This is a genomic window from Gramella sp. AN32 (assembly GCF_023718305.1).
GTDB lineage: Bacteria > Bacteroidota > Bacteroidia > Flavobacteriales > Flavobacteriaceae > Christiangramia > Christiangramia antarctica.
In genome coordinates this window covers 1-57,671 of record NZ_QEYO01000020.1, presented here as the reverse complement: position 1 = coordinate 57,671, position 57,671 = coordinate 1, and the positions used below count along the sequence as shown (strand labels likewise).

The window sequence follows — 57,671 nt, the reverse complement described above, 5'->3', positions numbered from 1 at the left end:
CAAGAGCGTTCCTATTATTGAAATGATAATCCCAACACCAGCAATAGCCATAGGTAGTAAAATAGGGCCAATTCCGCCAAATTTATCATCTACCATCCCGCCCATATCCTTAATCACGTAGTTACCAAGAACCATCGCGGCAAGTACCGTGGCCACATAAGAGCCAAATAAATCTGCCCCCATCCCGGCAACATCACCAACATTATCACCCACGTTATCTGCAATTGTTGCAGGATTACGCGGATCATCTTCAGGAATACCAGCTTCCACTTTACCCACCAAATCGGCCCCAACATCTGCCGCTTTCGTGTAGATACCGCCACCTACTCTGGCAAATAACGCAATAGATTCAGCTCCCAGAGAGAATCCTGCTAATGTTTCCAGCACGATGGTCATATCGGCATTATTCGTCCAGACACCTCCCATAAAGAAATGAAAGAAAAAGATGAAGAAAGTAGTTAATCCCAGTACGGCCAGACCTGCAACACCAAGTCCCATCACTGTACCGCCTCCAAAAGAAATTTTAAGGGCGTTAGGCAAACTTGTTCGCGCCGCCTGCGTGGTACGTACATTTGTTTTTGTGGCGATTTTCATTCCTATATTTCCAGCATAAGCTGAAAACACCGCCCCAAATATAAAGGCAATAACAATGAGCCAGTGAGTAGTAGGAACTACAAAGGACACAATGGCCAACAACACACTAACGATCACGACAAAGATTGCCAGTAATTTATATTCAGCATTTAGGAAGGCAAGTGCACCCTCATAAATATGGTCACTAATTTCTTTCATTTTGCCGTCACCGGCATCTTGTTTTAATACCCAGGATCTTTTGATTCCCATGAAGATGAGACCGATTATTGCCAAAATTGCAGGCACATAAATCATTATTTCTTCCATAAAGCGCGTTAGTTTGTTAAATAAATATTAATGCGAGCAAATGTAGTAAAACCGATATAATTAAAAAAGCAATAACTTTTTAAGGTTATTGCTTTAATTATATTAAAATAATCAAGTGATTATTCCTTATCCAATACTGAAACGGGACTTATCGCCTTCATAATCTTCGTAGCGCTTAATACACTGTGCGATGATTTCCCTTGCCTCGTTCACATCGCCAAAATCACCAATATCTACTTTTTTCTTCTCAAGATCTTTATACACTTTAAAGAAATGTTCGATTTCCTTGATCATATGACCATTCAATTCCTTCAGGTCATTAAGCCTATTCCAGATAGGATCTGAAACCGGTACGCAAATAATCTTTTCATCTGGTCCTTTTTCATCGGCCATATGAAAAACTCCAATCGGCTTTACTTCCATCACAATTCCCGGGAAAGTTGGTTCAGAAACCAAAACAAGTACATCCAGAGGATCCTGGTCTAACGCCAGCGTGTTCGGAATAAAACCATAATCTGCAGGGTACATCATCGAGGAGAAGATCATCCTGTCGTAACGAACTTTCTTCAGTTTAAAATCATATTCGTATTTATTTCTACTTCCCTTAGGGATTTCAATCAATACATCAAAACTTTCAGACATCATTTTCTTAATTCAATTTTATTTAAGGGGTGCAAAGATAAACAAATTCAATCTTAAACCGGCAATTAAAAATCAAATCCAAATTCTGCAGTTATCGCAAAAGAGCGGGCATCGGGAACGTTAAAATAATTTCCCCGGAAGTGCGCATCAATTCGTAAAATTTTGAAAATATTGCCCACCCCAAGGCTATATTCATAATAAGGCGCGTCGTCTGGAGCACGTAGTACCAATCCTGAAGCATCCAATAATCTGTTTTCTTCGGAAATTTCCCCATAAACGGCACGAATCCCCACCAGCTCTCGTAGATTTAAATCGCGAACACCGGGGATCCTCGCAAAAAGCCTTCCGTTGAAACTATGATTAAAATGCGCGGAAACATACGTATCGGTCACAAATTCATAGAAATTCAAAACCGGAAAGGTGTTATAAAGTGCAAAATAGGTCTGGTTTCCCGGAACCACGCTCAACAAACCCAGCGGAATTTCCCCATAGGTTTTGCCCGCTTCCAGACTAAAATTAGATCTTCCCAAACCACCAATTAAAATTGGCTGATCATAGAATAACTGCACTTTTTTATAATTAAAATCACTGCCAAGGATGTCTTTAATGCCCAGGCTGTAATTCAGGAAAATAGTTGGAAAATCCCCGCCATTTACCACATTTCTTTCCACACCATAACCGGAAACTTCCCGTCCCGGACTAAAACTCAAAATTGTAGAAACTTCAGTTTGATTGATTTCTGAATTAACCATAGTTCGATCTTTATCCACAAAATAATCCAGACTAAAAGTGGGTGAGGCCGGTTTAATATTTCGGTAATTGGCCCCAACTCTAAGGGTGAAATTTTTCAGTGGTTCTATCTCCAAAGACACCGTACTTAAATTTATGGAACTTAATTTATCGTTATCACCTACGTTAATCACTGAAGATGAAGCCAAACTTCTTCCCAGGACATCTGTTGAATTGGTTAAACTCGTGCCCAATTGTTCCACATCCCTCCTATTCCCGGCAGAAAGGATTAACCTGGATTTAGGATCCACAAGTACTTTTCCTAAAATGCCATATTTGAACTTATTGTCCTTAAATCCATAAGCCCCATAACCTTCAATTCGCCAGGGATCATTTTGCCCAAAATAGGTTCGCCCTCCAAAGCGCAAACGCATTCCTTCCACATCATTATAACCAAAAGTTGAATAAATTGGGCCATAATCCCAGCCGTTAAACTCTACAAAGCCGGACTGGGCAATGCTTGCAAGATTATAGATCCTGTTAAATGCTTTTGTTTCCTTTAAACTATCCAGCATCACGTATATATCCTGCTCGTTCCGGGACAATTGTTCCATTCGGTTTTTCACCCAAAAATCATCTTCACGTTGATAGGCTGCAAGATTAGGGTTGTATACCTGAGCCTGATAAAATGAAACTGGCCGCTCCTTATCAAACTGATAATCTTCAAATAGCTGCGTCCTTTTTATGTACACGCCCCGGGAACCTTCTTTTTCGCTCAAACCAAAATCTGCCATAAAGAAGTCCTTGGTGATCACAAAAACCGAGTCATTCAACACTTTATATTCCTGCTGAATATTCACCTGCTTTACCCAGTTGATATTCGCATCCAGCGAGGTTTCCATATCAATTTTCTTAATCGCCCAGGTCGTATCGTTTACCCAAAAATCCCCTTTAAATGTTAGTTCATTTTGGCGTCGTGGGTAATACACAATGTTGTAACACCATTTATTATCGATATACGTACTATCTGTTAACACATAATTATACGAATCGATACCGGTGGTAGAAACCGGGCTCACAAAGGCCTTATCGTAAAATTTGATATAATTTCTATAGATATCATAATCTTCATACATGTTTTTAAACATGCTGATAAGATTCTGATTTTGGCTAAATCCTGAATTCCTGTTTCCAATGAGCACTTCTTTTCTGGTCCCGATTTTATTGTCACCATAAATATTGGAAACTGCTTCATTGATAAATAAGGGCAAATAGGTTTTTCCGGTGACTGAATTTGTATCAGTATAATTGAAGATAAATTCCATGCCTTTAAAAAGCCTGCTATTCATCACTGCGCTATCAACCGTGTTCAAATCCATTTCCAGCTTTTCATATTCTTTATAGGAATATTGATCAAAGGATTTAATACCATTTTCGCGACGATGAGCCCAAATTTTCTTCAAAATATCTATGGCGGGATTGTTCTTTTTTGATGTCTTTCCTTTAAAAATAAAAACCTCATCCAGTTGTGAGGCTTCTTCTTCTAAAGAAATTCTAAGATCCAGGCTTGTTGAAGATTTCAGGAAGATATCTTTGGTTTTATAACCTATAAAGGAAATTTCCAGGGTGTCATAATCCTTTTCAGACTGCAGGTAAAATTTACCATTTTCATTGGTGTTTGTTCCTGTGCGCGTTCCCTTAAAAACCACATTGGCAAAAGCCACAGGTTTTTCAGAATCGTCGATGACCACACCACCAACCTTAGTTTGGGCAAAAGAGGAAATTCCGAAGAAAAAGAGGAAAATAAAGAGAAAGGATTTATTCATATTTGGGTAAAAAAAAACTTCATCGGGTAAGGATGAAGTTTCAAAGATAAGTTGATTAAGCTTACTTGTACATAACCTTTTTAACAGCTTTAACAACATCATCGCTGTTAGGCAACCACTCCTTCAGCAAAACCGGAGAATAAGGCGCCGGGGTATCAGCTGTGTTTAATTTTATAATGGGCGCATCCAAATAATCGAAAGCCTTAGACTGCACCAGGTAGGTAATTTCAGTTGAAATATTTCCATAAGGCCATGACTCTTCCAGAATAACCAGCCTGTTGGTTTTCTTTACAGATTCTAAAATGGCTTCCTGATCCAGAGGCCTGATCGTTCTAAGATCTATGATCTCACAGGAAATTCCATCTTCTTCTAATTGTTCCGCTGCTTTATAGGCTTCTTTGATTATCTTACCAAAAGAAACGATGGTTACATCCTTACCTTCTCTTTTAATATCGGCTTTACCAATTTCTATCACGTACTCTTCTTCGGGCACTTCGCCTTTATCGCCATACATCTGCTCGCTTTCCATAAAGATCACAGGATCGTCATCACGAATGGCTGCTTTCAACAAACCTTTCGCATCATAAGGGTTTGAAGGTACAATAACCTTTAAACCGGGAGTATTGGCAAACCAGCTCTCAAAAGCCTGTGAATGTGTTGCCCCCAACTGTCCGGCTGAACCGGTTGGCCCCCTAAAAACGATAGGAATATTAAACTGCCCGCCACTCATTTGCCTCATTTTGGCAGCATTGTTTATAATTTGATCGATCCCCACAAGCGAAAAGTTGAAGGTCATAAATTCAATAATAGGCCTGTTCCCGTTCATTGCAGAACCTACACCTATTCCGGTAAAACCCATTTCAGAAATGGGGGTATCAATTACCCGCTCAGGACCAAATTCGTCAAGCATACCTTTAGAAGCCTTATAAGCTCCATTATATTCGGCAACTTCCTCACCCATTAAATAAATTGTGTCGTCCAGACGCATTTCTTCGCTCATCGCCTCGCGAACGGCTTCCCTAAATTGAATTGTCCTCATTATTAACTTTCTTGTTTTTAATACTGAAAGGCAAAAATAGTAATTCACAAAAGTATTTCGCCTAATTGCCGATTAAAATTTTCTTAAGCTAAAACTTAAGCCTAATTCCGAATGGGGATTCTAAGAATTTTTTGGTTATTTAGAGATTTTATCTTTTGTTTCAGAATCATCTAAATTCCGACATCAATTTTCCTTAATTTTACTATGCATGCATAGTATATTTTGGTTTAATTTACTTACCTTCGTCCATGCAAACGAATTATTAAAAAAATATCTTTATATATGAAAATCTTAGTATGTATTAGTCATGTGCCTGACACTACATCGAAAATCAATTTCACTGATGGGGATACCAAATTCGACACCAACGGTGTGCAATTTGTGATCAATCCCAATGATGAATTCGGCTTAACCCGTGCCATGTGGTTTAAAGAAAAACAGGGAGCCAGTGTAGATGTGGTAAATGTGGGAGGCCCGGAAACAGAGCCAACTTTAAGAAAGGCTTTAGCCATTGGGGCAGACGCCGCGTTTCGTGTAAATACTGCTGCAAAAGATGGTTACCAGGTTGCGAAAGAACTTGCGAAAGTGGTTCAGGATGGTTCATACGATTTGATCATCGCAGGTAGGGAATCTATCGACTATAATGGTGGAATGGTGCCGGGAATGTTAGCCGGAATTTTGAAAGCCAATTTTGTAAATAATTGCATTAGCCTAGAGGTTGAAGGTGACAAAGCCACTGCAATTCGTGAAATCGACGGCGGGAAAGAAACCTTGACCGCTTCCCTTCCTCTGGTAATTGGAGGCCAAAAAGGTTTGGTTGAAGAAAGTGACTTGAAAATTCCGAACATGAGAGGAATTATGCAGGCCCGTAAAAAACCTTTAAATATCATCGAACCTTCAGAAAGCGACATGGCTACGGAAGCGGTGAAATTTGAAAAACCGGAACCTAAAGGTGCGGTAAAACTTATTGATCCTGATAATCTTGATGAATTGATCAACCTGCTTCATAATGAAGCAAAAGCGATCTAAGTGACCCTATCAGGATTATTAATTTTAAAATAAAAAATATGTCAGTTTTAGCTTATATAGAATCAGAAGAAGGAAAATTTAAAAAGTCGGCACTGGAAGTGGCTTCCTATGCAAAAGGCATAGCCGATATGATGGGAACATCGGTCACCGCTGTTGTTTTTAATACTGAAGACAATTCAGAATTGGGACAATATGGAGTGGACAAAGTTTTAGCTGTTTCCAACGATAAATTATCAAATTTTAATGCCGAAGCTTATGCAGATGCGGTAAGCCAGGCAGCAGAAAAAGAGGGATCAAAAGTAGTGGTCGTAAGCCAGAGTGCCAATGCCAAATATCTTGCCCCGTTATTAGCGGTAGATCTTAAAGCAGGTTATGCTTCCAACGCGGTGGCCTTGCCGGAAGATAACCCGTTCACTGTTAAAAGGACAGCATTTACCAACAAGGCTTTCAATTTCACTAAAATTGATACCGATATTAAGATTGTGGGAATTTCTAAAAATGCTTACGGGCTCAAAGAAAATTCGGGTGCCGCAACGAGAGAAGATTTTTCACCAAATTTATCTGAAGAAGATTTTTCGGTAAATGTCGAGTCTGTAGATAAAGCAACCAACAAGGTCACTATTGCCGATGCTGAAATTGTCGTTTCTGGTGGTCGTGGTTTAAAAGGCCCTGAAAATTGGGGAATGATCGAGGAGATGGCAGAGATTTTAGGTGCTGCTACCGCCTGTTCTAAACCGGTGAGTGATATGGGATGGAGACCACACAGTGAACACGTTGGTCAAACAGGAAAACCTGTAGCATCCAACCTGTATATCGCTATTGGAATTTCAGGAGCGATCCAGCATTTAGCAGGAATTAATGCCGCAAAAACTAAAGTGGTGATTAACAACGATCCTGAAGCACCTTTCTTTAAAGCCGCAGATTACGGAGTGGTTGGAGATGCATTTGAAATCGTTCCACGTTTAAATGAAAAATTGAAGGAATTTAAAGAGAAAAACGCATAATTTTCCTAAATTGTGCCCCTTAAAAGGGCTGTCTAAATCTGGTAAAATGCCCTAATTTAGACAGCCCTTTATATTTTACTAAAATATGAGTTTAGTCCGACTGAACATTAAAGGAATATCTTATAGTCAAACCCAAAATGGAGCTTACGCCCTTATCCTTAATGAAGAGGAAGGCGATAGAAAGCTTCCCATTGTTATTGGTGCATTCGAAGCACAGTCAATCGCCATAGCACTGGAAAAAGAGATAAAACCACCCAGGCCCCTTACCCACGATCTTTTCAAGAATTTTTCTGACAGGTTTAATATTGTAATTAAACAAGTGATCATTCACAAACTTGTGGACGGCGTTTTCTATTCTAGCCTAATTTGTGAACGGGAAGGAAAAGAAGAAATTATCGATGCCAGGACCAGTGATGCTATTGCATTGGCCTTAAGGTTCAACGCCCCAATTTTCACTTATAAAAATATTCTGGATAAGGCTGGTATTTATTTAAAAGCTGAAGAAAAGCAACAGAAGAAGGAAGATCTGGAAGAAGATATTATATCTGAAGAATTATTGCGCGATGATATTGAAATGTTTTCTGATGATGACGGCTCAGATTATAAGAAAATGTCCCTGGAAGAATTAAAAGAATTATTATCTAAGGCAGTGACTCAGGAAGACTATGAAAAAGCTGCACGTATACGCGACGAAATTTCCAAAAGAAAATAATTCCTCCACATGAATCGAATCTGGTATTGCCTGTTTCTGATTATATTTTCCGTTACAACTTCTGTATCTCAAACAATCTCCAAAAACTGGCAACTTGAATCTCCCGCGGATAGCACCCAGGTTAATAGTCCTTTTTTAAATGCCGATAATGTCAACTTTTCTGAAGGGGTTTTTAATTTTATCGCTGAAGAAGACACGGTAGCATCAGGAGATTATATGTACCAGAATAATTTGCTGGTACTTTTTTATACTATTCCGAAGGACAGTATTCAAAAATTAAGGGTAAACGATTTATCAGATTCCCATCTTTTCATTACTGCAAACGGCAAAGAATTTCAACTTTCAGCGGTAGATCTAACGGTAAATGAAGTGGTTCCGGCAAATACCGCCAAAGAAATGATCCCCAACGCAGGCTTAACCATTGTGGGTGTTATACGTGGCGCTTTGGGAATGGCAGTTTTACTCATCATTGCTTTTCTTTTTAGCAACAATCGCCGGGCAATAAACTGGAAAACTGTAGGCCTGGGCGTGCTTGCCCAATTATTACTGGCTATTGGAGTTTTGAGGATCACTCTTGTTCAAAATATTTTTGAATTCGTGGGAAAAATTTTCGTGTATATCCTGGATTTTACCGCTGCAGGAAGTGAGTTCCTGCTTGGGGGCATGATGGATGTGGATAGTTTTGGATTTATCTTCTTATTCCAGGTATTACCTACCATTATTTTCTTTTCCGCCTTAACTTCAGTATTATTTTATTTAGGAATTATTCAGGTTGTGGTTAAAGGACTGGCCTGGGTGCTTACCAAATTACTGGGGATTTCAGGGCCTGAAAGTTTAAGCGTTGCCGGAAATATTTTCTTAGGGCAAACGGAAGCTCCGTTAATGATCAAAGCCTACCTGGAAAAGATGACCAGATCTGAGATCCTGTTAGTAATGATTGGCGGAATGGCAACGGTAGCGGGTGGAGTCCTCGCTGCCTATATTGGATTTTTAGGTGGAGACGATCCTGAATTGAGGTTGCAATTTGCCAAGCATTTATTAGCCGCTTCAGTAATGGCAGCTCCGGGAGCCATCGTAATTTCAAAGATTTTATACCCTCAACAGGAATTGATCAATGAAAATATAGAGGTTTCTTCAGAAAAAATTGGCTCTAATATTCTTGATGCTATAGCAAATGGTACTACAGAAGGTTTAAAACTTGCCGCAAATGTTGGAGCCATGTTGCTGGTATTTATAGCATTTATCGCCATGATCAACTTTATTCTGGCTAAAGTTGGAGGTTTGATCCATCTTAATGATCTTATGGCGGTTTATACTCCGTATTCCCAATTTTCACTTGAATCTATTTTGGGTCTTATTTTCGCACCGCTTATGTGGGTAATTGGAGTGGCCAAAGAAGACGTAATGTTAATGGGACAACTTCTTGGAATCAAGCTTGCAGCCAGTGAATTTGTGGGATATATACAATTAGCGGAGCTAAAAAACCCCGCGAACGCGCTTAGTCTCAATTACCAGAAATCTGTGATCATGGCCACCTATATGCTCTGCGGATTTGCAAATTTTGCCTCCATTGGGATCCAGATCGGAGGAATAGGCTCGCTTGCCCCGGGACAGCGTAAAACCCTTTCAGAATTTGGAATGAAGGCTTTGATTGGAGGAACCCTGGCTTCCTTAATGTCGGCAACCATCGCCGGGATGATCATAGGATAAACCTATAATTTTCAGTGAAACTTTTTAAATCCTTTTTCTTTTAAAACTTAGCATAATTTAGACTGACACAGGACACTTTTCAGCGAACATAATTTACAGCTGCTAATGCTGCTTTTCAACATGGAACAAACTAAAAAAAACTACAGAAAATACCGGGGTGAAGATGCGCAATGGCCACACCAGATTCCATTGCCAGGGTGGCTGGATATTTGCAAAAGATCCTTTCATGAAATGAAAGCTGATCATGTACAGATTGTGGCTGCAGGCGTGGCATTCTATTTTTTTCTGGCAATTTTCCCAACAATTATTGCAGCAATTTCTATTTATAGTTTAGTATTAGAACCGGGACAAATCCAGGAGCAGATCTCAAAACTAAGTCTCATCCTGCCCCAACAGGCTTTTGGAATGATTAAAGATTTTTTAGAGCCGGTAATTCTTCAATCTAAAAAGGAAATTGGCTGGGGACTGGCTGTAAGTGTCTTGATTAGTATTTGGAGTGCCAATAAAGGTACGAGCGCGCTTTTTCAGGGTGTAAATATCGCCTATGATGAGATCGATACCCGGGGAATTATCAAAAAAAACTTAATGACCATGCTCTTCACCTTGTCTGGGGTGGTGCTTGGATTTATCAGCTTATTGATTGTTATATTTTTCCCGCTACTTATTAAAAATTTTGGGCTGAACCCCCAGGTTGAACATGTACTTACCTGGTTTCGTTGGGTATTGCTTGGAGTTATTTTGGTACTCACACTTAGCATGGTTTATAAAATCGCACCAAATCGCCGCAGTCCCAGATTTCGCTGGGTGACCTGGGGCGCGCTGTTGGGAACTCTGGTTTGGCTTGCCGGCTCTATGCTGTTTTCCTGGTATGTGAGTAATTTTGGAAGCTACGATGATCTCTACGGAAGTTTCGCTGCCGTGGCTATTTTAATGTTATGGTTGTTCTTAACTGCCTTTATTGTTTTAATGGGTGCTGAAATAAATTCTGAAATGGAACATCAAACCCGATACGACACCACTATTGGCCTTGAAAAACCAATGGGCGAAAGAAATGCATATCACGCAGATAGGTGTGCAGTGCAGGATTTGGAGGATTAATTCGTTCCGTTAACACAAAGTTGATAACTCAAGCCAAATTCAGCTATAGTTTTTTACCTGATTTCTTACTTTTAGAAAAATTATAACTGAAGTTTTAGAAAGACCTCCCATGAAGCAATATCACGATTTATTAAAGCATGTATTAGAAAATGGATCTCAAAAAGGGGACCGCACCGGAACCGGCACAAAAAGCGTTTTTGGTTACCAGATGCGATTCGATCTCAGCGAGGGATTTCCCATGGTCACCACTAAAAAACTTCATCTAAAGTCAATCATTTATGAATTATTGTGGTTCTTGAAAGGCGATACCAATATTGACTATTTGAAGGAAAATGGCGTAAGGATCTGGAATGAATGGGCCGATGAAAACGGCAATCTGGGCCCGGTTTATGGACACCAGTGGAGAAATTGGAATAGTGAGGACATTGACCAGATTAAGGAGGTTATCCAAACTTTAAAAACCAATCCCAATAGCAGGAGAATGTTAGTTTCTGCCTGGAACCCTTCAGTTTTACCCGATCCTTCAAAATCCTTTTCAGAAAATGTTGCCAATGGAAAGGCCGCGCTTCCACCCTGCCATGCATTTTTCCAATTTTATGTCGCCGATGGTAAATTAAGTTGTCAGTTGTACCAAAGGAGTGCAGATGTGTTTCTGGGTGTTCCTTTTAATATCGCTTCTTATGCCCTACTTACCATGATGATGGCGCAGGTATGTGGTTATGAAGCCGGGGACTTCGTGCATACTTTTGGGGATGTACATATTTATAGTAATCATATGGAGCAGGTGGAACTTCAGTTAAGCAGAAATCCGAAGCCTTTACCGCAAATGAAGTTAAACCCTGAAATCAAAGATATTTTTGATTTTGATTTTGAGGATTTTCAGCTTGTAGATTATGATCCATACCCTGGAATTAAAGCTAAGGTCGCCGTTTAAAAACTGGAAAGGTTTTTGTATTAGTAGTCCAGACTTTAAGTAGATTTTGAAAGCTTGACTTGTTTTCTCATATTTACCGTCCCTATCTATCAATAATTAAAACCAATCCTATGAAAAAGTTACTTTTTACCACCCTATTTTTTATGTCTTTGGGAGTATTTGCCCAGGATGATGTAGAAGTGAGTGGAAATACCATCACCGTAAAAGAGATCGCACCCGTATGGCCAGGTTGTGAAGACAACGATAATCAAAAAGCATGTTTCAATTCTATGTTAATTCAACATGTGAAAAAAACTTACAAATATCCAAAAAATGAGAAAGGTGAGTTTATTCGCGGAAAAGCCATTGTTTCCCTAGTAATCAATGAGGAAGGTAAAGTTGAGGTCACTGAAGTAAAAGGTGAAAATGCAAAAATAAATGCCGAAGCGAAGAGAATGGTTGAAAGCATCCCTACTTTAACTCCAGGGAAGCAGGCTGGAAAACCTGTAAAAATCAAATATACCATGCCTTTCAATTTTTAACTACACCTTAACGACCGATTAAGGGAAGTCATTTTCAAAAAATCGTAAATTTGAGTGGTACCCAATAGGTATCACTTTTTTTATGCTTTCACAACAGGAATTACTTACACTATTTAAAGAAACCAGAGCCGATTCAGAAAAGATCTGCTCTTATCTTGAAACTGAAGATTATGTGGTACAGCCCATCGTAGATGTTTCACCCCCAAAATGGCATTTGGGGCACACCACCTGGTTTTTTGAAGAATTTGTCTTAAAAGAATACTCTAGCGAACATAAATTATTCGACGAGAATACTGCTTATGTATTTAATAGTTATTATGAAAGTGTTGGTGAAAAAGTGGTTAGAACAGATCGTGGAAATCTTTCCCGGCCCACGGTGGCCTGGATTTATACATTCAGGGAATTTGTTACTGCAAAGGTGATCGATCTTTTAGTAAATGCTGAATTAACCCAAGAAGCACTCCAGGTGATAGAGATAGGTTGTCATCATGAAAAGCAGCATCAAGAATTATTATATACAGACATCAAATATATTCTGGGAAATAACCCGTTAATGCCGGTTTACAATTCAGAATTTGAAGAAAATCCGGTTCAAAATGTTGAACAAAAATGGCTGGAAGTTGAGGAAGGCATTTATGAAATTGGTCATAATTCTGATGATTTTTGTTACGATAACGAACAGGGTTTTCACCAAACCTTTCTTCAGAATTATAATATTTCCAATAAACTGGTTACCAACAAAGAATTTCTTGAATTCATGGAAGCTGGCGGTTATGAAGATGTTCTCTTATGGCATGCAGAAGCCTGGGATTGGATCAATACCCATAACATTAAATCACCATTTTACTGGCATCTCATTGAAAACAAATGGCATCAATATACTTTGCAGGGATTGCAGGAATTAAATGCTGAAGCCCCGGTTACCCATATTTCTTATTACGAAGCTTTTGCCTATGCTCAATGGAAAGGTTTGAGATTACCAACCGAGCAGGAATGGGAAGTTGCCCAGGAGAGATTTGATTGGGGTTCACGCTGGGAATGGACAGAATCAGCCTATGCTCCATATCCAAATTACACAAAACCAGACGGTGCGCTGGGAGAATATAATGGAAAATTTATGGTGAACCAAAAAGTGCTGAGAGGCGCTTCTATCGCTACTTCAAAAAATCATGCCCGCCCTACCTACAGGAACTTTTTTCATCCGCATTTGCGATGGCAATTCACTGGCTTTCGTTTGGCCAAATAGTTTAAATGAATGAAAAATACAACTGAAACAACTTTTGAATCAGCTTTTGCTGAAGATACTTTTAAAGGACTAAATGCTTTTCCGAAGTTTTTATATTCCAGATATATTTACGATAAAAAGGGTGATGAACTTTTTCAGCAGATCATGGAAATGCCGGAGTATTATTTGACCCGCAGTGAATTTAATATCTTAAAGGAAAATTCTGAAGCAATTTCAGAAGCATTTAGTTCATCTGATGGTTTTGACCTTATAGAATTAGGCGCAGGTGACGGGAAAAAAACGAAAATCCTTCTGAAACAATTACTAAAAGACAAAGCAAAATTTGCTTATTTACCCATAGATATCAGTCATAATGTTTTAGAGGGGCTTGAAGAATCCCTTACCAAAGAAATCCCTGCAGTTGAAGTTAAAGTCCAGCAGGGAACCTATTTCGCCACGCTGGAAAAGTTAACCGAATACAAGTCCAGAAAGAAAGTAATCGTGGTACTGGGAAGCAATATTGGGAACCTTCATCATGAAGAAGCGATTGAATTTCTTGAAAATATTGGCCACGCCATGAGTGAGGAAGATATGTTGTTCATGGGGTTTGACCAGAAAAAAAATCCTGAGAAAATTTTAAACGCATACAACGATCCTTCAGGAATCACCGAAGCTTTCAACAAAAATCTTTTAAACCGGATCAATACCGAATTAGACGGAGAGTTTGACCTCGATGCTTTTATGCATTGGGAAACTTATAATCCTGAAACAGGAACGGCTAAAAGTTTTTTAGTGAGCAAGAAGGCCCAAAAAGTAAATATTAACAAGCTGGGTCTTCAGGTGAATTTTGATGCCTGGGAAAGCATTCATACGGAAATTTCACAAAAATATGATGATGCGATCGTTTCCTGGCTGGCAGATGAAGCAGGTCTGGAAATTACCGATCAATTTACCGACGAGGAAAATACTTTTAAAAATTATATATTTAAGAGGAAGACAAATTAAAATTGAGTTTATGAAGGCGATCTGGAACGGAAAAATTATAGCTGAAAGTGACACCACGAAAATTGTGGAAAATAACCACTATTTCCCCATGAACGATATAAATAAAAAGTACTTTCAGGAAAGTGGGCACGAAACCCGATGTCCCTGGAAGGGCGTAGCTTCTTATTACAATGTAAAGGTTGGTGATAAATTGAATGAAAACGCAGCCTGGTATTATCCACAGGCAAGTCATGCAGCCAAACCTATTGAAAATTATGTAGCTTTTTGGAAAGGCATAAAAGTCACCGAATAAACGAATCCGGTGACCTGTTTTAAATATTAAACAACCACAACGCTGTTCTCTGAAGCTGCAAAATCATTCCACAGATATTTGTCTGCGGCCGGATCATTTTGCCACTCCCCGTCTACTTTATATTTAAACTGATATTCTTTTTCCACAGGTAAATTTACCTGACCTTTAAAAATACCATTCTTTTGCTTTTTAAGTTTCATAAAATCCCATTCATTAAATTCTCCTGAAACTTCTACCTCTGAAGCTTCTTTTGCAGGAAAACTAAACGTAACCTTACATTCTGGTTTTGACTTTAAATATTGTTTTGTAATTGGCATAATTTCTATTTTTAAATTCTAAAAACTACCCCAAATAAAATCAATAATCAATTATAAACCAATAAAAATGAGCTACTTAAATACACTTTTCCGAATCTGGAATTTTTTTGGTTAATTAATAAGAAAAATGAAAATACGAAAACGATTTTCAGCGAATAATTTACAAATCTTTCAGGGTAAAACATTACAAAATCAAATCCCTAATACTGAAAATAACCTGTTTAAGTCCTTTTCAGAATTAAAATAATGCATACTTACGCGCAAACCATTCCCTCTTTGGGAAACAATAATATCATTTTCGCGCAATTTTTTAAATAGTTTCTCATCTCCCTTAATATTAAAAATTGAAGAAAAATCTTCACGTTCTCCCATCCACTTTTCAATAATTTCAGCTTTCATAAATCTTTTTCGGGCCAAGTTTTTTAAATGCCCAATTTGTTGCTGAATAGATGAAATTCCAATTTTTTCTATAAGTTCGATGGCGATTTTCAAGCTTCCATAATTTAGCGTATCCTGATGTCCCGGCTCAAATTTGCCAATAAAGTTGCCTTCATGAGTCTTATATTTCCCCTGTAAAGAGCCAAAGCCTAAATGTTTTGGCGAAATTTTTTTCTGTATTTCATGATTAAAGAGCATAAATCCATTTCCATATCCCGCATTCATCCATTTGTATGCGCTGCTAATGAGAACATCGATTCTGGATTCGTCAAAGTTGAAATCTTCCGTGCCACAAAATTGGGTGCCATCAGCGATTAAACTTACTTCAGGAAAATCTGCTTTTAATTTCTTTAGAAAATCAAAGCCAAGTTTTATGCCGTGTATGTAATTAACTATGCTGAAGCAGAAATAATCGGGTTTTTCAGCCTGAAGTTTTTCAATAATATTTGCCTCCAGCGTTTCATTGATTTCAGCAAAAACAGTTTCAAAATTACGGGAATTAACGGGCCAGTTTATGGAAGGATATTCATCTTTAAGCAAAAGAAACTTTGAATCTGCCGGGACACTTTCCAAAAAACTATTAAAACCATAAGAAAAATTGGGCACCAACGCTACCCGGTTTGGTTCGCAATGAAAAAAGCGGCCTACGGCTTCCCTAACTTTGGCCAGTAATTCTCCCTGCTTTTCTTTTAAAATACTTCCCTGGATGAGGAAATCCATATCATGTCCCTGGCGAAATTCCCAAACTTTTTCCGGCAGCAAACCGGAAGCTGCCGTGTTCAAATAGATGTATTGTTCCAGTACAGGAAAGCCTTTTCTTAAATTATCCATAAGCTTTAGGGAGTTCTTTTATTAAACTGTAAATTTGATTTTACACTAATGTAATTCTTATTATGTTTTCTAAAAAGAAAAATCCTGCCTCAGTAGATTACGAACAACGGGAACTTTATGAGAACGCCCGCAAAAGGGCAGCCCAGAAAAAGAGACTATTTCAGCATTTTGTTATTTTCCTGATTGGTGCCGTTTTTCTTATAGTTTTAAATGTGGTCATCGGTTATCAGGAAGATTTCAAACCTTTAGGCTATAACTGGTTCGTTTGGGCGGTCCTTCTCTGGACGCTGCTTTTTCTAATCCATTTTTTCAATACACTTATTGTAAACAGTTTGATGGGAAAAGACTGGGAAGCGAAACAGGTAGCTAAACTCGTAAAAAAACAAAAAGAAAGAATAGCCGAGTTAAAAATGCAGGTAGAAAAAGACTATCCTTTACCGCGCCGGGAAACGGCCAGAAGAAATGAGGAACTACCCTCTTCCGGGAATATCAAGCCTGAAAATCCAGATTATCCTATAAACAGTTAGTATGCTTACGATGATTGCAGCTGCGGCTGAAAATAATGCCCTAGGAAAGGACAATGAACTTGTTTGGCATCTGCCAGATGATTTCAAAAGGTTTAAAAGGCTTACCTCAGGACATTATATTATCATGGGTAGAAAAACTTTTGAGTCTTTTCCGAAACTTTTACCCAATAGGAAGCATGTAGTAATTACCCGAAAAAAAGAGTATACAGCTGAAGGTGCGATTATTGTGCATTCTATGGAGGAAGCAATTCGGGTTTCAAAACTGGATACACAGCCATTTATCATTGGTGGCGGTGAAATCTATAAAATGGGAATAAGTGAAGCTGATCGTATCGAATTAACCCGCGTACACGGTACTTTTGAAGCCGATGCTTATTTTCCCGAGATCGATGAAACCAGGTGGGAATTAAAAGATGAACAATTTCACCCCTGCGATGAAAAACACAAATACGCTTTCACGTATTTAACCTATGAGCGGAAGTAAGCAAAATACCCTTTCCCTTATTGCTGAAGAAAATAATTTAGAGCTGAAGCATTATAAAACTCTAAGTGGTGGCGACATTAATGCGGTGTATCTTATTGAAACAACTTCGGAAAAATTTGTGGTAAAACTGAATGATCGCAAAAAATTTCCGGGAATGTTCCAGGCTGAAAAAACCGGATTGGAAGCTCTAAGAAAGCCTGAAATTTTCAACATTCCGCAACCAATTTCCTGTGGGGAAATAGGGACTGAAAGTTATTTACTTCTGGAATATATTCCTACCGGAAAGCCTTCCGGGAATTTCTGGAAAGATTTTGGAAGGAAACTCGCAGAACTTCATAAAAATACGCGGGAATATTTCGGTTTTGATAGTGACAATTATATTGGCAGCCTTCCGCAGTACAATGATAAAAAAGATTCCGCAGCCGATTTCTATATTGAAATGCGCCTGGAGCCACAAATAAAAATGGCCCAGGATCGAGGCTATCATTTGCCAATTTCTTCAGCTTTCTATAAAAACTGTAGAAATGAAATTCCGCAGGAAAAATCATCACTCATACATGGAGATCTTTGGAATGGCAATTATCTGGTTTCTGAAAAAGGACAGGCTTGTTTGATCGATCCCGCTACGGCATTTGCTCCAAGGGAAATGGATCTTGGAATGATGAAATTATTCGGCGGCTTTACTGAAGGACTTTTTAGTGAATATGAAAATTATTTTCCGCTCCAGCCCGGTTGGAAAGATCGCCTGGATTTTTGGCAATTATATTATCTTCTGGTGCACTTTAATCTTTTTGGTGAGGGCTACAAAAGGCAGGTGATTCAAATACTTCAAAAATATTCCTGATTTTACAATTCTTAACAGGAATGTTCTCATTTTTAATAAATCCTTGGCTCAATTCCTTTAGCTTCTAAAGTATCTTCATGTCAAACTAAAAAACTATGAGTACGAAGAATTTATATGATAAAGAAGCAAGGGAAAAAATCACTGAACTGGCAAAAGATATCGACTTTTGCATGTTGGTCACCAATTTAGATGCGACGCCTTTACATGCAATTCCCATGTCTACAAAACAGGTAGATGATCATGGAGCCATCTGGTTTTTAAGTAAAGACACCAGTGAACACAATCAAAACATCGAAAAAGATAAGAGAGTGCAATTGCTTTATAGCGACACCTCCGATATGGAATTTTTAAGCGTTTATGGAGAAGCATATATCGAGACAAATCGGGAGGTGATTAAAGAATTATATTCCAAGGTTGATGATGCATGGTTCGATGGAGAAAATGACCCAACAATTACAGCGATTAAAGTAATTCCAAGTGAATCGTATTATTGGGACAATAAATACAATAAAATGGTGACTATTTTCAAAATGGGGGTTGCCGCGGTTAGTGGTAAGAAACAGGATGTTGGAGTTCAGGGAAAATTAGATACCTAGAAAACCCCACCCAGAATTGCAAAATGCAATTCTGACCTCCCCGGAGGGGAGGTAAATCTAAACCTTACAGCAGTCTGGCGGAAAGTGAAAATATTAGTGAGTTATTTAAATTAAAGACTGTATTTGTCGGAAAAGACCTCGTAACAGCTTATTTTGTTATGAGGTCTTTTTTTTTATCCCTAATTTAGCCCTCATAAACACTTTTTATGAAGGCATATGTTTTTCCCGGCCAGGGAGCCCAGTTTTCCGGGATGGGATTAGATCTCTACGAAAAATCTTCTGAAGCCCAGGAACTTTTTAAACAGGCGAATAAAATTTTAGGCTTTTCAATTACCGACATCATGTTTGAAGGTTCTGTGGAAGACCTTAAACAAACAAAAGTTACCCAACCGGCTATTTTTTTACATTCAGTAATTTTAAGTAAAGTTTTGGGGGACAATTTTAAACCAGATATGGTTGCCGGTCATTCCCTGGGAGAATTTTCAGCATTGGTAGCCAATAAAACCCTGAGTTTTTCCGAAGGTTTAACTTTAGTATCCAAAAGGGCGATAGCCATGCAGCATGCCTGCGAGCTGGAACCTTCGACCATGGCAGCAGTGCTTGGCCTGGAAGATGAAATGGTTGAATCTGTCTGCGCAGCTATAGATGGGATTGTAGTTGCGGCAAATTATAACTGCCCGGGACAACTGGTAATTTCAGGATCTGTAGATGCTATTGAAAAGGCCTGTGAAAATTTGAAAGAACGTGGAGCAAGAAGGGCAATGGTTTTGCCCGTAGGAGGCGCATTTCATTCTCCTTTAATGGAACCGGCAAGAAAAGAACTGGCCGAAGCTATTGAAAATACCACCTTTAATACTCCAATGTGTCCCATTTATCAAAATGTTAGTACCACAGCGATCACAAATCCTGATGAAATTAAAAAGAATTTGATATTTCAATTAACCGCACCCGTAAAATGGACACAATCCGTGCAAAATATGATAAAAGATGGAGCTTCCACTTTTATTGAAGTTGGCCCGGGAAAAGTATTGCAGGGTCTTGTTAAAAAAATAGATCGAAGTATGGAAACAGCTTCAGCAGAATTATAAAGCATACGATAACTCAACTAAAAAGCCGGATTAAAATCCGGCTTTTTAGTTTCCATTATTTGCTTTTATAAATCATTCCATCTTTCATGACAAAGCTAACAGCTTTAAGTGGGGAAATATCTTCGGATGGATCTCCGGGTACTGCGATGATATCTGCTAAAAACCCTTCTCTGATTTGCCCAATTTGATCCTGCATCCCTAAGATTTCAGCATTGGTGGTTGTCGCCGATTGTATTGCTGCCATAGCCGGCATTCCTGCTTCCACCATATACACAAATTCTCTTGCATTCTCGCCATGATGAAAAACTCCGGCATCTGTACCAAAAGCAATCCCAACTCCTCTTTTATAAGCTTTTGCAAAAGTTCCCTGAATTTGAGGTCCTATTGCCTTTGCTTTTGGAACCACAATCTCAGGAAAATAATTTTCGATCTCGGCCAATTCAGTCACCTCTTTACCAGCAGTAATGGTTGGAACCAGATAGGCATTCTTTTCTTTCATCAGGTCCATCGTCGCTTCGCTCATTAAAGTCCCGTGTTCAATAGTCTTAACTCCAGCCCTAACCGCTCTTTGCATACCTTCATCGCCGTGAGCGTGGGCAGCCACATGAAATCCATAATCCTTAGCCACATCTACGATCGCTTTAATTTCTTCTTCAGTAAACTGGGGATTGGTTCCGCTTTTAGCCACACTTAAAACGCCTCCGGTAGCGGTTATTTTAATAAGATCGGCTCCATTTTTATAACGTTGCCGCACCGCTTTTTTAGCGTCAGCAACATTATTTACCACACCTTCTTTTGGTCCCGGGTCGCCCATTAATTCCCTGCTTCTTCCGTTTGTAGGATCGGCATGACCGCCGGTAGTGGCCAAAGATTTACCTGCCGTAAAAATTCGCGGGCCCTCAACCCTGCCTTTATTGATGGCATTTCTCAGGGAAATATTCACTCCGGACCCTCCCAGATCACGTACAGTTGTAAAACCGGCCATCAGGGTTTTTTTAGCAAATCCCAAAGATTTAAAAGCTACATCAGCTTCATTTTCTATGAATTCATTCATATATTCCGTAGCGCTGGTCTCACTTTCCAAATGCACGTGCATATCGATAAGTCCGGGCAAAACCGTACTATTTTTTAAATCGATAATTGAGTCATTTTCCGAAGCAGGCCTGGTAAATCCTTTTTCAACCGACTTTATTTTATTTCCTGAAATAATAATGGTGGAATTTCCTAAAATTTTTCCAGATTTGGTATCTACCATCTTCCCCGCATGGAGATAGAGATCCTGGGCAGTCATGAAATTGATATTCAGAAGAACGAGAACTAATACAGTGATGTTTTTCATCTAGTTATTTTTTAAGAAGCTGATAATAGTAGAAGTTATATACTCGATCTGATCGTCTTCAAGCTCGGTATGCATTGGTAGCGAAAGCACCTCCTTAACCAATTTGTTGGTCACAGTAAAGTCTTTTTCGAGATAACGATCGTCTACATAAGCCTTTTGTAAATGCAGAGGGATTGGATAATAAACTCCAAAAGGAATCTGCTCTTGTTGTAAATGTTTGGCCAGGGCGTCCCTTTTTCCATCTTTAATCTTTAAGGTGTATTGATGAAAAACATGCGTGTCATAATCTCCTCCCCGATAGGGAATTTCAATGCCTTCAATACCTCTAAAAGCTTCATCATATTTTAAAGCCGATTTTTTCCTGGCCTCATTATACATATCCAGTCTGGGTAACTTCGCCCTTAAGACTGCTGCCTGAAAACTATCCAATCTTGAATTCACACCCACAACATCGTGATGATAGCGTTCATACATCCCATGATTCACAATTCCTCTTATGGTATGTGCAAGTTCATCGTCATTAGTAAATAGAGCTCCCCCATCCCCATATGCCCCTAAATTCTTGGACGGGAAAAATGAGGTTGCGCCTACATGCCCTATTGCTCCAGCCTTTAAAGTTCTATGTTCAGAGTGATAATTTGCTCCGATAGCCTGCGCATTATCTTCGATCACATATAAATTATGTTCTTGGGCAATTGCCATAATCGCATCCATATTGGCAACCTGCCCAAATAAATGCACGGGTACTATGGCTTTGGTTTTTGGGGTAATTGCCTGTTTGATTGCTTCAGTATCGATATTAAAAGTCCTGGGATCTACATCAACCAGAACCGGAGTTAGTTGCAGCAAAGCAATAACCTCCACGGTCGCCGCAAAGGTGAAATCGGCAGTGATTACCTCATCACCTAGCTTTAAGCCAAGTCCCATCATGGCGATTTGTAAAGCATCGGTTCCATTGGCACAGGGAATCACATGTTTTACCCCAAGATATTCTTCCAGTTCCTTTTGAAATTGCTGTACTTCAGTCCCGTTGATAAAGGCTGTAGTTTCAAAAATTTCGTTAAAAGAATTATTAATTTGATCTTTGATTCCTTCATATTGACCTTTTAGATCAACCATTTGGATCTTTTTCATTTACAGTGTTTTTCAGGTTTACGAAAATACGAAATATCAACCCTACTAACAATCCATTTATTCGGAAAGGGCTATTTTAGCACACTTAAGCCATAATTGTGCGGAATTTATATAACGTATTAATCAACTTAAGCGGATTGGTCTTAAAATCGGCAGGTTTCTTCAGCAAAAAATTGCATGAATTTACCAGCGGAAGGGAAAAGCTTTTTGAAAATTTGACTGCGGAAGTAAAAAAAGACCAGTGCTATATCTGGATCCACGCGGCATCTTTGGGTGAGTTTGAAATGGCGGTCCCGGTCATGAAAATGCTGAAAAAAAATTATCCGGAACATTCAATTTTGGTAAGTTTCTTCTCGCCGTCGGGATTTAAAAACAAGAAGCAACATGAACTGGTAGATATCTTTACCTATTTACCGCTCGATACCAAAAAAAACGCCCAAGCTTTTCTTGATATTATCAAGCCTGAAATGGCCTTTTTTATCAAATATGATCTCTGGCCAAATTTTTTATTGGAATTAAAAAGAACCAATTGCCGAACATTTTTGGTTTCAGGAGTATTCAGAAAAGATCAGTTTTATTTTAAAAATCTAGGGACATGGTTTAAAAAGAGCTTGAAAAGCTTTGAACATTTTTTTGTTCAGGATGAGAGTTCAGCAACAATATTGCTGGAAAATGGATTTAAAAATATTTCTGTAGTTGGGGACACACGATTTGACAGGGTTGCTGCTCAGTTAGAAATTGACAATAAATTAGGTTTTATTGAAGATTTCAAAGAAAACGAAATACTCACTGTGTTTGGAAGTACCTGGCCGGAAGATGAAGCATTGTTTGTGGAAACGATCAACCGCTCTAAAGAAGGAAAATTTATTATAGCGCCTCACCAAATCAAACCGGAAAAAATCAAAAGTCTTACCGATAGCATAAAAATTCCGGTGCTTACTTTTTCACAAATGGAAAATATGGAACTTTCAGATTTTAGGGTGCTTATATTGGATACCATCGGCTTATTAAATAAAGCATATAGTTATGCAGATATTGCCTATGTAGGCGGTGCTGCCGGGAAAACGGGACTGCATAATATTCTGGAGCCGGCAACTTTTGAAATTCCGATTATCATTGGTGAAAATTTCAATAAATTTCCTGAAGCACAAAAACTTCAGCGACTTGCAGGGCTGTATCCCGTCAAAAATAAAGAGGAGTTTGCAGAGATTTTTAATAAATTATTTTCAGATAAAAACTTCAGAAATCAAACCGGAAGTATTTGCGGGCACTTTATAAATTCAAATACCGGAGCGACCAGAATTATAGAAAATTACCTTCAAAAAAATTAGGATAAATCCAACAAAAATCTTAAAACTATACTAAAAAATAGGCTACTAATGGTTTTATGTGCCTATTTTTGGCCTATAACTTAAACAAAAACATATGAGACGTTTTAGTATTGTTGCAGGAAGCTTATTGTTAAGCGCTACTGCTTTTACCTCCTGCCGGGAGACTGAAAAACCTCAGGAAAAAGAAGTGATTGTGAGGGAAGTTGAAGTGGAGAAAGAGCCTGAAGTAGAAGAAAGAAAAGGAATTCTGGAAAGAACCGCCCAGGAAGTAGATAAAGAAGTAAATAAAGAAATCGATAAAAAGATCGATGAGATTGGTGATGATAATTAAACGGTAGCTACCTGATTTCCTAGGCTTTGCCCATCCAATTTTATGAAAAATTTAGCAGATGATTAGGCAATTGCGCTGTTTAGCTATATACATTTGTTTAGATTAACCAAATAATTTCAATATGAAAAATCCACTTTTAATATTCGGTTTACTGTTAAGTATGAGTATTTTCTTTACTTCATGTAGGGAAACTGCCGACAATGATACAGATGATATGGAAATGTCCGATGATATGGAAATGTCTGATGACGCGGAAGATGCGATGGATGATGTGAATGACGATAACAACGGTGTAGCAAATGATGTTAAAGAAGCCGGGCGCGATACCAAAGACGCTGTAAAAAATGCCGCTAACGACGTTGGAGACGCTGTGGGTAATGCCGCAAAAGACGTTAAAGATGAAGTTGACGGGAACGATGATTATTAATCAATAAAACCAACTAATTATGAAAAGAATTGTATTTGTAATAGCGCTTTTGCTTACCAGCAACTTCGTGCTTACCTCATGTCGTGAGGAATCTAAAATTGAGCAGGCTGCTGATGATGTGGGAGATGCCGCTGAAGATGTAGCTGATGATTTGGACTAGGTTCCAAGAAATTTAATAAAACTGAAGCCTTATTCTTTCGAATAGGGCTTTTTTATTTCTTGAATGATTTTAATTCCCTTTTCAACTCGTTCATAGAATGCTGAAGCTCCTGGAAAAGTCCATTATTGGTAGGATTATCCAGGTTGAAAGTCAATTTGGAATTTACCTGCCATAATTCCTGAATCTCATGGACATTTATTTCCAAAGGCAGGTATTCTTCGTTGAGAGAAATGAGTAAAACTTTGGAAGGATCTGGTAATTTCTGAAGTTTTTTGACCAGTACAGAATCATACATGACCACCACATATACTTTATTATTGCTTGCCTCATCAATACTTGCAACTGCTTTTCCCATGACCCATTCTCCCGGGCGGTAATTTGGCAACATACTATCCCCTTCAATTTGAAACCCGCGATACGTGGCATTTCTAAATTCAGGTAAAGGAATATCAAAAGCCGGTAATTGGTTATACCATTCCACATCCTGAACATTATGGGGATATCCCGCCGCGGCCTTTTGGTTTACGAGCACCATATTTTCATTATCAGCCGTATCTATAGTAACTACTTTAGGACTCACATCCCCTTTGCTTAATTTCAAATATTTCTGACCACTGTCTCCAAAGATCCACAGAGGATTAATGCCAAATTGCCTTAATAGTTCCGCCACAACTTTTCCAGAAAGCTTGGTGCGCCCACGCTCAATATCTGCCGTAGAATTTTTTACACCAAGTAAATCGGCAAATTCAGATTGGGTAAAATTATTTTCTTCGCGTATTTCTTTAAAATGCTTGATATCAATTGAACCGGGTGTACCCATAATAAATTTATTTGGAATAATTCCAAATTTAAAATTTTATTTGGATATATTCCTTTATTCGGGAATTAATTTTTATAATTATAGCCTAAGAGCCTTAAGGCATTCATCACCACAATTAAAGTTGATCCCTCGTGGAAGGCAACAGCAATCCCAATATTTGCCCAGCCAAAAATAGTTGCCGGTAATAATAAGCCAACAACTCCCAGACTGATCCATAAATTTTGTTTGATGATATTTTTTGCCTTTCTACTTAGCCCAATAGCAAAAGGAAGAATTTCCAATTTATCTGCCATCAAAGCAACATCTGCGGTTTCTAAAGCCACGTCACTTCCAGCAGCGCCCATGGCTATTCCTACAGTACTGTTGGCCATAGCAGGTGCATCATTTACCCCGTCCCCCACCATCGCAATTTTCGACTCTGCTACTTTAAGTTCTTTGATTTTCTCAACTTTTTCTTCCGGAAGAAGACTTCCATAGGCGTTAGTTATACCAATTTCAGTAGCAACTGCATTGGCCACTTGCTGATTATCCCCCGTAAGCATGATCATTTTCCTGATTCCTACCTTTTTTAAGTTGGACAATGTTTCTTTAGCCGCAAGTCGTGGAGTATCCATTAAACCAATGATCCCCTGGAAAGCATTGTTATAAGATACCAACATGACCGTTTTCCCTTCTTTTTCCAGATTGATCACCTGTTCTTTTATTTTTTCAGGAACACCCGCATCCTCATGTAATTCCAGGTTTCCAATGCTAATAGTATCATTATCGATACTTCCCTGAATACCTTTTCCCTGTACCGCTTCAGAATTTGTTATTTCTGGAAGCTGAGCGCCTTCCAGTTTTTCATTCCCATCGCGCACGATCGCCTTTGCCAATGGATGATTACTGGTATGTTCAAGGGCAATAACGCGAGATAAAAATTCCGACTGTGAGGATGCTTCTAACAAGATCACATCAGTAAGTTTAGGTTTTCCCTCGGTGAGTGTCCCGGTTTTATCGAAAGCGATCGCCCTTAAAGTCCCCAGGTCTTCCAAAGGTTTTCCCCCTTTAATGAGAACACCTTTTTTGGCAGCTCTCGCTATCCCGCTTAAAACTGCTGAAGGTGTTGAAATGGCCAAAGCGCAGGGACTAGCTGCCACCAGTGCCGCCATAGAACGATAAAAACTATCAGACCAGTTTTCGTCTACAACCAAGAATGCAAAATTTAAAAGTATGACTAGTAAGATCACTGCCGGCACATAATACCTTTCAAATTTATCAGTAAGTAACTGGGTAGGGGATTTTTTCTCCTGAGCTTCCTGAACCATCGCGATCAATCGGTTCAGGGTGGAGTCAGCAGATTTCTTTAGAACTTTAATTTCAATAGCATTGTCACCATTGATTGTTCCTGCGAATACCCTACTTTTTTCAGGAACTTCTTTTTCAGAATCATATTCGGTTTCTGTATTTTCTATGGGAATTTTATCTACAGGAATACTCTCCCCGGTAATAGGTGCCTGGTTGATACTTGATCTCCCTTTGATGAGAACACCATCAGCAGCAATAGAGGAATTTGGCCTAACCCGAATAATATCATGTACCTGTAATTCTTCAATAGGCGTTTCTACAAAATCCCCATTTACTTTTTTAAAGGCAGTTTTGGGTGACATTCCGGTTAATGCTTCAATAGATTTTCTTGCTTTTCCCATAGCCAGATGTTCTAAGGAATGCCCCAAACTGAATAAGAAGAGGAGCAATGCCCCTTCAGCCCATTTTCCCAGGAAAGCAGCACCAACTGCCGCGAAAAGCATTAAAAAATCAATTTCGAACCTGCCTTTGAATATTTCCTGAATGGCCTCTTTAGTCGTATAAAACCCGCCGAAGAAATAAGCAATTAGATATAGGATTAAAATCACCGTAAATTGGAGACCGGTAAATTCATTCAGTAGAAATCCGGTTATAAGAAAGACCCCGCTTAAAATGGCAAATATAAGTTCTGTTTTTTCACCAAATAGGCCATGATCCTGGTCATGATTATGATTTTGACACATCTATGCTAAGTTTTTATGCAAAACTAAGACTTTAGTGATGCAACTCTATTGCATATATCAAGTGCAATTATCACAAATTCCTTTTAGCAGAAGGTTCATATCTTCGGCAACAAAACCTTCCGGCAGGCTAATGTGGGGTATTTTTTGATCGGTTAGACAAACGGTGGCATTGCACACATTACAATGAAAATGCAGGTGGAGATCTTTGGCAGAAAACTTATCCTGAAAATTTAGATCCAGGGCGTACTTCGCGATTCCGGAACCATCATTGATCTGGTGCACCACCCGATTTTTTTCAAAAGTTTTAAGGGTTCTGTAAAGGGTAGTCCTTTCAGAATGGTCAAAATCATTTTCCAGATCGGCTAAAGTAACGGCGGCTTTGCGATTTTTCAGATAATCAAAAACCATTAACCGCATTGCGGTAGGCCGAACATTTCTTAGTTTCAGAACATTTTCCGCTTCAGTTTTCATCTTTTGGAAAGGTAGAGAAATGTTTAAAAATAATCCAGAAATAAAAATTTCAAATTAAAAAAACCCTTTCAAATTTGCTGAAAGGGTTTTTAATAAATGTAAGGTTCAATTCAATTAACTCTCCGTTTCCAAAGCCATATCGATCCTGGCCATAAGATCATCCCAGTGGTAACGCGTTAATGCATGAGATGAGGCATTTTTTCTCCTGGCAATTTCTGAACGTAGGTTCTTTAATTCCCCACGCATTAAAGCCATAATATCCGACTTTAATATTTCGTCGTCCTTACTGGTTTTTAATTGATTTACATAAGCTGAAGCAATATCGATATAAGATCGCTGCACATTTCTACGGTAGGCATCGGTTTGCCTTCCCGCAAACAATTCACCAAAAAGGCCACGGCGTAAATCCCGCATTAATTCTACCGCGGTATATGCCTTATTTCCCTGATTTTCTTCGTTTGAAACCAAACGCATCAATCGGTCTTTTTCCATTAATTCCTGCAATACTCGTGTTTGCATTTGTTGTACTCTGGCAATAGCTCCGGAAGATTCTATCCGGTTTAAAATGTCCTTATTCAGCAACCATTCTGGAGTGGAAAATGCTTCCTGATTTAAAAATTTCACCGCGTTTTTCTGAATAGTTGAAGGAACGGGTTCATAGATCGCCCCTGCCTGATCTGAAGTTTTTCGGGTTTCATAAACACCACCAACATTGGTAATAACATGGCCCACATAACCTCTCCACATATAGTTCAATTCACGATAAACTTCTTCCAGATCTTCATAATCTTCTCCATCTTTAGTAGTCCATTCAGCTAAATTTGGCACCACTTTTTTCAAATTTTCCAAACCGTAAGTACTCGCTTTTACATTGTCATCGCCCAAACTTTCACGTTGGGAATTGGGATCTACGCCATCATATCCACCTCCGAATTCATACCAGCGATTTCCTGCTTTTTCCAGGATCCATTTATTTAAGGTGTTTTTTTCAGCTTCTGGAGAATTTGCTTCGGGAAGATAGCGATAGCCCCAGTTGATCGCATATAGATCATAAGGCCCCATCATCCTGATATAGCGGACATCCTCGTCTTCCGGTTGCGCGACATAATTCACCCGGGCATAATCCATGATCGAAGGGGTTAGTCCATATTTTCTAGTGAATTCAGCAGATCTTAACGAATCGACGGGATATGCGGAACTGGCTTTCATATTATGCGGAAGTCCCAAAGCATGGCCAACTTCATGCGCGATCACCATGCGCATCATTTCCCCAATTTCCTCTTCCGGCGTATCTAAACTTCTCGCATCCGGATTTTGCGCCCCCGCCTCGATCATAAACCGGTTGCGATAAGATCTTAAGTGATTATGATACCAGATAATATCACTTTCTATGATCTCCCCTGTTCTGGGATCTGAAACCGAAGGCCCCACAGCATTTCTAGTGGTACTGGCCACATAGCGAACTACAGAATAACGCACATCTTCCGGGCTAAATTCAGGATCTTCTTCCTTCGTGGGCGGATCTTTGGCAATAATGGCGTTTTTAAAGCCGGCTTCTTCAAAAGCCACATTCCAGTCTTCAATCCCTTTTTTGAAATAAGGTCGCCATTTTATAGGAGTGGCAGGATCGAGATAATAAACAATAGGTTTTACCGGTTCCACCAGTTCACCCCTTTTATAGGCTTCAATATCTTTGGGAACCAGTTGCCATCTTCTGATAATTTCATAATCATCAGACTTTAATTTATCGGAATCATAATCATATTTATCGATGGTGAACCAGCCCACACGATAATCGGCTAAGCGTGGCTGCATTTTCTCTTCGGGAAGCAGGATCATCGATTGGTTCATTTGCATGGTAATGGTTCCTGCCTGGCCTCTTTCCGGTGGCTCTTCGGCCTCATAGGTCATCACATGTTTGATTTCTATATTTTTGGGATAAGCATGAGCAGATTCAATATAAGACCTCGACTGGTCAAGCTTTTTTACCTTATATTCTTTCCTAAGTCGGGATGAAATACCATTTATTGCCTGAATTTCTTCCTCAAACATCGAATTTACTTCGATCACCACACTGGAAGAATCTGCACTGTAGGTTTCAATTTTTGAACTGTAGAGAATAGGATAAAAATTATTCGCGCGAACCGACTGATATATGGGAGATTCCTCCTCACTTTGATTTTCGAAGCTCATCACCTTCACATCAATATTTCCATTTCGCTTCGTCCAGCGCACTACCTGCTCGTTCACTTTAGAACCGGCATTCACATAACCACCACCAAACCCCGAAGGAACACCGGCAATCCTGCTTACCCATAACATGTCTTTATCCAAAATATCCATGGGTATTTCAAAATAAAGTTTATCCCCAACCATATGGGTTTTAAAAAGACCTTCATCGGTCTTTGCGTTTGAAGTAATGACTTCTTTATAACTTTTTAAATCACTTTTTTCCTTTTTTGGCTTTTCTGAATTTCCTGCAATGGGCATGGACGTTTTACAACCCAAAAAACTGAGAAATAATAGCGCCACACAAGCTATTTTTTTGATCATAAAATTATTTTTTCTCAAGATAATCAAATTCAGTTGAAATGAAGAAAACAGGAATACTGAGATTAAAGTGCGGGTAAATTTCTTAAAAAACTGCTGATCGATTTTTGTTAATTCTTTCCTAATAGAAAGAGTCAATTATTTATCTTTGAGTTCCCTGCAAATTTTTAATATGACATACGCCAAGTATTTCTTTATACTATCAATTCTTTTTCTTACCAGTTGTAAAAAGGATCAAAAGGATTCAGAAGTTGAAAAAACCTACCTTTTTAACAGTATTGCTTCTGAAACTTCAGGAGTGAAATTTGTGAATAAGCTTACTGAAGATCCCGAACATAGCATCATTAATTATATTTATTTCTACAATGGAGGGGGCGTTGCCGCGGGTGATATTAATAATGATGGCCTGGCTGACCTTTATTTTGTCTCCAATATGGGCGAGAATAAATTGTTCCTGAACAAAGGCGATTTCAAATTCGAAGACATTAGTAAAAAAGCGAATATTGCAGGAAATTCCAGCTGGAATACCGGTGTAACTATGGTCGACATTAATAACGACGGGAATCTGGATATTTATGTATCGGCAGTTTCCGGGTTGCTTGATTTTACAGGACATAATGAACTTTTTATCAACAACGGCAATCTCACATTTACGGAAAGTTCCGCGGAATATGGCCTTGATTTTAAAGGATACAGTACGCAGGCCTATTTTTTTGATTATGATAAAGACATGGACCTGGACGTTTATATCGTAAACCACGCAGTGCATACCACTTTATCATATGGAATGGCAAATGTTCGATCTGAACGAGTGCCGTTAACCGGAGATGTTCTCCTTCAGAATAATAATGGAAAATTTAGCGATGTTAGTGAAAAAGCCAATATTTATGGCGGTGTAAATGGTTACGGCTTGAGCGCTTCTTTAGCCGATTTTAATAATGACGGCTGGGATGATATTTATGTGTGCAACGATTTTCATGAAGAGGATTATTATTACCTCAACAATCAGGATGGCACCTTTACGGAAGATCTGGGTTCCAGTTTTTCAACGATCAGCCGGTTTTCCATGGGTAGCGACGCAGCCGATATTAACGGGGACGGTTACCAGGATTTGATCACGCTGGATATGCTTCCGAAGGATGAAAGGGTGATCAAAGAAAGTGAAGGCGACGATATGATGCTGAATATGCAAAAAAAACTGAGGGACCTTGGATATAAAGATCAATATGCCCGCAATATGCTGCAAATTAACGAGGGCGGAAACTACTTCTATGAGTCCGCAATCTTTAATGAAATTGAAGCAACCGACTGGAGTTGGGGACCTCTGGTGGCAGATTATAATAATGATGGTTTTCAGGACCTTTTTATTGCGAATGGAATCTTACGCCGGCCAAATAATCTTGATTTTAAGAAATATGTTTCCAATGCTTTTAAGAATAGAAGCGAAAGCGAAGGAGTCGCCTGGCTTTATAAATCCCGGGAACAAATGCCCAAAGGCGATGTGACCAACGAGATTTTTGAAGGGAATAATGAGAAATTCCGGAACCGAACCGGAGACTGGATCGAGGATAAGGCCGGTTTTTCCAACGGCTCGGCTTATGTAGACCTGGATAATGACGGTGATCTTGATTTGGTAGTTAATAATCTGGAAAGTGAAGCGGGGATATATCAAAATACCACGAATAAAGGGAACTGGCTGGAATTGAGCTTTGATTATCAGGAAAATAACAAAGAGGGAATTGGTACAAAGGCTACCATCTTTTCTGCGGATAAAAGGCAATTTAAGCAACTCTTCAGATCTCGGGGTTTCCTTTCTTCCGTAGATAACCGGCTGCATTTTGCATCTAAAGAAAAGATTGATTCTATTGAAATTATCTGGCCAGACAATACATTTCAAATCATTAAAAATCCTGAAGCCAATCAGCAATTAAAGGTTTCTTATTCCGACGCTTTGAAAACTTACGAGTATAAAAAAAGAAAAGAGGAGAATCTATTTAAGAAAAAAGACCTCATCACATTTGAACATTCAGAAGATGGATATAATGACTTTTTTAATGAAAAATTGATCCCTTATAAAGTTTCTACGATGGGACCAGCCGTGGCGATTGGAGATGTAGATAACAATGGGTTTGACGATTTGTTTATTGGCAATGCCTCAGGAAAGCAGGCAAAATTATTTATGAACACAGGCACCCGTTTAAATGAAAAGGCAATTTCAGTAATTATCGCCGATTCCTCTTTTGAAGACAATGCAGCGGAATTCTTTGATGCCGATAATGACGGGGATTTGGATCTTTATGTGGGAAGTGGCATCAACACAAATCGTGATCAACAATTTGAATTAGATCGCCTTTACATCAATGAGAATGGAAATTTTATTAGATCTAAAGATCAGATTCCTGATAATTATTTAATCACCGCTACAGTGAAAGCTGCAGATTATGACCAGGACGGGGATCTTGATCTTTTTATTGGCAATAAAGCTGAAGCCGGAAATTTCGGTAAGTCTGTACCTTCTTATCTTCTGAAAAATAATGGGAAAGGGCAATTTTCTAAAATCGCTATAAATCTTAACTCGCATGTAACTTCCGCAAAATGGAATGATTTAAATGAGGATACATACCCTGAATTACTGGTTACTACAGAATGGGACACTCCGAAGATCTATTCCAATAATAAAGGTTCCCTGGAATTGCAAAATTCAATTCCTAACCTGAAAGGATTATGGCAGGCTGTGGATTTATATGATATCGACGGTGATGGCGATAAAGATATACTTTTAGGTAACTGGGGTTTAAATACGCGATATAATTTTAAAAAAGGAAATCATTTAAGGATGTACCATTCCGATTTTAATGATGACGATATTTTCGAAACAATTATAGCTTATGAGCTAAATGGCAAATTTTATCCAATTCATTCAAAAGATGAACTGGCCTCACAAATGAATTACATTAGTAAAGTTTTTAACACGCATGAGGAATATGCGCTAAAAACGATCAACCAGATCTCTTCGGAAAAAGCAATAAAATCCAGCATTATTTATGAACTGAATGAACTTGCTTCGGGATATTTGGAAAATAACGGGGGAAAATTCACCAAATTCAAAGCCTTTCCGGCAGCATTTCAACTGGCACCTCTCACTTCATTTCAACAAATCCAACTGGCCGGAGAAACACAACTTTTAATAAGTGGAAATAGCTTTCACGTGAATACCTATCATGGGGGTTATTCTTCTTTAAAAGGTTTACTCGTTCAGGATCTAAACAATTTCAAACTGGTATCAGATTTCGGCATTGAACCTTTTAATGAGCAAATTAAAGCCACACCAAATCTTAAAATGAAAAATGGAAATATTTTGTTTGTGCTTCCGAACAATGGAGAGGTGATGAGTTATTTATTTAAAAATTGATTTTAACTCTGAAAATAATTTTTACCACTACCCTCTTCAAAAGTACTCCTGGAATTTTATGTTCTTTTGAAAATAGTAGTGAGAAAACACCAATACGTGCGCTTTAAGTATTCGATAATTCTGCTTAAAGAGAAAAGAACTAATAGCTTTCTCTTTAAACATGCATGCATTCCAGATAACAGAATCAAAAGATTTTCTTGTATCCCAAATTATAAAAATCGAAAGCTCTCTGAAACCGACTCTCTCTTCCCCTGGGACAGGCAGGTTCGACGCAAAAGTCCCGGGTAATAGTTTATTAAAAACACTGCAAGGACTTTATAAAATATTTTATTGAAAGCCATGCGTGGTGTGCCGGGTTTTTATTAATTTGTTGGACAGGAGCTTAGGTAAGTATAACAGCATTATAAAAACCTTTAATTACAAAATATGTATGTTCGACGAGGATAAAAAATTTGATGCTATTGTTATTGGTTCCGGGATATCCGGGGGCTGGGCGGCAAAAGAATTATGTGAAAAAGGTTTAAAAGTACTGGTACTGGAGAGGGGGCGCGATGTAAAACACCTAAAAGATTATCCCACGGCCTTAAAAAATCCCTGGGATTTTAAATATGGGGGAAGGATGAGCAGGGAATATCTTCTTAAAAACCCTCTGATCACCAAAACCTATGCTGTAAACCAATCTACGACCCATTTCTTTATCGAAGATGAGGACCATCCTTATATACAGAAAAAACCTTTTGACTGGATTCGCGGGTACCAGGTGGGCGGAAGATCCCTAACCTGGGGCAGGGCTTGCCAAAGGTGGAGCAATTATGAATTCGAAGCCCCCGCCAAACATGGTTATGGTATAAAATGGCCCATAGACTACAAGGACATTGCGCCCTGGTATTCCCATGTGGAAAATTTTATAGGGGTGTGCGGCAATAAAGACGGGGTTGAAGCAATGCCAGACGGGGAGTTTTTACCGCCATTTGATTTTAATTGTGTTGAAAAACACCTTAGTGATAAAATAAGCGAACATTATCCAGATAGGTATATGGTACAAGGGAGATGGGCCCAGCTTACCGAACCAAAAAAAATCCATCTGGATCAGGGAAGGGGAAAATGCCTAGCTCGCAATCTTTGTATGCGGGGTTGTCCTTATGGCGGTTATTTCAGCTCAGTTTCTTCTACATTGCCCTGGGCCGCCGAAACCGGAAATTTGACTATACGCCCCCATTCGGTGGTGCATTCTATTTTATATGATAACGAAACAGGAAAAGCTTCCGGGGTCAAGGTGATAGATTCCAATTCCGGGGAAGAAACAATATTCAATGCCCGTATTATTTTTGTTAATGCTTCAGCTTTAAACACTAACCTTATCCTTCTCAATTCCAGGTCCCAACGGTTTCCCAACGGTTTAGGGAACGATAATGGTCTATTGGGAAAACACATCTGTTTTCATATCTATCGGGCCAATGCAAGTGCCGCTATCGATGGTTTTGAAGATAAATATTACTACGGCAGGAACCCCACGGATACAATTTTGGCAAATTTCAGAAATCTGGGCAAAAAGGATAAAGATTTTTTTGGGGGCTATACTACTTTCTGCGGCGCATATAGGGCATCAACAACAGGCGTGCCTGATGGAGAGCCACAACTAGGGGCGAATTTTAAACATGCTTTAAGCGAACCGGGGGAATGGCGCGTCTATATGTACATGCAGGGAGAAACCATTCCTAAAATCACCAACCAGGTATACCTTAGCCCGGATAAAAAAGATAAATGGGGCATCCCCTTATTGGTAACAGATGTAGCTTACGATGAAAACGATGAAAAAATGATCGAAGATTTCCTACAGGAAAGCCGGGAGATGCTACAAAAAGCAGGTTGTAAAGATATTGTCACGGCAGATAACAAGCAGTCGCCCGGGCTGGATATCCACGAAATGGGAGGGGCGAGAATGGGAAAAGATCCCAAAACTTCCCTTTTAAACCAGTGGAACCAGCTGCATTTGTGTAAAAATGTTTTTGTGACAGACGGTGCCTGTATGACAAGTACAGGCAACCAAAGCCCCTCCATTTTGTATATGGCACTTACGGCAAGGGCTGCGGGATATGCTGCAGAAGAATTTAAAAAAGGAAACTTATAAATATTGTTTATGGAAAGGAAAGTAGGGATTGGGCTTATAGGCTCGCAATTTATCACCACAATCCACGCAGAAGCATTGCGCCGGGTCCCCAATGCCGAAATTTTGGCGGTGATATCCCCTACCCCGGGAAATGCCGAAGCTTTTGCACGAAAAAACAATATACCACACCATTTCACCCAACTCGAAAAAATGTTGGAAATGAAAGAAATAGATATGGTAGTGGTTGGTGCCCCAAATTTTCTCCATTGTGAGATCGTTTTAAAGGCTGCCCAAGCAGGAAAGCATGTCGTGGTAGAAAAACCTTTATGCCTAAACCTTCAGGAAGCAGATAAAATGATCGCTGCCTGTAAAAAGGCCAAGGTAAAACTGATGTATGCTGAAGAGTTATGTTTTACCCCAAAATATGTTAGGTTAAAAGAATTGCTGGATGAAGGCGCCCTGGGAAAACCGGTATTGTTCAAGCAAAGTGAAAAACACGATGGGCCCCATTCAGAACATTTTTGGGATGTAGAAAAATCAGGTGGCGGGGTCACTATGGACATGGGCTGCCACGCTATCCAATTTTTTAGATGGCTCAACGGGAAAAATCCAATAAAATCTGTTTACGCCCAAATGAACACCAGTGTGCATACAGGTAAAACCAGGGGGGATGATAACGCAATAATTATCCTAGAATTTGAAAATGGTACGATAGGGGTCGCTGAAGAAAGCTGGACCAAGTTAGGCGGCATGGAAGATAAAGCCGAAATACACGGCTCTGAAGGAGTTGCTTATGCCGATGTGCTGCAGGGAAGTTCCATACAAACCTACAGCAAAAAAGGGGTAGGCTACGCAGTTGAAAAAGCAGGAAGCACCGTGGGCTGGAGTTTCACCATCTATGAAGAGATCTGGAACTATGGCTTTCCACAGGAATTTGAACATTTTGTAGATTGTGTGCAGAATAACAAACAACCCCTGGTAACAGGAGAAGACGGGAGGACAGTGCTGGAAGTGATTTTCGCTGCCTATGAATCGGCAGGAACAGGTAAAAAAGTGTATTTACCTTTTAAAACCGAGGCTGATAGACCCTATAAACTCTGGAAAAAACGGGATAAAACAATCAAAAATGGATAGAAGGGAAGCGTTAAAAATCACCTCAATTTTTTTGGGAGGGACTATCATTGGTTCAGGATATTTTATTTCCGGATGCGCTTTAGACGAGGCCTCCGGAGAATTTCTTTCCGAAGCCGAAATCCATTTCCTTAATGAAGTAGGGGAAACAATTTTGCCTGAAACCAAAAGGTCACCAGGCGCAAAGGCTGCTAACGTTGGAGCGTTTATGCATACCTTCGTACGTGACTGTTACTCCCCGGAAGAACAAGAGATTTTTAAAGCAGGAATTGAAAAGTTGAACCATAGAGCTAAAGCAGCATATTCTGCAAATTTTATAGACGTTCAGCCTGAACAAAAGTTTAAGTTGCTGGTAAAGATTGACCAGGAAGCGGAGAAAGCAAACCTTCACTATTTTACCATGTTCAAGCAATTGAGCATCCTGGGTTATTTCACTTCCCGGCCGGGCGCAACCCAGGCGCTGCGTTACAATCCGGTTCCCGGGGAATTCATAGGTTGTATTCCTTACCAGGAGGGGGATAAAGCTTTTGCTGGCAGGGTATGAAAATTCAATATTGTAAAAATTACGAAGAAATGAGCCGGCAAAGTGCCCGGCTGTTAATTTCCCATATTAAAGGAAATGGTACAAAATCCTTGTGCCTGGCCTCTGGCAGTTCACCGCTAGGCCTTTATAAAAATTTTGTGGATGCCTATAAGGAAGATCCGGCTAATTTTCCAAATTTAAAGGTGGTGAAACTGGACGAATGGGGAGGCATAGACATTACAGAAGAAACATCTGGGGAAAGTTATTTAAAAACAAACATTTTAGCGCCCCTGCGCATAAAGGAACCCAATTTTATTTCCTTTCAAACTAATACGGCTTCGCCGGAAAAAGAATGTGAAAGAGTCCAAGATGAACTTGAAAATTTGGGTGCCCTGGACGTATGCATATTGGGGCTGGGAATGAACGGGCATTTAGGTTTTAACGAACCTGCCAAAGAATTAATGTCTTACTGCCATGTAGCTAAACTTAGCAGAAAAACCCTGCAACATGCTATGGCGGTTTCCATGGCGAAAAAACCTACCTACGGGTTAACCCTGGGCATGGCCAATATCCTGAATTCTAAAAAAATCATCCTGGTGGTTTCCGGTGCCCACAAACAGATAGTCATAAAACACCTGCTAGAGCAAAAGATTTCCACTTACCTCCCCGCTTCACTTTTATGGCTACATCCCAATACTACCTGCTTTATTGATGAGGAAAGCCATACAAGATAGGGCCTCACTACGATTAAGATTCGCTTCTGATGGTTCTCGTTAACAAAAATAATTATGTGCCTTTCAATTGGCACCCCATCACTTCTTTTCAGCAAATTGAATTAACGGGAGAAACACAACTTTTAATAAGTGGAAACAGCTTTACTGTATATACGTATCATGGAGATTATTCTTCTTTAAAAGGTTTACTTGTTCAGGATTTAAACAATTTCAAACTGGTATCAGATTTTGGCATTGATCCTTTTAATAAGCAAATTAAACCCACACCAGACCTTAAAATAAAGGTAGAAACATTTTGGCAGTGGTACCGAATAATGAAGAGGTAATGGTATATAGCATTCAAGATCAGAATTAATAATTTCAGGATAAATACCTGTTTTTCGAATTCTCATAGGCCCATAAACAATCAGAATCTTCAAATCGGCCAGAAATTCCCCTGTGATTATTTTTCCTTATTCAATCCCACTAGTTCTTCCAATTGTTTTTCTTTAAAAACCATAGTCCTATGTGGAAATGGAATAGAAATTCCTTCCCGGTCAAAGCGTTTTTTAATACTTTCGTATAAATCACATTTCATTTGGAAAGCTTCTTCGAAATTGCTTGCCCAGGCCCAGGCGCGTAAGGTCACTGCTGAATCATCCAGGCCTATCACCCGTACAAGGACTTTCTTTTTATTATTGTATTTGTCCAGTTCACTGCGATGGTCCATGAGATTGGGATGGTCTTCACATTCTTCCCGCATAATATGCTTGGCCAGGTCTATATCACTATCATAAGAAATCCCTACTTCCACCCATTGGCAACACATGCGTTCGCCTAAATCGTAGTTGATCAATTTCTCTTTATTGATGATCGCGTTGGGGATCACGATCATCTTATTCTCGTAATTTCTTATTACGGTATGGCGCAGGGTAATATCTGTAACCGTTCCCACCATAGACTCATCTACTTTAATAATGTCACCTAATTTGAAAGGTTTGAAAGAAATGATGAACAATCCGCCAACCAAATTGGAAAGTGCCTCTTGTGAAGCAACACCAACCACTACTGCCAAAACTCCAGCCCCACCTAAAGCCGTAGCGGCAAAACTGCGCATCGATTCAAAAGCGATAAGGATTAATAAGGCTCCTATAAAATAAACCCCAAAAATGGCGATGTACCTCAAAAATTTATAACTAGTGATATCCTGATTTTCTGCACTTCTTTGATTAATAGTTCTTTTAAACCAGGTTTGTACCAGGGAAACCGTAACTAGAGTAATCACGGCAACTATACCTAGGTAAAATACGAGATAAAAATTTTGAGTAGCCGCTTTGTATTGCTCTTCATCAATAAAAATAAATGCCAGGGCCAATAACCCTAGCACAACCCAAAGTGCATTAAGTATTTTTTGAACAAGATGCATCGTGGAAGGTTCTTCATTAGGGTACCTACCTATAAAACGTTTTTCCAACCATTTATGAAGTAGTCTGGTTAAAAAACGCAAAAACAATACAATACCAACTACGATAATTGCGTAGATAATTGCTTCTTGATGGGTATTCCAGAATTCTATCATTTTTGCTTGTTTTTATTGTATTTGTATATGGCATATAGTGGAATATAAATCAAGGCTATCCCCATAAATCCAGTTATTAATAAAGTTTGAGCTCCTTGTAGTTGAAGCAGCTTAAATAGAAAAGACAATAAGGTTATGGAACTAAATAATGCTCCCGATATATATACAAATTTTCTCATTTTTATTGAAACTTTTTCTGGTTTCCAAAACCTTCCAGTTATTAGCCATCAACCAAAGCCTGTCTTTCGACAAAAACTGAAAGGTCTGGAACCATTTGTTTATTTAAATTTTGACAGAACCGCTGAGAAAATTAAACCTATGGCGAGGCCCAGAATTATAATACTCACAAAAGCTAAAGGAGATTGAAGCAATTGGAATAATCCGGCCCCAAGGCCAATAACAATCCCGCCATAAATCACCCATGAACTTTTATTCATTTTAGTATTATTCTTTTATTTGATCCTTTGTTCATCAATGAGCTGTATGTACTTGTAATTCTGAAATATCATGGGCTTTAGCTTTAGCCTCTTTTCTTTTGATATCTCCTTTCCAGATGTCTATAACCACATACATTACCGGAACAATAATAACAGTGAAAATCAGGGAACTGGTAAGTCCCCCAATAAGTACCATCGCCAGTCCGTTTTTCCATTCTGCTCCAGCCCCTGCTGCAAAGGCAATAGGGATCATCGCAATTACCATGGCGAGGGTCGTCATTAAGATTGGGCGTAACCTGGAAAGTCCAGCATTTACTACAGCTTCCACACTTTCCATCCCATCTTTTTTAAATTGATTGGCGGCATCCACAATTAAGATCGCGTTTTTAATAACCAATCCTACCAGCATAATCAATCCCAGAAATGTAAATACACCTAAACTTTCCTGGAACAATGCCAGGATTAAGAAAGCGCCAATCATCGCCGTAGGCACAGAGAACATGACCACCAATGGGTAGGCATAACTTTCATAAAGTGCCACCATAATTAGGTACACCAGTACAATAGACATAAGCAACGCCAAGCCTAAACTGGCAAAAGCTTCCGTCTGGCTTTCCAAATCACCGCCCATTTCAAATTCGACACCTTCCGGCATTTCCATTTGTTCAATGGCCGTTTGCACCTCTGTAGAAACTGTTCCCACGGGACGTCCCACTACCTGTGCGCCAATGCTCACGCTACTGCGCTTGTTGTCCCGTTGTAATTTGGAAGGACCGGTAGATTGATCTACTGCGGCAAATTGTTGTAATTCTATTAACTCGCCCGTTGAATTTAGAAATGTGACTTTTCGTATGTCCTCTATATTCTGACGATCAAACTGATCCAGCTTTACGTTGATATCATATTCATTTTCGCCATCACGAAATTTATACTGTGTATTACCGGCAAAAGCGTTTTGCATCGTATTACCAACGGTGCTCATGGTAAGATTTAATGCAGCCATTTTATCACGGTCTACAGTGATGGCAACTTCTGGATTCCCTCCTTTGGCAGAAAGCTCAACTTCTCTTGTGCTGTTTACGCCTTCAATGGTACGCTTTACTTCTTCCGCAGTATCCATTAAAACATCTATATCGCTACCTGTAAGTAAAACCTGAATAGGCCCTGCGGTGCTTCCGCCAACCATCCCCACGGCAGCTGTTTTAAATTTCACCCCGGGAATATTTTTGGTCAATTTGATCTTGATATCCCTGGCAAACTGTTCCGAAGTGATGCTGCGCTCATCGGGGCTTATCATTTTAGCATTTATCTGGGCCAGATTTGAAGAATTTCCACCACCGCCTGTTCCTGTACCCACCGTAGAAAATACGGAAGAGACAATTTCATCTTTCAGCAGTATATCTTCAACAGCAAGAGTGGCGAGGTTGGTTTCTTCAATAGTGGATTCCTTGGGCAATTCTAATTCCACGATAAATTCACCATTATCGCCATTCTTTACAAATTCACTTCCTATAAAACCGAATGCCAATAATGATAGCGAGGCAAGAACCAGAAACAACAATGAAAAAGCCGTAATACGCTTACGGGAAAGCGTCCATTGTAAGATGTTTTTATAAATAGTGTTAACGCCGGTTAGGAAGTTTTCAAAAGCGATCAAAGGCCTGTGTAACATTTTCTTTTTGTCCAGGGTTATAACTTCTGAAAAGCGGGAAGACAATAAGGGGGTTAGCGTAAAGGAAACAATTAGCGAGATGCCAGTTGCAAAAGCAACTACTACCGCAAACTGTTTTAAAAGGTCCGCAATAAGTCCGGTCACAAAAGTAATGGGCAGGAACACGGCAATTAACACCAGGGTAATGGACATTACAGAAAGCCCGATTTTTTTCCAGCTTTCCATCGCCGCATCCCAACGGCTTTTCCCTTTTTCCATTTCGGCATGGATTTGTTCCAAAACTACAATACTGTCATCCACCAGGATCCCGACTACCAGGGAAAGCCCCAATAAGGTCATCAGGTTTAATGTATACCCCAAAAGGTTCATGGCAATAAAAGTAGCCACGATAGAAACCGGGATGGATACCATCACAATAATTGAATCTTTCCAACTCCGCAGAAAAAACAGCATGATGATGGCTACCAACCCAACCGCGAGCATCAGGTCAAATATCACCGCATTGGCAGCTTCTAAGGTAAATACAGAACTATCCTGGGCAACAGCTATGTTTAAGTTTTTATCGGCATATTCTTCTTCAATTTTTGCAATTTCAGCTTTAATATCTTCAGCTACCTGCACCGTATTACCATCACTTTGTTTGGAAATGGTCAATCCAATGGAGCTAATCCCATCTATCCTGGAAATAGTGGTCACCTCTTTGGTAGTATCGTAAACTTCGGCGATGTCCTCTATACGAACACTTGCGCCGTTGCCAGTGGTAATTTCCAGACCTTTAATATCTTCTACATCCTGGAATTTTCCTGAAAGCCGAACCGTTACCTGTTGTTTGTCGTTCTTGATATTTCCCGTAGGAAAGTCCAGGTTGGCCGCTGAAATGGCCTGGGTTACCTGAAGGATACTCAATCCATAGCCTTTCAACTTATCCCTATCTACATTTACACGGATTTCCCGCTCATTGCCACCAATAACCTGTACCCGGGCAACTCCTTCTATTCGGGAAAGCGTTTCCTTAATGTCATTTTCAACCAGATCATTAAATTCTGTCACATCCATTTCCGAAGAGACACCCAAACGCATAATAGGTAGATCATCAAACGAAAACTGGTCAACACTCGGTTGGTTTACCTGGTCTGGCAACTGGCCCACGATATTGTTTACTTTTCGCTGGGCATCCTGCAAAGCCTGGTCAACATCGGCATTATAGGTCAATTCTACATTAACTATGGAAATACCTTCCTGCGATGTTGAGGTGATGTTTTTTACCCCTTCCAGAGCACTTACCGCATCTTCGATATTCGTGGTTACTGAATTCTCCACTTCGCTGGGGGATGCTCCGGGATAGGTGGTGCTAATAGAAAGCTGGGGCGAGGTGATTTTTGGTAACAGCTCATAACCCAGGCTGGTGTAACTAATAATCCCTAAGAGGGCAACAATGGTAAAGATAACTACGGCAAGCGTAGGTCTTTTTACGGATAATTCTGTGATAGTCATCTTACTTGTTGTTTATGATTTTTATTTTTGTTCCTTCAGTAAGGTTAATGATTCCTTTGGTCACGATTTGCTGCCCGTTTTGCAAGCCATCAAGTACCACCACATCACCATCGATAACCGCACCTGCGTTGATTTTCTGAAGGGTGACCGTGCTATCTTTTACAATATATACTGAAGGATTCTGTAAACTTCCCACAATGGCTTCCCGAGGAATGACCATTGCATCCTGCTCGTTGATTTTTAAGGCGTCAAAATTAACCTCGGCAAAGAGACCGGCGCGCAATTGATTCTCTTGGGTATTATCTACTTCAATAGTGACTTGAAATTTTCTTGAGACATCTGCCTTTACACTGATGTTGCTAACCATTCCTTGAAAGGTTTCCAAAGGATATACATCTGTTTTTACTGAAACCTGCTGGCCTTCCTTAATTTTTGAAAGGTTGTTTTCCGCAATGTTCACCACGATCTTCAGCCTGTCTATCTGTACGATTTCGGCAATGTCATTTCCCGGCATTACAAAACTGGTTTCCTCGACCATTAAATTATTCACTACACCATCTATGGGTGATTTCACTACCGTAAAACTCAATTGTTGATTGATTTGGGCAATATTCGCCCGGGCATTTTCACGCTGGATGCGAATGTCTTCCAAAGCACTTTGCGATACGGCACCTACTTCTAACAGGCGCTCATAACGTGCCACATCTTTTTCCGCTTTTGCGAAAGCACTCTGCGCGCTGCTTAATTGTGAACTAAGGGAAACTGCATCTACACGTGCGATAATTTGTCCTTTTCTTATTTTCTGTCCCTCTTCCACCTGCAGGTTTTGGATGCTTCCCTGGGATTCGGCCACAAGCATCACTTCTTCCCAGCCCTTAAATTCTCCAGTAGCAGTTAGTCCATTAGATATGGTTTTTGCCCCTACGGTGGCGGTTTGTACAGGGATTGCAAATTCTTCAGGAATAGCGGTCGCTTTCTCGTTCATCTCTTTTTTGTTATTGAACAAGGTGTACCCAACAACCCCAATTAGGGCCACGACAACTATGATTATTATATTTCTTGTTTTCATTATATAGTGTTTATACGGTTGATACCTGCCGGCAGGCAGAATTAGTTTGTTACTGATGGATTTACAATTAATTGAGAAAGTCTGCCACTGGATTTCAATAAAGTGACTTCGGCTACTTTGGACTGAAGGAGCGCATTAAGGTAATTGGATTGTGCCTGTCTTAAGGCAAATTCAGAATCCAGTAGTTCCGTTAGGTTCGCAACCCCTTCATTATAGGAGATTTTAATACCATCATAGTTTTCCTGGGCCAATTCCATATTCCTTAGCTGGCTCTCTATCTGGGAATTGCTTAGGAGCAATTGTTCCCTTGCATCACCAAATTCTTTCTGGATATTCAGTTCTAAAGTTTCCTGGTCCAGTTCTAACTGTTCGGTGACAAATTCCTTTTGTTTTAAACGATTGCGCCGTTGGAAGCCATCGAATATGGGGATAGTCGCAGAAATCCCCCAGGTACCACTCCATTGTCCCTGATAAAGATTGGGATCAAAATCTAAGAATTCGTTGGCCTGTCCTAAATAATTGTACCCGAAACTTGCACCTAGTTTTGGCAAATATTCTGCCTTGATAAGCTTTTGGTCAATAATAGATAACTCGATAGATTTATCCAGTTGTTGGTATTCCAGGTTCGCTTCCAAAAGTAGTTCAGTTCCCAGAGGATAGGGTTCCCGATCTTCCAGTTTTTCCACTAAAACGACCTCGGTAGCCATAGGGATATTCAGCAGAACTTTAAAAAGCCTTATCTGCTGGTTTTTTCCGAACACAGCATCCTCGATTTGTGTTTTAAGGTTGGAACGGTTTACAAGCAGTTGGTTAAGGTCTAGTTTTTTTATAATGCCTTCCATATATTTAGCATTGGAAAGTTCAATGAGGTTATCTGTACGGTTATAGTTTTGTTGCAACAATTCCACCTGCTTTTGAAAAACCTGTATCTGGATATAAGTTTGGATCACATTTACAATTAAGTCCTGGGTGGTCACCAGCGTCTGCAGGTTCCTAAGTTCAGCAAGTGCGGTAGTACTTTTTATGGAATTGAAAAGTTTGAAATCGAGCAATTGCTGTTGCACATTTACCCCGGCAGCATACTGGTAGCGATTGCCAAAGGCGACACCTATAGTAGTTCCCGGTTCACCGCCAAAAATTTCACCTGGCAATTGTTGTTCCTGTAGGGAGAAATTATCTGTAAAACCGGCATTAGCGTTTATTTGGGGGAGTGCCTGTCCTTTTACTTCCGCAATCTGGGCCTGGATGATTTCCTGATCAATTTGAGAGGCTTTAAGATTATTATTATTTTCTATAGCATAGTTGATCGTTTCTTCAATAGTATTGAAAGTTATAGATTCTTGTGCAATAGAGGTAAGACCTAACAGACAAAAAGCTGTGAGAAAAATAAATTTCATTATGCTGATTTTAAATGGCTTCATAGAATTCATAAAAATGCTTTAAAGAGAGGAGAAATAGTAAATATTTCTTTAAATGGCGGATTGGTGTGGATGAGTGTTCATAGTCTGTCGTCAAAGAGAAGTTTTTATAGTTAAGTATTCACTTTTTAGTTCATAAATAAAAGAACCAAAATTATAAAAAAATATCGCTTAAGCTTTTTTCCAATTTTCAATGATGTCTATACTCTCTTTTTGATAGTATTCAATGAATTCTGTAAAATCTTTAAGTTGTTGGTTAAATTCTTTTGTATGGTCTGTCCTGTTTTCAAGAATTTCTTTAATTACCGTGTTATATGTAGTAAGGCCTTCCATACTTTCTTTAAAAGAATTTCTCCATTGGCCTAGTTTTGAATGAAAATATCTTTTACGGTCTCCAGGTTTAGTTTTGTAGCCAATACGTTTAAGCATTAAAAGATTATTGATGGCATTGCTGGTAGCACTCTTACTCAGGGAAAGTGATTCGCGAATTTCATCAAAGGTTAATTCAATTCTATCGGCAACGGTAAGCAAAGCATCCACCCGGGCTGCTGCTGGTGACAACCCCATTCCTTCCTGAATAACGCCGAAACTCTCTATAAGTTCTTTTTGTTTATTTGTTAGCTTATCTTTCATATAGGGGACAAATATAGAAAGTTTTTTTAGTTCTCGCAAATAAGAACTAAAAAAATCCATTTCGAGTATAATGATCCTTGCACCTGTCTCCTGGTAGAAGTTATAGTAAAGAATCAACAGTTTATAGATTTTTGGAGGCCTTTATTATAAACCGTAGACATATTTGTCACAGTAAAGTGTCAGGAATAAACTACATCCGGATTTGAATGAAATAATGAAAAGCCTAAATTTACTTTTCTAAAGCATCTAAGAATTTTGTTTATTTTTTCGAGTAAAAGAATTTCGGAATAAGACGTAGAAATCCTCAAAAACAAAAAAGCCCCCGCATTGGCAGGAGCTTTAAGTACTCGGGACGGGACTTGAACCCGTACGAACTAATGTTCATTGGATTTTAAGTCCAACGTGTCTACCAATTCCACCACCCGAGCAAAATAAACCTATGTGAAATAGGACTTATTTTTATATCGTTGAGCGAAAAACGGGATTCGAACCCGCGACCTCCACCTTGGCAAGGTGGCGCTCTACCAACTGAGCTATTTTCGCGATTTTAAAGAACGTTTGCCAACCCAAAGGCATAGCATTTATTGCGGAGGCAAATTTAAAACAAATCTAAGAATAGCAAAGGATTTTTTAAGAAAAAACAACTGATGGACTTTAATAAACCAATATGAGAAATTAAAACTTCCCCAGGAGCTGATTTACTTTTTATGAAGTCGCCTTTTTATCTCATTCAATTTCATCAAAGCTTCAACCGGAGTTAAGGTATCTATATCAATGTCAATTAATTCCTGTTTTAAATCTTCCAGCAAGGGATCATCAAGCTTAAAAAAGCTTAGCTGCAGTTCTTCTTCGGCAGATTTTTTTAATACTGCTCCGGAATCTTCCATGGAGTGGGAATTTTCCAGTTTCTTCAAAATTTTATTGGCCCTTTGTATTACCATTTGAGGCATTCCCGCCATTTTAGCTACGTGAATCCCAAAACTATGTTCACTACCCCCCGGAATTAATTTCCGAAGAAAAAGCACCGTTTCTTTCAATTCTTTAACCGAAACATTGTAATTTTTAATACGATCAAAAGTTTCACACATTTCATTCAGTTCATGATAATGTGTGGCAAACAAAGTTTTGGGTCTGGCGGGATGCGCATGTAAATATTCGCTAATCGCCCAGGCAATGGAAATTCCATCATAGGTACTGGTTCCGCGTCCAATCTCATCGAGCAAAACAAGGCTCCGTTTGGATATATTATTTAGGATACTGGCGGTTTCATTCATTTCTACCATAAAAGTAGATTCTCCCATCGAAATATTATCACTGGCCCCTACTCTGGTAAAAATTTTATCCACAAGTCCAATTTCAGCAGACTTTGCCGGCACGAAACTTCCCATTTGCGCCATTAAAACAATTAAAGCGGTTTGCCTTAGAATAGCTGATTTACCGCTCATGTTAGGGCCGGTGATCATGATAATTTGTTGCTCCTCCCGATCCAGTTTGACCGTATTGCTTACATATATTTCGCCATGAGCCAGTTGTTTTTCAATTACCGGATGCCTTCCTTCTTCAATTTCGAGGTTAAAAGTGTCGGTGATTTCAGGTTTATTATAATTTTCAAGTTTTGCCTGCTCTGAAAAAGAACAAAGGCAGTCCAGGCGGGCTATTAGCCTGGCATTTTGCTGCACCGGGGCAATATAATCTACCAGCCACTGAATGAGTTTAAAATAAATCTCCTGCTCCAACTGATAAATCTTTTCTTCTGCCCCTAAAATTTTAGCTTCATATTCTTTGAGCTCTTCGGTGATGTAACGCTCGGCATTTACCAGGGTTTGCTTGCGTGTCCATGCTGAAGGGACTTTATCTTTATAGCTATTTCGCACTTCGATATAATAGCCGTAAACATTATTGCTACCAATTTTTAATGAAGAGATTCCGGTGGTTTCGGTTTCTCGTTTAATCATATTATCGAGATAATCCTTGCCCGAAAATGCCAAATTTCGCAATCCATCCAATTCCAGGGAAAATCCTTTAGCGATCACATTCCCTTTTTGAAGGTTTACCGGTGCTTCTTCACTTAAACTTTCGGAAATCTTTTTCCGAAGTAAATCACAGGAATGCAAATTATCCCCAATAATTTTGACAGCTTCATTTTCGCAATCCAGTGCTTTTTCTTTTACCGGAACGATCGCATCCATTGAATTTTTAAGCTGATTTACCTCACGCGGACTTATTTTTCCCGTGGCTACTTTTGAAATAAGTCGTTCCAGATCACTAATCTGACTAATCTGGTCCTGCATTTCTGCCAGTAATTCAGGATGTTTTAAAAAATATTCCACTACATCCAGGCGTTTTTGAATTGCTTCAGCATTTTTTAAAGGAAGCGCCAGCCAGCGTTTGAGCAATCGGCCGCCCATTGGTGAAATAGTCTTATCGATCACGTTTAAAAGGGTGACCGCATTTGGGGAATTTGAATGGTACAACTCCAGGTTACGAATGGTAAACCTATCCATCCATACATACTCTTCTTCAGCGATCCTGTTAATGCTGCTGATATGTTGAAGTTTTGTATGCCGGGTTTCAGATAAATAATAAAGCACTGCTCCGGCAGCTATAATGCCTTCTTCCAGATGGTCGATCCCAAAACCTTTTAAGGATTTTGTTTGAAAATGAGTGTTTAGTGTTTCCTCTGCATAATCGGTTTTAAAAATCCAGTCATCCAAATAGAAACAATGCAGGTCTTTCCCAAAAGACTCTAAAAACTCCTTTTTATTTTTTTTCTGGACCAGGATTTCACTAGGATTAAAATTCTGAAGTAATTTATCAATGTATTCCGTATTTCCCTGGGCACATAAAAATTCACCCGTGGAAACGTCCAGAAATGAAACTCCAAGTTTTATTTTTCCGAAGTGGACTGCGCAAAGAAAATTATTCGATTTACTGTGAAGAATATCATCATTCATCGCAACCCCCGGCGTTACCAATTCGGTTACCCCCCGTTTTACAATGGTTTTGGTCATTTTTGGATCTTCCAGCTGGTCGCAAATGGCCACGCGCTGACCGGCTTTCACCAGTTTTGGCAAATACGTGTTCAGGGAATGGTGAGGAAAACCGGCAAGCTCGGTGCGCTCCCCGCCGTTATTCCGATTGGTGAGCACAATATTAAGGATCCGGGCGGTCTTTACCGCGTCTTCACCAAAGGTCTCGTAAAAATCCCCCACCCTAAATAACAATAACGCATCAGGATACTTCAGCTTGATGCCGTTATATTGTTTCATTAAAGGTGTTTCTTTCTGGGATTTTTTTGCAGACAAATTATCAGGAATTTAGTAACCGCTAAAATACCTAATCAGCAATTTGATTGAAAATTATCGCCACTTCTTTTATGCGCATCTTATTCACATTCATAAAAATACCCAAATTCGACCTACACCTTCCCTCCTGTTGAACCTTCCTGCCTTTTCGTAAGCTGAAAAATAAATTGAGGATTAAGCCCGCTTTCCTTTCTGTGGGAAACATAGATCACCGCGGTTTCACTTTCTGAAGCGATTTTATTGATAAGTTCTACAAGAAGTGCCGCAGCTTCGTCATTTAAACCCGTTGTTGGCTCGTCTAGGATCAATAAGGGTGGATGTTTGATCATGGCCCGGCCAATGAGAACAAGCCGTTGCTCAAGGGCTGAAGCTTTCGAAAAAAGAATATTTGCCTTTTCGGGAAAACCGAGCACTTTTAGCCATTTTTCAGCTAAAGATATTTGGGATTTTTTTGGCATTGCGTATAAGCCAATGCTGTCCAACATCCCCGAAATAAGCATATTTTCCAGGCTGTGGTTGCCCTGGAACATTTCAGTAAGGGCGGGTGAAAAATAACCAATTTTATCCTTGATTTCCCAAACCGTCTCCCCACTCCCCTTTTTATTCCCAAAGAGATATAGATCCTGGCCATAGGCTTTGGGGTTATCACCGTAAATCATGCTCAATATCGTAGTTTTCCCGGAACCGTTTGGACCGGAAAGCTGCCAGAATTCACCCTTTTTGACCGTCCAGTTAATATTTTTGAGGATTGGCCTGTCTTCATAAAAAACCGATACTCCCTTTAATTTCACCAATTCTTCTGGAATACTATCATATTTTTTTAAAGGAGGAGGTATTGATACATCTTTCTCGAAAACTTGTCGTCCATCCTTTTTAAAATCCCCTGCGGTAACCCTGGCATATACCTGATTTTTCCCAATTAGTAGCACCTCATCTATAAATGGCAGAAGATCCTCTTTCCGTTTTATTAGCTGAATAATACTTATATCTTCTGAAAGCTGGACCAAATGTTTTTGTAGAAATTCCCCGGACGGGATATCCAGGGCATCAAATGGATTAACCAGCAGTAGTACCTCAATTTGCTGATTGATTAAGTGTTCCAGTAACGCCTTTCGCCTTTCCCCGGTTGAAAAAGTCCTTATAGACCGATCTTGGGAAAGTTGGGAGCGGCCATGCTTATAATCTTCTTCAATATATTCCTTCAAAACCTCTTCAGAAAAAATACCTATTTTTTTATTCCTAAAACAAGCCAATTCTCCAGGAAAGTTACCTTTCTTAATCTGGTTAAAAAATGCCTTTTCCGCATTATTTTCGATACTTACGGCAAAATGCCGGTATTTGTTTCGGGCCATATCTAATCAATTATTTCGAAAATTCAGGTTTATTTGCAGGCACGGAATTCATCTTTTGCAATCCATCTTTTAAGCGATCGGTCCAGATGGATAGATAGCCTTGTTCCAATCCAAAAGAAAAGTCCTGGCCATCTTCTGGATAATTATGCATTTAAGCTTGCCATGTTATTTACGGGCATAGTTCTTCCCACATTCTAATGACTACTGATAACCCGCGGCCTGGAGATTGAAAAGTTCAGCATAGAGCAATTCGTTCTCCATTAGCTCACGATGCGTTCCAATTTCCAGAACCGATCCGTCTTTAAGGACCATAATCCTATCCGCAATTCGAACGGTACTAAAGCGGTGGGAAATGATTACCGCGGTCTTACCTTCAGTTAATTGAATAAACCGCTGAAAAGCCTCAGTTTCAGCCCTGGCGTCTAATGCTGAAGTGGGCTCGTCCAGGATCAAAACCTCAGCATCTTTCATATAAGCCCGGGCGATGGCGATTTTCTGCCACTGCCCGCCGGAAAGGTCTTTCCCGTTTTTAAATCGTTTTCCCAAAGGCTGATTATATCCCAAAGGAAGATCGGTGATCACTTCCCGGGCCAGACTTTTTTCGGCAGCGCTATCCAGTCGTTCCTGATTTTCAATTTCAGAAATTTCACCCATGGCAATATTCTCCCGCAGGGTTAATTCAAATTTGACGAAATCCTGAAAGATCACTCCAAAATATTGTTGATATTCTGATTGATTGTATTTATTTATCGCTATGCCGTCCAAAAGGATCTCTCCTTCTGTTGGTTCGTAAAACTGAAGGAGTAATTTGATCAGGGTAGTTTTTCCTGCGCCATTTTCACCAACAAAAGCCAGCTTTTCTCCTGCCCTTAATTCAAAGTTGATATTTCTCACCACCCATTTGTCAGATTTGGGATATTTAAATCCCACATCTATAAATTCGAATCCTTTCTGAATTTTTTCGGGAAGAGGAAATGAATCCTCAGATTTTCTATCTATAAAAGACAGATCTAGAAATTCGAAATAATCCTGAAGATAAAGTGCACTTTCGGTAATTTGGGTAAATCGGGTAAAAAAGCCCTGTAGTTTAGACCTTAAACGATTAAAAGACCCCGAAAGAAAAGTAAGGTCCCCAAGAGAAAAGACCCCGGCAACCGTTCTAAAAATAATAAAAACATAGGCACTGTAATAGGCTGCAGTCCCAATCATATTAAAAAATGACCCCCACCCGGCACGTTGCTTGGCCAGCTTCTTACTCTGCAAATAATATTTATCTGATAAACCTTTAAATCGATCAGCCAGATATTCAGAAAGGCCAAATAATTTCACCTCTTTTGCGGTGACATCACTGGCGCCGGCGTAACGCAAATAATCAAGTTCCCTACGCTCCTGCGTCCAGCTTCTAGCCAGGGAGTAACTGGTGCCACTAAATTTAATTTCATTAATGATCGTGGGGATAATCGAGACCACCAATAAGATGATGAGCCAGGGTTCAAATGCCACCACCCCGATAAGCAACGAAATAATTACAATAATATCTTCACCCTGGGTTAGAATATTAGACATTAATCCCACCCTTCCGGTGGTTTGTTGTCTGGCCCTTTCCAGTTTATCATAGAATTCGGAATCTTCTAGTTGGGCCAGATTCAATTCCGAAGTTTTTTTGATGATCTTAACTGAGGTACTTATAGAATATTGATCACCCAAAAGAGCATCGCTTAAGCTAATTCCCCGGCTTAAGAGATCTGATAAAATGGCTAATCCAAATTCCATAGCCACCAGAACCCAAAGCCTGTCAAGATCTTTAGCTTCCGCAGAAATTTGAAGCACGACCTCATCTATGATCAATTTTCCCAACCATAACATGATCACCGGAAGAATTGCGTTAATAATCCTTCCCGTAACATTGGCATAGAAAAGCGTGGGGTTTACTTTCCTTATTTCTTTAAAGAACCGGGGAATAAATTTTAAGGAGGCGAAGCTTTCGCGAAAATCAATTTTATTAGCTTCCAGTGATTTTTTTAGTCTGGGCAAATTTTATTGGTTAGAGGTTTATACTTTAATACTGTCGTAGCAAATTGGCTAAAATTTCTCAGAAATTTAAATTATAAAATAAAAAAGCCTCCAAACAGGAGGCCTTTTCTTTCAAAAAATATTTTATTTAAAATCCACCTACATCCAATCTTCCGTTGGTAAGCACTTTACCGCTTAAGGAAGAAGTAGGAACTGCTGAACTTAATATGGCATTTTTAATTTGTGCCGCAGTAGCGCCTGGATTAATTGAAGCATACAAGGCAGCTGCACCAGAAACGTGTGGTGTAGCCATAGAGGTTCCACTATAACTCGCATAGGCGGAAACTACCTGTCCTTTAGACCTGGTTGGTACTGTAGAATAGATAGCAGAACCAGGAGCTCCTATATCTACACTTGTAGCACCAAAGTTAGAAAAACTGCTTAGCCCACCGGTTTTGGTAATGGAAGCAACAGATATAATATTATCGTTGGTGTAGGAACCAGGGTAAGAAGCCGATGCATCATTATTATTAGAATCGTTCCCTGCAGCAGCTATAAAGAGTATCCCTGCCTGGTTGGCCCTTTCAATAGCATCCTGAAGTCCTTGGGAGAATCCGCCACCGCCCCAGGAGTTACTTGTTGCTACAATATTAATTCCATGACGTTGTTTTAAATCTGTAAAATAATCTACTGCTTTAATAGCATTGGCCAGGCTTCCACCTCTTCTGCCTAAAAATTTTCCGCTTAGCAATTTAACGTCCCATACCACGCCGGCTACTCCGGTGCCATTCCCTCCGGAAGCTCCAATAGTCCCTGCCACGTGCGTCCCGTGATCATCATCTACACCGTCAAAGATCGAGTTATCATTTCCGTCAAAATCCCAGCCATATACATCATCTATATATCCATTACCATCATCATCCACACCATTCCCAGCTATTTCACCCGGATTTGTACCTGCGTTTGCTGCAAGGTCTACATGATCAAACATATATCCCTCATCAATAATCCCAATATACACATTCGAGGATCCTGTTTTTCCAGCAGCCCAGGCTTCTGCTGCCTGACTTCCATATTGATTGGCTGGAGATGATGCATCACCGTACATTCCCCATAAAGAACCGTCCAGATAAAATGTATCGTTAGAGGTAGCATCATGACGATAAATATAATTTGGTTCAGCATACTCGACTTCAGCTAAATTCTGCAAAAGCTTTATCGCATCCAAAGTTTTCAATTTGGAAGAAACCAGCAAAAATTCACCTTTTGCCATACCTCTGGATTCCATTGCCTGAGTTGTAATATTTTCGATAACAGCTCCCTGAATAATTGACAGCGCCTTAGACTGCGCTTTCCCTTCACCTGCTTTAAACTTGATCAAAACTTCATTGGGAACAAAATTGAAATCCTGATTTTCGCTTACAGCATTTTCAGAAGTTGTGTCCATTTCGAAAGATTCTTCCTTTTCACAGGAAACTGTTAGGAGCATTCCAGAAGCGATAACTGGAAAGAGTAAATTATTAAATTTCATAAATGTTTGGTTTTAATTAATGAAAATTTTATGCATCAATATAACATTTAATATTCACAATATATTAACGTTTGTGAATAATATTTTACCACTAATGGTATTATTTTGCCGTTTAAAGTTATATATTTTAACTATTACGTTAAAATTTAGATATTTCATATTGTGTTATTCGAGCTTAAAATATGGATTCTTAATCCTAAATATTTGTTTTTCTTAATTTCGAGTTTTAATGGGATAAGGCGGCCTTTCGATTTTTTTCGGCGGGTTATCTTTTAACTGTTGCATCACTACTTCAATAGCCTTCTCCAGTTGTGGATCTTTCCCGTTGATCACCTCTTTGGGCAATTGTTCCACTTCAATATCTGGGGCTACACCTTCATTTTCTATCCTAAAACCATCCTCGTTGTAAAAAGCCACATTGGGCGCAGTAACAATTCCGCCGTCAATAAATTCAGGATAGCCTAAAACACCTACCAGGCCGCCCCAGGTCCTTTTTCCTATAAGTGTCCCCACTTCAAATTTCCTGAACATCCATGGGAGATAATCCCCACCGGAACCGGCAGTTTCATCTATGAGCATTACTTTTGGCCCCTGAATAGATGCACTCGGAGATTTGAGGTCTTCACCATACCTAAAATTCCAATAAGCCTGTTGTGGTTTTCTCAAAATATCGATATAATAATCGGCTAACTGGCCACCACCATTAAAACGTTCGTCCACGATCACTCCCTGTTTGTTTGCCTGAGGGAAAAAATATCTTTTAAAATATTCATGTCCGGCATCTGCCGTATTGGGAACATACACATAGGCGATCTTTCCATTGGTCGCTTTATTCACTTTTGCGATATTCCCTTCAATCCAGTCACGATTCCTCAAATCACGTTCACTGGTCACAGGATTCACTTTTTCCACATGGGAGTTATTGCCATTTGCTGAAGAACTCACCGTTAGATTTACAATCGTTTCCGCAGTATTTTCAAAGTATTTAAAAAGATTATCTTTAGAGGTAACATCCTGCCCGTTCACTTTAATGATATAATCTCCTTCATTAATATTCACTCCCGGTTCGGTTAAGGGGGATCGCATATTAGGATTCCAGTTGAGTCCACCATAAATTTTCTTAATGCGATAACGGTTATTTTCCACTGCATAATCAGCACCTAACAAGCCGCCTTTTATACTTTCTGAAGTCTCGAATTGATCGCCCCGACTTGAAAAACGATGATGTCCCACACCCAGTTCACTAAACATCCATTCCATGACATCGTATAAATCGTTTCTTGTGGTCACATCTGGTAAAAACTGGGCATATTTTTCTTTCATTGCTTCCCAGTTTACCCCATGCATTTCCGGATCATAAAAATAATCACGGTTCACCCTCCAGGCTTCATTGAAAATATTCTGAAATTCTGCCTTGGGATCGATCTTTACTCTTACCGAACTTAAATCTAACATGGGTTGTGAGGGACTTTGATCTAAAGTAGTAACCCCCATCTTCCCTTCTTTCATGTAAAATAACTTTTCGCCATTAGCAGAAATCTCATAGTTATCTAAAGACATGATTAACGTATCCTTCTTTTCCAATAAATCATATTTTCTAAGCATTCCCGGGCCCGGGCTATGGGCTGAATTTGAGATATAATACAACTGTCCTTCCTTTGGAGATTCCAAATGCTCATACATGCCACGAGAAACCGGGATATCTACCATTCTATAAGACAGTTTCTCGAAGTCAATTTTTAGAGGTTTGATCGCAGGCTCCTTGTTATCTTCTTCAGCTTTCTTCTTCTTTTCCAGTTCTTCTTCAGTCTGCTGGATCACTTCAACATCATTTTCCTTGAAAAATGGCGACATCACATCTTTTTGCAACGTTACCATATATATGGAATTGCTCATTTCCATATCCTGATTGGATTGATCGAACCAGTTTACTACAGGACCGGCATCAGTAGAAGCCAGCATATACAAATATTTTCCGCTGGCATCAAATTCCGGGCTGGTGACATTCGAGAACCCATCAGTCACCGAATAAGATTTATTTTCAGAAATAGAATAAAGAAAAGCCTGCTCAAAATTCGTAGAGGTGATGAGGGTATAAGCGATCCAGTTTGAATCATGGGACCAGTCTCCAAATAATTCCCGAAAAATTCCGGGTGTATATAAAACATCAGAAGAAATTTTTGAGACTTTTCCCTTAGTAGTATTGTAAACATATAGACTTCTCCCGTTATCTACAAAAGCCAGTTTTGTATTATCTGGAGACCAGTGTAAATTGGTATAAAATCCTGCTCCGTCCAGTTTGATCTTTTTCGTGGAACTTTTCTCATTTTGATCGTATAAATGCAGGGCATATTCGCCACTTTCATCGGAAAAATAAGCGATGGTTTTTCCATCTGGGGACCAGGCCGGGTATTGTTCATGTACACCGGGGGTATTGGTAATATTCATGGGATCACCTTTATCTACTGGAACTGTAATAATCTCTCCTCTAAAATCTATCACTACTCGTGCTGCTGATGGGGAAATAGAAGCGCTACGTACGTATTTATCGCCCTGCACGAACCTTGGGCGCAACTCCAAAAGATCGGCAGCGATCCCAACCTGGATTTGTTTTGTTTCATTCGAAGCGGGATCGAACGTATGTAAATATCCCGCCTGCTCAAAAATGATCTTATCCTTTCCTGCAGAAAGATTGAGGATAGGAAAATCATCAAAATCGGTATGTTTTTCTACGGAATTTGAACCGGGAGCGTAGCTGTATAAATTAATTGAGTTAGTCATTTAAGTTCTGTAACTTAGTATCAACAAAACGGCTATTATGGAAGATTTTAAAGGGCAGAGTATACTAAACTTTATAAAAGAACTGCCAAATGATGATGCTTGCAAGGCATATCT

General features: G+C 39.4%; 49 protein-coding genes and 2 tRNA genes (1 of these 51 running past the window's edge). 25 read left to right on the top strand and 26 right to left on the bottom strand.

Features of this window, described 5'->3' with window-relative positions:
- From DHD80_RS17140 to DHD80_RS17125, 4 genes are all read right to left on the bottom strand, one after another.
- Window positions 1-900 carry the start of a sodium-translocating pyrophosphatase gene (locus DHD80_RS17140; protein WP_251742689.1) on the bottom strand. 1,494 nt of this gene lie to the left of the window's left edge, so the window shows 900 of its 2,394 coding nt (coding positions 1-900); its start codon is at window positions 898-900; its stop codon lies off the left edge, out of view.
- A 126-nt stretch (window positions 901-1,026) separates the two neighbouring features.
- Window positions 1,027-1,545: an inorganic diphosphatase gene (locus DHD80_RS17135; RefSeq protein ID WP_251742688.1), complete on the bottom strand. Its 519-nt coding sequence runs from the start codon at window positions 1,543-1,545 to the stop codon at window positions 1,027-1,029.
- Window positions 1,546-1,607: 62 nt separating this feature from the next.
- On the bottom strand, window positions 1,608-4,097 hold the full coding sequence (locus tag DHD80_RS17130) for a DUF5686 family protein (RefSeq protein WP_251742687.1): 2,490 nt from the start codon (window positions 4,095-4,097) through the stop codon (window positions 1,608-1,610).
- A 61-nt stretch (window positions 4,098-4,158) separates the two neighbouring features.
- Entirely contained in the window at window positions 4,159-5,136 is a 978-nt protein-coding gene (locus DHD80_RS17125) for a pyruvate dehydrogenase complex E1 component subunit beta (protein WP_251742686.1), read from the bottom strand.
- Window positions 5,137-5,418: 282 nt separating this feature from the next.
- Here DHD80_RS17125 and DHD80_RS17120 point away from each other — a divergent pair, with 282 nt between their 5' ends.
- From DHD80_RS17120 to DHD80_RS17075, 10 genes are all read left to right on the top strand, one after another.
- Complete coding sequence (locus DHD80_RS17120) at window positions 5,419-6,165, top strand: electron transfer flavoprotein subunit beta/FixA family protein (RefSeq protein WP_251742685.1); 747 nt, start codon at window positions 5,419-5,421, stop codon at window positions 6,163-6,165.
- A 38-nt stretch (window positions 6,166-6,203) separates the two neighbouring features.
- Entirely contained in the window at window positions 6,204-7,169 is a 966-nt protein-coding gene (locus DHD80_RS17115; protein WP_251742684.1) for an electron transfer flavoprotein subunit alpha/FixB family protein, read from the top strand.
- 85 nt (window positions 7,170-7,254) lie between these two features.
- Window positions 7,255-7,881, top strand: coding sequence for a bifunctional nuclease domain-containing protein (locus DHD80_RS17110; RefSeq protein ID WP_251742683.1), 627 nt, complete (start codon window positions 7,255-7,257; stop codon window positions 7,879-7,881).
- A gap of 9 nt (window positions 7,882-7,890) precedes the next feature.
- The gene (locus DHD80_RS17105) at window positions 7,891-9,591 is read left to right on the top strand and encodes a nucleoside transporter C-terminal domain-containing protein (RefSeq protein ID WP_251742682.1); all 1,701 of its coding nucleotides are present in this window, start codon (window positions 7,891-7,893) and stop codon (window positions 9,589-9,591) included.
- A gap of 120 nt (window positions 9,592-9,711) precedes the next feature.
- On the top strand, window positions 9,712-10,689 hold the full coding sequence (locus DHD80_RS17100) for a YihY/virulence factor BrkB family protein (RefSeq protein ID WP_251742681.1): 978 nt from the start codon (window positions 9,712-9,714) through the stop codon (window positions 10,687-10,689).
- Between the two features lie 109 nt (window positions 10,690-10,798).
- Complete coding sequence (locus DHD80_RS17095) at window positions 10,799-11,623, top strand: thymidylate synthase (RefSeq protein ID WP_251742680.1); 825 nt, start codon at window positions 10,799-10,801, stop codon at window positions 11,621-11,623.
- Window positions 11,624-11,733: 110 nt separating this feature from the next.
- Entirely contained in the window at window positions 11,734-12,144 is a 411-nt protein-coding gene (locus DHD80_RS17090; RefSeq protein ID WP_251742679.1) for an energy transducer TonB, read from the top strand.
- An 82-nt stretch (window positions 12,145-12,226) separates the two neighbouring features.
- Window positions 12,227-13,390 carry an ergothioneine biosynthesis protein EgtB gene (gene egtB, locus DHD80_RS17085; RefSeq protein WP_251742678.1) on the top strand — a complete coding sequence of 388 codons (1,164 nt, stop codon included), beginning with the start codon at window positions 12,227-12,229 and terminating at the stop codon, window positions 13,388-13,390.
- Window positions 13,391-13,399: 9 nt separating this feature from the next.
- Entirely contained in the window at window positions 13,400-14,374 is a 975-nt protein-coding gene (locus tag DHD80_RS17080; protein WP_251742677.1) for an L-histidine N(alpha)-methyltransferase, read from the top strand.
- Window positions 14,375-14,384: 10 nt separating this feature from the next.
- On the top strand, window positions 14,385-14,666 hold the full coding sequence (locus DHD80_RS17075; protein WP_251742676.1) for a DUF427 domain-containing protein: 282 nt from the start codon (window positions 14,385-14,387) through the stop codon (window positions 14,664-14,666).
- A 26-nt stretch (window positions 14,667-14,692) separates the two neighbouring features.
- Here the strand turns inward: DHD80_RS17075 and DHD80_RS17070 are convergent, their stop codons facing one another.
- Window positions 14,693-14,983, bottom strand: a complete 291-nt coding sequence (locus DHD80_RS17070; RefSeq protein WP_251742675.1) for an isoamylase early set domain-containing protein — start codon at window positions 14,981-14,983, stop codon at window positions 14,693-14,695.
- A 192-nt stretch (window positions 14,984-15,175) separates the two neighbouring features.
- Window positions 15,176-16,252: an aminotransferase class V-fold PLP-dependent enzyme gene (locus DHD80_RS17065; protein ID WP_251742674.1), complete on the bottom strand. Its 1,077-nt coding sequence runs from the start codon at window positions 16,250-16,252 to the stop codon at window positions 15,176-15,178.
- A gap of 62 nt (window positions 16,253-16,314) precedes the next feature.
- Here DHD80_RS17065 and DHD80_RS17060 point away from each other — a divergent pair, with 62 nt between their 5' ends.
- From DHD80_RS17060 to fabD, 5 genes are all read left to right on the top strand, one after another.
- Window positions 16,315-16,779 (top strand): 2TM domain-containing protein, encoded by a 465-nt coding sequence (locus DHD80_RS17060; protein WP_251742673.1) that lies wholly within the window; start codon window positions 16,315-16,317, stop codon window positions 16,777-16,779.
- 1 nt (window position 16,780) lies between these two features.
- Window positions 16,781-17,263, top strand: coding sequence for a dihydrofolate reductase (locus tag DHD80_RS17055; RefSeq protein WP_251742672.1), 483 nt, complete (start codon window positions 16,781-16,783; stop codon window positions 17,261-17,263).
- The gene (locus DHD80_RS17050; RefSeq protein WP_251742671.1) at window positions 17,250-18,107 is read left to right on the top strand and encodes a fructosamine kinase family protein; all 858 of its coding nucleotides are present in this window, start codon (window positions 17,250-17,252) and stop codon (window positions 18,105-18,107) included. Before DHD80_RS17055 ends, DHD80_RS17050 begins: the two co-directional genes overlap by 14 nt.
- A gap of 95 nt (window positions 18,108-18,202) precedes the next feature.
- Entirely contained in the window at window positions 18,203-18,703 is a 501-nt protein-coding gene (locus DHD80_RS17045) for a pyridoxamine 5'-phosphate oxidase family protein (protein ID WP_251742670.1), read from the top strand.
- Between the two features lie 206 nt (window positions 18,704-18,909).
- Window positions 18,910-19,791 carry an ACP S-malonyltransferase gene (gene fabD, locus DHD80_RS17040; protein WP_251742669.1) on the top strand — a complete coding sequence of 294 codons (882 nt, stop codon included), beginning with the start codon at window positions 18,910-18,912 and terminating at the stop codon, window positions 19,789-19,791.
- A 55-nt stretch (window positions 19,792-19,846) separates the two neighbouring features.
- On the opposite strand, the gene DHD80_RS17035 is transcribed toward fabD, so the two are convergent.
- Together DHD80_RS17035 and DHD80_RS17030 are read right to left on the bottom strand one after the other, a co-directional pair.
- Window positions 19,847-21,130 carry an amidohydrolase family protein gene (locus DHD80_RS17035; RefSeq protein WP_251742668.1) on the bottom strand — a complete coding sequence of 428 codons (1,284 nt, stop codon included), beginning with the start codon at window positions 21,128-21,130 and terminating at the stop codon, window positions 19,847-19,849.
- Window positions 21,131-22,264, bottom strand: a complete 1,134-nt coding sequence (locus tag DHD80_RS17030) for a DegT/DnrJ/EryC1/StrS family aminotransferase (RefSeq protein ID WP_251742667.1) — start codon at window positions 22,262-22,264, stop codon at window positions 21,131-21,133.
- A gap of 98 nt (window positions 22,265-22,362) precedes the next feature.
- On the opposite strand from DHD80_RS17030, the gene DHD80_RS17025 reads away from it, so the two are divergent.
- The 4 genes from DHD80_RS17025 to DHD80_RS17010 all read left to right on the top strand — a co-directional run bounded on the left by DHD80_RS17025 (window position 22,363) and on the right by DHD80_RS17010 (window position 24,513).
- The gene (locus DHD80_RS17025) at window positions 22,363-23,595 is read left to right on the top strand and encodes a glycosyltransferase N-terminal domain-containing protein (protein ID WP_251742666.1); all 1,233 of its coding nucleotides are present in this window, start codon (window positions 22,363-22,365) and stop codon (window positions 23,593-23,595) included.
- Between the two features lie 94 nt (window positions 23,596-23,689).
- Window positions 23,690-23,926: a hypothetical protein gene (locus DHD80_RS17020; protein ID WP_251742665.1), complete on the top strand. Its 237-nt coding sequence runs from the start codon at window positions 23,690-23,692 to the stop codon at window positions 23,924-23,926.
- Window positions 23,927-24,047: 121 nt separating this feature from the next.
- Entirely contained in the window at window positions 24,048-24,353 is a 306-nt protein-coding gene (locus DHD80_RS17015; protein WP_251742664.1) for a hypothetical protein, read from the top strand.
- 19 nt (window positions 24,354-24,372) lie between these two features.
- Window positions 24,373-24,513: a hypothetical protein gene (locus DHD80_RS17010; protein ID WP_251742663.1), complete on the top strand. Its 141-nt coding sequence runs from the start codon at window positions 24,373-24,375 to the stop codon at window positions 24,511-24,513.
- A 52-nt stretch (window positions 24,514-24,565) separates the two neighbouring features.
- Here DHD80_RS17010 and DHD80_RS17005 read toward each other — a convergent pair whose 3' ends face one another.
- The 4 genes from DHD80_RS17005 to DHD80_RS16990 form a co-directional block, all read right to left on the bottom strand.
- A complete protein-coding gene (locus DHD80_RS17005; RefSeq protein WP_251742662.1) occupies window positions 24,566-25,333 on the bottom strand; it encodes a LexA family transcriptional regulator in 768 nt (255 codons plus the stop codon).
- 65 nt (window positions 25,334-25,398) lie between these two features.
- Window positions 25,399-27,363 (bottom strand): heavy metal translocating P-type ATPase, encoded by a 1,965-nt coding sequence (locus DHD80_RS17000; protein ID WP_251742661.1) that lies wholly within the window; start codon window positions 27,361-27,363, stop codon window positions 25,399-25,401.
- Window positions 27,364-27,420: 57 nt separating this feature from the next.
- Window positions 27,421-27,834 (bottom strand): transcriptional repressor, encoded by a 414-nt coding sequence (locus DHD80_RS16995; RefSeq protein WP_251742660.1) that lies wholly within the window; start codon window positions 27,832-27,834, stop codon window positions 27,421-27,423.
- 114 nt (window positions 27,835-27,948) lie between these two features.
- Window positions 27,949-30,387, bottom strand: coding sequence for a zinc-dependent metalloprotease (locus DHD80_RS16990; protein WP_251742659.1), 2,439 nt, complete (start codon window positions 30,385-30,387; stop codon window positions 27,949-27,951).
- Window positions 30,388-30,556: 169 nt separating this feature from the next.
- Here DHD80_RS16990 and DHD80_RS16985 point away from each other — a divergent pair, with 169 nt between their 5' ends.
- From DHD80_RS16985 to DHD80_RS16960, 6 genes are all read left to right on the top strand, one after another.
- On the top strand, window positions 30,557-33,796 hold the full coding sequence (locus DHD80_RS16985) for a VCBS repeat-containing protein (RefSeq protein ID WP_251742658.1): 3,240 nt from the start codon (window positions 30,557-30,559) through the stop codon (window positions 33,794-33,796).
- Between the two features lie 430 nt (window positions 33,797-34,226).
- Window positions 34,227-35,927: a GMC family oxidoreductase gene (locus tag DHD80_RS16980; RefSeq protein ID WP_251742657.1), complete on the top strand. Its 1,701-nt coding sequence runs from the start codon at window positions 34,227-34,229 to the stop codon at window positions 35,925-35,927.
- Between the two features lie 9 nt (window positions 35,928-35,936).
- Entirely contained in the window at window positions 35,937-37,040 is a 1,104-nt protein-coding gene (locus tag DHD80_RS16975; protein ID WP_251742656.1) for a Gfo/Idh/MocA family oxidoreductase, read from the top strand.
- Window positions 37,033-37,581 (top strand): gluconate 2-dehydrogenase subunit 3 family protein, encoded by a 549-nt coding sequence (locus DHD80_RS16970; protein WP_251742655.1) that lies wholly within the window; start codon window positions 37,033-37,035, stop codon window positions 37,579-37,581. Before DHD80_RS16975 ends, DHD80_RS16970 begins: the two co-directional genes overlap by 8 nt.
- 29 nt (window positions 37,582-37,610) lie before the next feature.
- Window positions 37,611-38,294, top strand: coding sequence for a 6-phosphogluconolactonase (locus DHD80_RS16965; protein ID WP_251742654.1), 684 nt, complete (start codon window positions 37,611-37,613; stop codon window positions 38,292-38,294).
- Window positions 38,295-38,323: 29 nt separating this feature from the next.
- Complete coding sequence (locus DHD80_RS16960) at window positions 38,324-38,620, top strand: hypothetical protein (RefSeq protein WP_251742653.1); 297 nt, start codon at window positions 38,324-38,326, stop codon at window positions 38,618-38,620.
- A gap of 116 nt (window positions 38,621-38,736) precedes the next feature.
- Here the strand turns inward: DHD80_RS16960 and DHD80_RS16955 are convergent, their stop codons facing one another.
- From DHD80_RS16955 to DHD80_RS16890, 14 genes are all read right to left on the bottom strand, one after another.
- Window positions 38,737-39,852, bottom strand: a complete 1,116-nt coding sequence (locus DHD80_RS16955; protein WP_251742652.1) for a mechanosensitive ion channel family protein — start codon at window positions 39,850-39,852, stop codon at window positions 38,737-38,739.
- Window positions 39,853-40,130: 278 nt separating this feature from the next.
- Window positions 40,131-40,289, bottom strand: coding sequence for a hypothetical protein (locus DHD80_RS16950; protein ID WP_251742651.1), 159 nt, complete (start codon window positions 40,287-40,289; stop codon window positions 40,131-40,133).
- Window positions 40,290-40,323: 34 nt separating this feature from the next.
- A complete protein-coding gene (locus DHD80_RS16945; protein ID WP_251742650.1) occupies window positions 40,324-43,455 on the bottom strand; it encodes an efflux RND transporter permease subunit in 3,132 nt (1,043 codons plus the stop codon).
- A 1-nt stretch (window position 43,456) separates the two neighbouring features.
- Entirely contained in the window at window positions 43,457-44,524 is a 1,068-nt protein-coding gene (locus DHD80_RS16940; protein ID WP_251742649.1) for an efflux RND transporter periplasmic adaptor subunit, read from the bottom strand.
- Between the two features lie 41 nt (window positions 44,525-44,565).
- The gene (locus DHD80_RS16935) at window positions 44,566-45,921 is read right to left on the bottom strand and encodes a TolC family protein (protein ID WP_251742648.1); all 1,356 of its coding nucleotides are present in this window, start codon (window positions 45,919-45,921) and stop codon (window positions 44,566-44,568) included.
- Between the two features lie 192 nt (window positions 45,922-46,113).
- Window positions 46,114-46,575, bottom strand: coding sequence for a MarR family transcriptional regulator (locus tag DHD80_RS16930; protein WP_251742647.1), 462 nt, complete (start codon window positions 46,573-46,575; stop codon window positions 46,114-46,116).
- Window positions 46,576-46,919: 344 nt separating this feature from the next.
- Window positions 46,920-47,003: transfer RNA gene (locus DHD80_RS16925), tRNA-Leu, on the bottom strand.
- 42 nt (window positions 47,004-47,045) lie between these two features.
- A tRNA-Gly gene (locus DHD80_RS16920) sits at window positions 47,046-47,118 on the bottom strand.
- A 155-nt stretch (window positions 47,119-47,273) separates the two neighbouring features.
- A complete protein-coding gene (gene mutS / locus DHD80_RS16915) occupies window positions 47,274-49,844 on the bottom strand; it encodes a DNA mismatch repair protein MutS (protein ID WP_251742646.1) in 2,571 nt (856 codons plus the stop codon).
- A 149-nt stretch (window positions 49,845-49,993) separates the two neighbouring features.
- On the bottom strand, window positions 49,994-51,232 hold the full coding sequence (locus DHD80_RS16910; RefSeq protein WP_251742645.1) for an ATP-binding cassette domain-containing protein: 1,239 nt from the start codon (window positions 51,230-51,232) through the stop codon (window positions 49,994-49,996).
- A gap of 10 nt (window positions 51,233-51,242) precedes the next feature.
- The gene (locus tag DHD80_RS16905; protein WP_251742644.1) at window positions 51,243-51,383 is read right to left on the bottom strand and encodes a hypothetical protein; all 141 of its coding nucleotides are present in this window, start codon (window positions 51,381-51,383) and stop codon (window positions 51,243-51,245) included.
- 50 nt (window positions 51,384-51,433) lie between these two features.
- Window positions 51,434-53,266 carry an ABC transporter ATP-binding protein gene (locus tag DHD80_RS16900; protein ID WP_251742643.1) on the bottom strand — a complete coding sequence of 611 codons (1,833 nt, stop codon included), beginning with the start codon at window positions 53,264-53,266 and terminating at the stop codon, window positions 51,434-51,436.
- A 127-nt stretch (window positions 53,267-53,393) separates the two neighbouring features.
- Window positions 53,394-54,776 (bottom strand): S8 family peptidase, encoded by a 1,383-nt coding sequence (locus DHD80_RS16895; protein ID WP_251742642.1) that lies wholly within the window; start codon window positions 54,774-54,776, stop codon window positions 53,394-53,396.
- Window positions 54,777-54,989: 213 nt separating this feature from the next.
- A complete protein-coding gene (locus DHD80_RS16890) occupies window positions 54,990-57,557 on the bottom strand; it encodes a S41 family peptidase (protein WP_251742641.1) in 2,568 nt (855 codons plus the stop codon).
- Window positions 57,558-57,671 lie beyond the last annotated feature (114 nt).

Coding starts and splice junctions, on each gene's coding strand:
- DHD80_RS17135 (WP_251742688.1), bottom strand. CDS start 1,545: ATGATGTCTGAAAGTTTTGATGTATTGATTGAAATCCCTAAGGGAAGT.
- DHD80_RS17130 (WP_251742687.1), bottom strand. CDS start 4,097: ATGAATAAATCCTTTCTCTTTATTTTCCTCTTTTTCTTCGGAATTTCC.
- DHD80_RS17125 (WP_251742686.1), bottom strand. CDS start 5,136: ATGAGGACAATTCAATTTAGGGAAGCCGTTCGCGAGGCGATGAGCGAA.
- DHD80_RS17120 (WP_251742685.1), top strand. CDS start 5,419: ATGAAAATCTTAGTATGTATTAGTCATGTGCCTGACACTACATCGAAA.
- DHD80_RS17115 (WP_251742684.1), top strand. CDS start 6,204: ATGTCAGTTTTAGCTTATATAGAATCAGAAGAAGGAAAATTTAAAAAG.
- DHD80_RS17110 (WP_251742683.1), top strand. CDS start 7,255: ATGAGTTTAGTCCGACTGAACATTAAAGGAATATCTTATAGTCAAACC.
- DHD80_RS17105 (WP_251742682.1), top strand. CDS start 7,891: ATGAATCGAATCTGGTATTGCCTGTTTCTGATTATATTTTCCGTTACA.
- DHD80_RS17100 (WP_251742681.1), top strand. CDS start 9,712: ATGGAACAAACTAAAAAAAACTACAGAAAATACCGGGGTGAAGATGCG.
- DHD80_RS17095 (WP_251742680.1), top strand. CDS start 10,799: ATGAAGCAATATCACGATTTATTAAAGCATGTATTAGAAAATGGATCT.
- DHD80_RS17090 (WP_251742679.1), top strand. CDS start 11,734: ATGAAAAAGTTACTTTTTACCACCCTATTTTTTATGTCTTTGGGAGTA.
- egtB (WP_251742678.1), top strand. CDS start 12,227: ATGCTTTCACAACAGGAATTACTTACACTATTTAAAGAAACCAGAGCC.
- DHD80_RS17080 (WP_251742677.1), top strand. CDS start 13,400: ATGAAAAATACAACTGAAACAACTTTTGAATCAGCTTTTGCTGAAGAT.
- DHD80_RS17075 (WP_251742676.1), top strand. CDS start 14,385: ATGAAGGCGATCTGGAACGGAAAAATTATAGCTGAAAGTGACACCACG.
- DHD80_RS17070 (WP_251742675.1), bottom strand. CDS start 14,983: ATGCCAATTACAAAACAATATTTAAAGTCAAAACCAGAATGTAAGGTT.
- DHD80_RS17065 (WP_251742674.1), bottom strand. CDS start 16,252: ATGGATAATTTAAGAAAAGGCTTTCCTGTACTGGAACAATACATCTAT.
- DHD80_RS17060 (WP_251742673.1), top strand. CDS start 16,315: ATGTTTTCTAAAAAGAAAAATCCTGCCTCAGTAGATTACGAACAACGG.
- DHD80_RS17055 (WP_251742672.1), top strand. CDS start 16,781: ATGCTTACGATGATTGCAGCTGCGGCTGAAAATAATGCCCTAGGAAAG.
- DHD80_RS17050 (WP_251742671.1), top strand. CDS start 17,250: ATGAGCGGAAGTAAGCAAAATACCCTTTCCCTTATTGCTGAAGAAAAT.
- DHD80_RS17045 (WP_251742670.1), top strand. CDS start 18,203: ATGAGTACGAAGAATTTATATGATAAAGAAGCAAGGGAAAAAATCACT.
- fabD (WP_251742669.1), top strand. CDS start 18,910: ATGAAGGCATATGTTTTTCCCGGCCAGGGAGCCCAGTTTTCCGGGATG.
- DHD80_RS17035 (WP_251742668.1), bottom strand. CDS start 21,130: ATGAAAAACATCACTGTATTAGTTCTCGTTCTTCTGAATATCAATTTC.
- DHD80_RS17030 (WP_251742667.1), bottom strand. CDS start 22,264: ATGAAAAAGATCCAAATGGTTGATCTAAAAGGTCAATATGAAGGAATC.
- DHD80_RS17020 (WP_251742665.1), top strand. CDS start 23,690: ATGAGACGTTTTAGTATTGTTGCAGGAAGCTTATTGTTAAGCGCTACT.
- DHD80_RS17015 (WP_251742664.1), top strand. CDS start 24,048: ATGAAAAATCCACTTTTAATATTCGGTTTACTGTTAAGTATGAGTATT.
- DHD80_RS17010 (WP_251742663.1), top strand. CDS start 24,373: ATGAAAAGAATTGTATTTGTAATAGCGCTTTTGCTTACCAGCAACTTC.
- DHD80_RS17005 (WP_251742662.1), bottom strand. CDS start 25,333: ATGGGTACACCCGGTTCAATTGATATCAAGCATTTTAAAGAAATACGC.
- DHD80_RS17000 (WP_251742661.1), bottom strand. CDS start 27,363: ATGTGTCAAAATCATAATCATGACCAGGATCATGGCCTATTTGGTGAA.
- DHD80_RS16995 (WP_251742660.1), bottom strand. CDS start 27,834: ATGAAAACTGAAGCGGAAAATGTTCTGAAACTAAGAAATGTTCGGCCT.
- DHD80_RS16990 (WP_251742659.1), bottom strand. CDS start 30,387: ATGATCAAAAAAATAGCTTGTGTGGCGCTATTATTTCTCAGTTTTTTG.
- DHD80_RS16985 (WP_251742658.1), top strand. CDS start 30,557: ATGACATACGCCAAGTATTTCTTTATACTATCAATTCTTTTTCTTACC.
- DHD80_RS16980 (WP_251742657.1), top strand. CDS start 34,227: ATGTTCGACGAGGATAAAAAATTTGATGCTATTGTTATTGGTTCCGGG.
- DHD80_RS16975 (WP_251742656.1), top strand. CDS start 35,937: ATGGAAAGGAAAGTAGGGATTGGGCTTATAGGCTCGCAATTTATCACC.
- DHD80_RS16970 (WP_251742655.1), top strand. CDS start 37,033: ATGGATAGAAGGGAAGCGTTAAAAATCACCTCAATTTTTTTGGGAGGG.
- DHD80_RS16965 (WP_251742654.1), top strand. CDS start 37,611: ATGAGCCGGCAAAGTGCCCGGCTGTTAATTTCCCATATTAAAGGAAAT.
- DHD80_RS16960 (WP_251742653.1), top strand. CDS start 38,324: ATGGTTCTCGTTAACAAAAATAATTATGTGCCTTTCAATTGGCACCCC.
- DHD80_RS16955 (WP_251742652.1), bottom strand. CDS start 39,852: ATGATAGAATTCTGGAATACCCATCAAGAAGCAATTATCTACGCAATT.
- DHD80_RS16950 (WP_251742651.1), bottom strand. CDS start 40,289: ATGAATAAAAGTTCATGGGTGATTTATGGCGGGATTGTTATTGGCCTT.
- DHD80_RS16945 (WP_251742650.1), bottom strand. CDS start 43,455: ATGACTATCACAGAATTATCCGTAAAAAGACCTACGCTTGCCGTAGTT.
- DHD80_RS16940 (WP_251742649.1), bottom strand. CDS start 44,524: ATGAAAACAAGAAATATAATAATCATAGTTGTCGTGGCCCTAATTGGG.
- DHD80_RS16935 (WP_251742648.1), bottom strand. CDS start 45,921: ATGAAATTTATTTTTCTCACAGCTTTTTGTCTGTTAGGTCTTACCTCT.
- DHD80_RS16930 (WP_251742647.1), bottom strand. CDS start 46,575: ATGAAAGATAAGCTAACAAATAAACAAAAAGAACTTATAGAGAGTTTC.
- mutS (WP_251742646.1), bottom strand. CDS start 49,844: ATGAAACAATATAACGGCATCAAGCTGAAGTATCCTGATGCGTTATTG.
- DHD80_RS16910 (WP_251742645.1), bottom strand. CDS start 51,232: ATGGCCCGAAACAAATACCGGCATTTTGCCGTAAGTATCGAAAATAAT.
- DHD80_RS16905 (WP_251742644.1), bottom strand. CDS start 51,383: ATGCATAATTATCCAGAAGATGGCCAGGACTTTTCTTTTGGATTGGAA.
- DHD80_RS16895 (WP_251742642.1), bottom strand. CDS start 54,776: ATGAAATTTAATAATTTACTCTTTCCAGTTATCGCTTCTGGAATGCTC.
- DHD80_RS16890 (WP_251742641.1), bottom strand. CDS start 57,557: ATGACTAACTCAATTAATTTATACAGCTACGCTCCCGGTTCAAATTCC.